Genomic DNA, 56,509 nt, shown 5'->3' on the forward strand with positions numbered 1-56,509 from the left:
AACGATCATTCCATACTTTTTCCAAAAATTCTTTCCACAGACACAAAAACAAAAAAAGCCGCTCAACGCGGCTCTTTATATAAGTGTCCATCCCGCCTTATGTGGATAGCCATCCCATGCGGTCCGCCACATCATTCGCTAGCGCACGCACCCGCGTGCCCATGTCCTCTATAATATCGGCGCGCGCCTCTGCAGCCATCATGGACAGGGCGATACCGGCAGCAGGATGGAACGGGCGATCACAGATCGCAGCGCCGATGCAGAACATGCCCTCACGCAACTGGCCGTTATCGAGTGAATAGCCTTTTGCTTTCGCCTCAGCCATCTCCGCCTCCAGCACCTTGAGCGAAGGCGCACTCGCTGGTGTAATCAGGTCTGGCCATTCCGCTGGCAGGTGACGCGCCAATTCCTGTGGCGACATCGCCGCCAGCATGGCCTTACCGGTCGCCGTAAAGACGGCGGGAACCCGCATACCAATACGGAATGTGATTCCCAGCGGCGCTGTCGAGTTGCGGCAAGACAGATAGATGACATCCGGTCCTTCGAGATGCGATAGCGTCAATGTATGGGCTCCAAGCCCATCCGCCTCCGCAACCGCCTCATGAAACGCATCGACAATGTCGCTGCCTGCCATGAATACATTGGCCCAGCGCACCGATTGCGACCCCATTGTGAAGCTTCCGTCGCTGTTGAGCTTTAAGAGCTTGAGATGCACCAGCGTCTGGCAAAGTCCGTGCACACTGCTTTTCGGCAAGCCGGTCCGGCGCGCAAGATCGGAAAGCTTGAGCCCGTCCACTGATCCCTTGCCGCTTTCCTGTGCGGATTTAGCAATCTGATCCAGAATTTGTGCCGCGCGCATAACCGCTGGCACCAGTTTCTGGGAACTCTCCTCGTCGCTCACCGTTTTCGTCATAGCTTTGCCATTCACCCGATAGACCGCCTGATTAACTGTTTGACTTTGGTTATCACGGCCTGTTTAATTCAAAATATCGTAAGCTGTTCATTATACTGAACAAGCTTTCTCTGCAAGACTGGGATGGAACACCAATATGCTCGCTTTGAAAGACCCTTCACTGCTTAAATCGCAATGCCTTGTTGACGGGCGCTGGATAGACGCTACGGACGGCACCAAGATCGACGTGACCAATCCGGCTGACGGTTCGGTCATCGGCACGGTTCCCTCCCTTTCTGTCGCGACCATCAAGGAAGCCATCGACGCCTCCGCAAAGGCTTTCCCGGCATGGGCCGCCAAGACTGCCAAGGAGCGCACGGCTACCTTACGCAAATGGTTCGATCTCATCGTTGCCAATGCTGATGATATTGCTCTTATCATGACGTCGGAACAGGGCAAACCGCTTGCCGAGGCACGCGGCGAAGTTCTCTATGCGGCATCGTTTATCGAATGGTTCGCTGAAGAAGCAAAGCGTGTTTATGGCGACACCATCCCTGCCCCGCAAGCCGGGCAGCGCCTGACTGTCATCCGCCAGCCTGTCGGCGTGACGGCAGCGATTACCCCATGGAACTTCCCGGCGGCGATGATTACTCGCAAAGCAGCACCTGCACTTGCCGCCGGCTGCACCATGATCGTGCGCCCTGCCGACCTCACGCCACTGACAGCCCTTGCGCTTGGTGTTCTCGCTGAAAAGGCTGGCATTCCGGCAGGCGTTCTGCAGATCGTCACCGGCAAGGCGCGTGAAATCGGCGCCGAGCTGACAAGCAATGAAACGGTGCGCAAACTCTCCTTCACCGGATCGACCGAAGTTGGCCGCCTGCTGATGGCGCAGTGCGCTCCAACCATCAAGCGCATTTCGCTGGAACTTGGCGGCAATGCGCCGTTCATCGTATTCGACGATGCCGATCTCGATGCTGCTGTCGACGGCGCCATGATTTCCAAATACCGCAATGCGGGGCAAACCTGTGTCTGCGCCAATCGCATCTATGTGCAGCGTGGGATTTACGACAAGTTCGCCGAAAAGCTCGCGGCCAAGGTCAAGGAACTGAAGGTCGGCAACGGTACGGAACCAGGTGTCGTCATCGGCCCGATGATCGAGCCGAAGGCCATCACCAAAGTCAAGGCACATATTGACGATGCCGTATCCAAGGGCGCGAAGCTCATCACCGGCGGCAAGGAACTGGGCGGCCTGTTCTTCGAACCCGGCGTGCTGACGGGCGTAACCCCCGACATGATCGTCGCCAGGGAAGAAACCTTCGGCCCATTGGCGCCGCTTTTTGCCTTTGATACGGAAGAAGAAGTCATCGCCATGGCCAATGACACGATCTTCGGTCTGGCTGCTTATTTCTATACGGAGAATTTCAGCCGTGCGATCCGTGTCAGCGAAGGACTGGAATACGGCATGGTCGGCCACAATACCGGGCTTATTTCCAACGAAGTCGCACCGTTTGGCGGCGTGAAGCAGTCGGGCCTCGGTCGTGAAGGCTCCAAATACGGCATCGAGGAATATCTCGAGACCAAATATATCTGCAGCGCCTACAAGCGTTAAAAACTGCTGTTTTTCATACCGTTCCCAAGCTGTCCGGTGCAAAGCAGTCTCAAAGAAGATGGCGCGCATTGTTCGCGCCATCTTTTTTATTTATAGACGGTGCAACCGGCTAGAGCGGTTCCGGTTAATACGGAATCATCGGAACCGCTCTAACTATTTGTTTTACCGCATTATCCTACGCAAAACCGCTTCGCACTTTTGCTGGAAATGCTCTAATATGGCTCCCGCCTAAGATAATCCGGAAAATATATGCTGCGCCGCCTTTACGACTGGACGATTTCGCTTGCCGCAAGAAAATCCGCCGAATGGTGGCTTGCCATCATCGCCTTTGTGGAAAGCTCGGTCTTTCTTGTCCCGGCGGATGTCCTGTTTCTGCCCATGGCGCTTGCCCGCCCTGAACGCGCCTGGCGTTATGCCTTCATCGCAACAGTGGCTTCCGTCCTTGGCGGCATTGCGGGCTGGTATCTCGGCTATCATGCCTACGAGCAGATCGCCAAACCGGTACTCGAGATGTACGGCAAGCTCGACACGTTCGAGCAATTGCGCGGTACAACCAGCGCCGACACCATTCTATTGATGCTGATCACCTCCGGCCTTGCACATCTGCCGCCGATCAAGGTGGTGACGATCCTGTCCGGTGCAGCTGGCATCAATATCTGGCTCTTTATCGCGTCGGCTATCGTGGCGCGCGGTGCGCGCTTCTATTTTCTGGCCTGGCTGCTGCGCCGATATGGCGAGCCGATCCGCGACTTCATCGAAAAGCGCCTGGGGCTGATCGCAAGTCTCGTGGCTGTGGCCTTGATCGGGCTCTTCTTTGCTGTGAAATATCTTCATGCCTGAGCGGTTCGCCCAAACTCGGTCAAAATAAATTGCTTGGAGACAAGCCAATTTTTTCGCTTAGGTTTATCCAAAGAGCCGTTTCAGGGAATCCCATATGTCGTTTGCACTCAATAATCCGGTCGGCAAAACACAGGCATGGACCGCAGGCATCATGACCATCGGCCTTGCCGCAACTGTCGGCACGGCACTGGGCTTCGAACATCTGGCTGGCTTCATGCCTTGCAAGCTCTGCCTCGAACAACGCACGCCTTATTATATAGGCGTTCCGGTTCTGGCTGCGGCATGGGTCTCCTACGGCCTGAAATGGCCTCCGATCCTGACACGCGGTCTTATTTTGATCGGTGCGCTCTTGATGACCTTCGGGCTGGCGCTTGCCATCTATCATACCGGCGTTGAACTGAAGTACTGGCCGGGGCCGATCGACTGCAGCGCCGCGACGATGAAGGTCACGCTGGATGCGGGCAATCTCCTGAGCGACCTCAATTCCACGCGTCCGCCCGCATGCGACAGCGCACCGGGCCACTTCCTCGGCTTGTCCTTTGCCGGATGGAACGTCGTCGCAAGCTTGCTCTTTGCAGCTATCGGCTACTACGGTGCTTTTGCGAAAAGTGGGAAGTAAGAAGAAACCCTGCTACGCACTTTTGCGCAACACGCTCAAGTGTCTGAATCAAAAAGCGGCAGGCCGTGGCGAAAATGGTGATTTTCGAGTACCGGAGCGGAGTGTACTTTTGGGTACATGAGCACCGGAACGCAGATAAATTGCCATTTGCAGACCGGCATGGCGACTTTTGGAGCAGACACTAAGGCTCCAGTTCGACATCCCAATACAGAAAATCGAGCCAGCTATCGTGCAGATGGTTGGGTGGGAAAAGGCGACCGTTATTGTGCAGGTCCTGCACGGTCGGCATGGCCGGTTTCTGGCGCGGCCACATATGCGCGACGGCGGGCATCATGCCGCCCTTGCGCAGATTGCATGGTGAACAGGCGGCGACCACATTTTCCCACGTCGTCTCGCCGCCATGGCAACGCGGGGTAACGTGATCGAAGGTCAGGTCATGCGGCGAGCCGCAATACTGGCACTCAAAACGATCACGCAAAAAGACGTTGAAGCGCGTGAATGCAGGATAGCGCGGCGGCTTCACATAATCCTTCAGGCAAATCACGCTCGGAACGCGCATGGAAAACGACGGCGATGAAACGATGTGATCGTATTCCGCCACGATGTTTACGCGTTCGAGAAACACCGCCTTGATCGCATCCTGCCAGGACCAGAGCGACAGGGGATAATAGCTGAGCGGACGGTAATCAGCGTTCAGAACCAGCGCGGGCAAGCCACTGGTCGAGACGGTTCTGGGCGAGACGGCAACAGTCAAGGGCGCACCTCCTTCAGAGCAACTCCGAAAAAGGGCGAAATGGCTCTCCATGCGGAATTGCGCTTTCATCGAAGCGCCGCGCGTCCATTTGGGCGCAACAACGACGCTCCAACCTTCCACGCATCGGTCCAAAATCGAAATCGATTTTTGAAAAGCCCGATGCGTATTCTCAAATAATTAGAGCATCTTTGTGCGCCCCATAGGGCGCACGGCGCTCTAAGGACGGGACTGCAATCAGCAGAAAATCAAGCGTCTGCGAATCGAAATTCCGTCATCAGCCGATGCAGATAATGTAAGCCCGACGTGACAGGATTGTGAAGCAGAAACGCATTTATGCGTCGGGAAACACGCAAGTTTTACAGCAGCATCTATAAAAGCGGGGCCGCTTCGCGTCCCTTGATCGCTGCATAATAAGCCCAGAACAATCGCGCCGCCACGCCGCGCCACGGCGCCCAGTCTTCCGCCAGCTTGCGAAGGGCAACTGCGTCGGGCCGGATCTCATGGGCGAAGGCGTGGCCAACAGCCGTCTGCAAGGCCACATCGCCAGCCGGAAACACATCTGGATGACCGGCGGCAAACAGAAGATAGACCTCCGCCGTCCACGGGCCGATGCCCTTGATCGCCGTCAGGGCTGCGATTGCTTCCTCGGCAGGCAGCTCGCAAAGCCCGTGCAGGTCGAGGCCACCTTCGGCAAGTGCTTGCGCAACTGCCAGAAGCGTTCTCTGCTTGGGACGCGAGAGACCGGCAAAACGCCAAGCCTCCTCTCCGCCCGCAATATAGGCTTCAGGCGTCAGTGGATCGATTGCCTGTTTCAGCCGCGCCCAGATTGCAGCGGCACTGGCGGTCGAAACCTGCTGCGCGACAATGATGGAAGCCAGACTTTCAAATCCGGGTTCGGACCTACGCAGCGGCACCGCATGGGAGCGGCTGCGAATATCGGCCAGCCGCATATCGGCGAGAACCAGAGCCTCCAGCCCCATCTCAATATCGCTCAATGTATCGATCCGCCGCATCGGACAGCCTTTCATTCTCTCGGTACACAACGTACCAATGGAATCAGATGACATTCAACTGACAACAAGCTGCCATGACCGCACCCGTGTTCCGCTTTGCTCCCAGCCCCAATGGCCAGCTCCATCTCGGCCATGCCTATTCCGCGCTTTTGAACGCGGATATGGCCAAACAAAGCGGCGGCCGCTTCCTGCTGCGCATGGAAGATATCGACATGGCGCGCTGCACACCTGCACTGGAACAAGGCATCTACGACGATCTCCACTGGCTTGGCCTGACATGGGAAACCCCTGTGCGCCGCCAGTCGGAACATTTTGGCGAATATCGCAACGCCCTTACCAAACTTGCCGATAAGGGCCTCGTTTATCCGGCCTTCCTCAGCCGGGGTGAAGTTCGCGAGCGGATCGGCGAAGCTTTCGCCAAGGGCAAGGACTGGCCTTCCGACCCGGATGGAACACCGCTTTATCCGCAGGGCGAGCGCGATCTGACCGAAAAGGAACAAATGGAGCGTATCGCCTCGGGCATGTCCTATGCCTGGCGGCTCAATATGGAGAAAGCGCTCGACGTGGCTGGCGAAGCGCTCTTCTGGAACGAAAGCGGCCAAGGCCCGGATGGCGAGGCCGGGCGCATTGCCGCCGACCCCGCCCGCTGGGGCGACGTGGTGATTGCACGCAAGGACACGCCGACCAGCTATCACCTTTCCGTGGTGGTGGACGATGCGTTGCAGGGCATTACCAATGTCGTGCGCGGGCATGATCTGTTTCACGCGACCTCCGTACACCGGCTGCTGCAGAGGCTTCTCGGCCTGCCCGAGCCGCTTTATCATCACCATGATCTGGTACTCGGCGATGACGGCCTGAAACTGTCGAAGAGCCGACAGGATACGGCACTTGCATCATTGCGTGAGCAGGGCTTTACGCTCCATGATATTCGAGCCAAACTGTCATTATAAAAGCTATTTTCGCCGCAGCGTCACAGATGATGTGCCCTCGCCCCGATTGACGAAAGCGCACCAAAGCGGTTCAAAGGCAGCATGACAGCTGGCACTGAAGAGTGCCGGCGGTGGATTTGTTTATTTTGAAGGAGGCATAGCCATGGTTTCTCAGAAAGCCGGTAATTACGTTGAGATTGAAGGCTTGCGCGTTGCCCCTGAACTGGTGGAGTTCCTGGCCACGGAGGCCGCGCCCGGCACCGGTGTGGAACCGGAAAAGTTCTGGAAGGGCTTTGCCGCCATCATCCGCGATCTCGCACCAAAGAATCGCGCCCTCCTCGCCAAGCGCGACGACCTTCAGGCCAAGATCGACGCCTGGTACAAGCAAAATCGCGATAAGGGCTATACGCAGGCCGATTACCAGCAGTTCCTGAAGGACATTGGCTATCTCCTGCCGGAAGGTGGAGAATTTTCGGTTTCGACCACCAATGTCGATCCGGAAATCACCCACATCGCAGGCCCACAGCTTGTCGTTCCGGTCATGAACGCGCGCTATGCGCTGAACGCTGCCAATGCGCGCTGGGGTTCGCTCTATGATGCGCTCTACGGCACCGATGCTATTTCTGATGCCGACGGCGCGGAAAAGGGCAAGGGCTACAATCCAAAGCGCGGCGAAAAGGTCATCGCCTGGGCGAAAAACTTCCTCGATGAAAGCGCACCGCTTGCCACCGGCAACTGGACCAATGTCGCCGGTCTTGCCGTCAAGGACGGCAAGCTTGAAATCAAGCTCACCGACGGTTCGGCAACGACGCTGAAGGATGAAAGCCAGTTCAAGGGCTACAATGGCGATGCCGCCGCCCCGACCAATGTGCTGCTGGCCAAGAACAACATGCATGTCGACATCGTCGTCAATGCGGACCATCCGATCGGCAAGACCGATCCGGCCCATATTGCCGATGTTGTTCTGGAATCCGCCGTCAGCACGATCCAGGATTGCGAAGATTCCATTGCTGCCGTCGATGCGGAAGACAAGGTTGCTGTCTATCGCAACTGGCTTGGCCTGATGAACGGCAAGCTGGAAGACACGTTCGAGAAGAACGGCAAGCAGATGACCCGCCGTCTCAACGGCGACCGCACCTACAAGGCTGCCGACGGTTCCGATCTGACGCTCAAGGGCCGTTCCCTGATGCTGGTTCGCAACGTCGGCCACCTGATGACCAACCCGGCGATCATCGATGCCGAAGGCCATGAAGTGCCGGAAGGCATCATGGATGCAGCCTTCACCAGCCTGATCGCGCTGCACGATATCGGCCCGAATGGCCGTCACATGAATTCGCGCGAAGGTTCGGTCTATATCGTCAAGCCGAAGATGCACGGGCCGGAAGAAGTGGCATTTGCCAATGAAATCTTCACCCGCACCGAAGAACTGCTTGGCATGAAGCCGAACACGCTCAAGATCGGCATCATGGACGAGGAGCGCCGCACCACGGTTAACCTCAAGGAAGCGATCCGCGCGGCCAAGGAACGCGTCGTCTTCATCAATACCGGCTTCCTCGACCGCACCGGCGACGAAATCCATACCTCGATGGAAGCTGGCCCGATGATCCGCAAGGGTGACATGAAGCAGGCCGCATGGATCGGCGCTTATGAACAGTGGAACGTCGATATCGGTCTTGAATGCGGCCTTTCCGGCCATGCGCAGATCGGCAAGGGCATGTGGGCAATGCCGGACCTGATGGCAGCGATGCTGGAACAGAAGATCGCCCATCCGAAGGCCGGTGCGAACACCGCATGGGTGCCGTCGCCGACTGCTGCCACCCTGCACGCGACCCACTATCATCAGGTGGACGTTGCAGCCGTTCAGGAAAAGCTGAAGAGCCGTCCGCGCGCCAAGCTCGACGACATCCTGTCAGTGCCGGTCGCAACCCGCCCGAACTGGACGCCGGAAGACATCCAGCACGAAATCGACAACAACGCGCAAGGCATTCTCGGCTATGTCGTGCGCTGGGTCGATCAGGGCGTTGGCTGCTCGAAGGTTCCGGACATCAACAATGTCGGCCTGATGGAAGACCGCGCAACGCTGCGCATCTCCGCACAGCACATCGCCAACTGGCTCTATCACGGCGTCGTTTCGCAAGCACAGGTCATGGAAACCATGAAGCGCATGGCAGCCGTCGTCGACAAGCAGAACGAAGGCGATGCCCTTTATCGCCCGATGGCTGCTGACTTCGACAAGTCGATTGCCTTCCAGGCCGCCTGCGATCTGGTCTTCAAGGGCCGCGAACAGCCGAACGGCTACACCGAGCCGGTCCTGCATCGCCGTCGCCTCGAGTTGAAGGCCCAGGGTTGATTCTTTTCACTTGCAAGTAATCGAAAACGGCGGGAGAAATCCCGCCGTTTTCTTGTTCAATAAGGCTCTGAAATGACCCTTCTAATCCGCCACGCGACGGAAGCCGACCTCCCTGCCCTGCTCACCATCTATAATGATGCGGTAGAGAACACGCTCGCCATCTGGAATGAAACGCTTGTCGATCTGGAAAACCGTCGCGACTGGCTTAAGACCCGCAATCGTGACGGCTTTCCGGTGCTGGTTGCCGAACGTGAAGGTCAGGTCGTTGGCTATGCGAGCTATGGCCCGTTCCGTCCGTTCGAGGGTTTCCGCCATTCATCCGAACTTTCGATCTATGTGGCAAGCGACGCACGCGGCGGCGGTATCGGACGTGCCCTCCTGACCGAGCTTGTGGACGAAGCGCGCGAGCGCAAGGTGCATGTGCTGATTGCCGGTATCGAAGCGGGCAATGCCGCATCCATCGCGCTGCATAAATCGCAGGGCTTTGAGGATTGCGGCACGCTGAAACAGGTTGGCCAGAAGTTCGGGCGCTGGCTCGATCTGACCTTCATGCAGAAGATACTCTGATTGAAAAAGGACCGCTTTCGCGGCCCTTTTTATCAGTTCGGCTGTGGAACCGCATTCCCGGTCGAAAGCTCAGTCAGACCGATCTCGCCTTCGACCTGATCGCTGCGAGCCATCAGGTAAAGACCAAGGCCACAGGTCAGAACGGCGATGAACACCAGATACCAGGCATGGGCCATCGGGTTGACGGCCAGAAACGACGTCACGATCACCGGCGTCAGACCACCAAAGACCGCATAGGAAACATTGTAGGAAAACGACAGGCCCGAGAAGCGTACCGGAGCCGGGAATGCGCGCACCATCACATAAGGCACCGCGCCAACCATACCGACCGAGAGCCCCATCACAGCATAAAGCGCGAACAGAACCGGCAGCGAAACCGCCGCATAGGTGTAGAAGACAAAGGTTGCGACGCCGAAGAAAATGCCCGCAACGGCGAAGAAGCGCCCACTGCCGATGCGGTCCACGATAGCACCCGCCGTCACCGTTCCGAACATCAGGAACAGCGTGCCGAAGCTTGTGGCAGCAAGCGACTGCAAAGGCGTATAGCCATAGAGCTTCTGCAGGAAGGTTGCCGTCATCAGCGTGGTGACAACAATGCCTGCCGACAAGATCCAGGTCAGCAGCACGGAAATGACAACCCCATGCATGTGGTTGCGCAGAACGGTGCCAAGCGGCAGTTTGTCCTTCAACAGATGGCTGTTCTTCATCTCGGTGAAGATCGGCGTTTCCGCCAGCCAGCGGCGCAGATAAACAGCAAGCAGGCCGAAGATACCGCCGATGAAGAACGGAATACGCCATGCATAGGCGGACAATTCTTCCGGCGTGAAAATCCAGTTGATGGCAGTGGCGATCAGCGAACCGATCATGATGCCAAGCGTCAGGCCCGAGCAGAGAAAACCACATGCCATGCCAACACGATTGGCAGGCACATGCTCGGCCACAAAGGTCCATGCGCCCGGCACTTCACCACCAATGGCGGCACCCTGCAACATGCGGAACACAATCAGCAGGATCGGCGCGCCGACGCCCAGCGTCGCATAGGTCGGCAGGCAGGCCATGGCCAGCGTTGAAATCGACATCAGAAACACCGAGAAGGCGAAGACGCGCTTGCGGCCGAATTTGTCGCCGAAATGCGCCAGCACGATGCCGCCCACAGGTCGCACCAGATAGCCGGCTGCGAAAATGCCGAAGGTCTGGATCAGCACCAGCCAGTCCGGCATGTCGGGTGGAAAGAACAAATGGCCGATCACACTGGCAAAAAACACGAAGATGATGAAATCATAGAACTCCAGCGCGCCGCCAAGGGCCGAAAGGCCGAGCGTGCGGAAATCCTGCCGGTTAAGCGGGCGCGGACTATTGCTTGCGTGGAGAATCGTCGATGCCATCGATTCGCTCTCTTCTGATCGGGTCGCTGATATGATGCCCTTATTTCAGGGCCGCGTTTTAATGCGCCAATTGTGCCTGCACTGCAAGACTTGACTTCCGGACACCAAATCTTATTTTAGAATTATTCTAAACTTTGGATTCCCCAGATGCTGAGCCGATTCTTTCGCAACGACCGACGCCCTTTCGATTCGCTTTCCGAACAGGAAATTCTGGCGCTTGCCATATCCTCCGAAGAGGACGATGCCCGTATCTATCTCGCTTATGCCGATGGGCTGCGTGACGAGTTTCCGCAATCGGCGAAAATCTTCGAACAGATGGCAGCGGAAGAACATGGTCACCGCGATGCGCTGATCGAACGCCACAAAGCCCGCTTTGGCGACCGGATTCCGCTGATCCGCCGCGAACATGTCAGCGGCTATTACGATCGCAAGCCGGACTGGCTGGTGCGTCCGCTTGGCATCGACAAGGTGCGCGAAGCTGCGTCGGAAATGGAAGAACAGGCCTATCGATTCTATGTCGAAGCCGCCAAGCGCGTCGGTGACGCAGACACCCGCAAGCTGTTGGGCGACCTTGCCCAGCAGGAAAAGCAGCATGAAGCCAAGGCTGAATCGCTGGAACTGGCGCTGACACCGGATGATGTACAGGATGAGGAGCGCGCAGCCGAGCGCAAGCAGTTCATCCTCACCTATGTCCAGCCGGGGCTTGCTGGCCTGATGGACGGCTCTGTCTCAACGCTCGCCCCGATCTTCGCCGCGGCCTTCGCGACACAGGACACGTGGCAGACTTTTCTGGTCGGCCTGTCCGCCTCGGTCGGCGCTGGCATTTCGATGGGCTTCACCGAAGCAATCCACGATGACGGCAAGCTGTCGGGTCGCGGCTCACCCATCAAGCGTGGCCTGTCCTGCGGTATCATGACGACGCTGGGCGGCCTCGGCCATACCCTGCCCTACCTGATCAAGGATTTCTGGACCGCCACAAGCATCGCAGCAATTCTGGTCTTCTTCGAACTCTGGGCCATCGCCTTCATCCAGAACCGCTATATGGAAACACCGTTCCTTCGCTCTGTGCTTCAGGTGGTCCTGGGCGGCGGCCTCGTGCTGGCGGCAGGCATATTGATCGGGAACGCCTAAACCGTCACGGCATCCTGCGGTCGGGAAATCGGTTCCTCAAAGCTCTCGATCGCAATGCGGCCTTGCCGGGAAACAGTGACAAAACTGTTTGCCGGCACCGCCATCCAGTTTGCGGCCTCGCCGTCCAGCGGCTCCGACACCACGCATATGCCGGACGATCCGCCCAGTGTCGCCGTATAAAGCGTCGGCGCGAAAGCGTCGGTCGCATAGCGGATGGCGTAAAGCTGGTTTCCATCGGAGAAGGCTGCAGTCAGCCGCAGAAATGGCGGCACGCCGCCGCGCACCGATTCCTCGACAACCGTTGCCACCATACGCTTCATGGCAAGCACAGGGTCACTGTCGAGACCGAATTCCAGCATCAGAAGAAAGATCAGTTCCGAATCGGTTGCGCCATGTTTCTGGCCATAGACATCATCGCTCAAATGGCTTTCCAGCCTGCGACGCAGCCGATCGAAATGACCGATCTGGCCATTATGCATGAAGCTCCAGCGTCCGGAAACGAAGGGATGGCAATTGGACCGGCTGGTCAGCCCTCCGGTCGAAGCCCGCACATGCGCGAGGAAAAGGCGCGATTGAATTTGTCGCGCCAGACTACGGAGGTTCTGGTCGGACCATGCGGGCAGAATGTCCCGATAAAGCCCTGGCTCATCACGATGGCCGTACCAGGCAACGCCGAATCCGTCGCCATTGGTACGCGTTTTGGCTTCATGCGCATCGTGGCTTTGCGCCACGAGCGAATGGCAGGGAGACGATATAATGTCTTCCAGATAGGTTTCAGGTCCGAGATAGGCGGCCCAACGACACATTTGCGATCCGGTGTTTACCGGCCCCGGTTATGCGTCCGCTCATAAAGCTGGCGAACGATTGTGCTCGCCGTCTTCTCGAACAAAAATGGCAAAATTGCATGGATCAGTGCTGCAAACGCCGCACAAAAAAGCTTGAACGAAAAACGTCCGGCAAAGGCCATATGTTCAAAATAGGTCTCGTCAACCGATTGAGGGTGCTCGGTGAAGAGGCGTGTGATGCGTGTGGTCATTGGAAATACTCCCGTCAATGAGTAAGTTGTTCCCGTTATACGGCGCATATCGCGCCTTTCTGGAAAATCATTCTAGCAAATGCATCTGAGATGAAATCTCAAAATATCCTTGATAATTACTATTTATTGGGACAATCATCCCATCATGAAACCGGTTCTCGACGAAATCGATCGAAAAATCTTGGATGAGCTGCAAATCGACGGAACCCTGTCCGTTGATTCTCTCTCCGAGCGGGTACACTTATCGCGCAATGCCTGCTGGCGGCGGGTCAAGCGCATGGAGGATGAGGGGATCATCAAGGCGCGCGTGGCCCTGGTCGATGCCGAGATGGCCGGTTGCGGCCTGTCCGTCTTCATTCTCGTTCGCACATCGAGCCACGACCCCGATTGGCTGGGCAAGTTTCGCGGTGCCATGGGGCGTTTTCCGGAAATCGTCGGGGTTTATCGCATGACCGGCGATCTGGACTATGTGCTGAAGGCGCGCGTTTCCGACGTCAAAGCCTATGACCGGCTTTATCAGCGGCTGATCGCCAGCGTTCCGCTGTCAGATGTTTCGGCTTCATTCGTCATGGAAGAGATCAAGGAAACGACTGCGGTTCCGCTGAAGGAATGACAGTGCAATCCCTCGCCAGACGTCTTAGTGCCGGGCCATTTCGCGACAGAGCGTGGCGCAACGCTCGCAAACCTCAACGCATTTTTCCATGCCACCAACCTCGCGACAGGATTGCGCACAAGCTTCACAAATCTTCGCGCAGGCACCGCAAGTTTCGCGATGAAGGGGCGTGTCCAGTAACATGATGTGAGCCGCCGTCCGGCAAGTTTCCACGCAAGCCAGCATGATGCGAAAATGTTTCGGCTCGACATGCGCGCCACCTTCTTTCAGGCAGTGGCTGGAGGCCGTGTCGAGACAAACCCGATAGCAATCCAGGCAGGCATCGATACATTTATTCATTTCAGGGCTTGGCATTTTCAAATCCTCATTCTTGAAACACCAAAGTCCAACAGGTGAATGATTGATTTGTTCCATAAGGGCACTGGACCGGTTTTCATGCCAGACAGACTAATTGCCGGTGCAAATTGCATGACCCTGTGCCGTACTATCATTGCAAAACACCAAATAGGCGGTACACCTTTCATTGGTTTTCACGTATGAGCGTCGCCAATTTAAAGCGCATCCTGAAAAGTGTGAAACGGCTTTCAGACAAGATGCGCGATGAACCAGTGTCTCGCAGGCCAACTGAATTCTTGCAGGAAAGGCTCCCTCATGACCGCAGTATCCTCTTCCGCGCCAACGCTCGGCATCATCCGCCTCGAACATGCGAAAGGCCTTGAACTCCCGGCCTATGAGACATCAGGTTCGGCTGGCATGGACCTGCGTGCGGCCGTTGCCGAAGACCGCCAGATCGTTCTCCTGCCGGGACGCCGCACACTGGTACCGACAGGACTGATCTTCGAAATTCCGGAAGGTTTCGAGGTACAGATTCGTCCGCGCTCTGGCCTTGCCTTCAAGAACGGCATCACCTGCCTCAACACGCCCGGCACCATCGATTCCGATTATCGCGGCGAGGTGAAGGTTCTTCTCATCAATCTCGGCGATGACGATTTCCGTATCGAGCGCGGCATGCGCATCGCGCAGGCTGTTTTCGCGCCGGTCGTCCAGCCGAAGATTGAAGAACGCGCCGAGGTGACCGATACGGCACGTGGCGCCGGTGGATTCGGTTCGACCGGCACGGCATAAACGGACAAATCGCACGCAAAAGCCCGGCTGAGCCGGGCTTTTTTATTGCCTGTTTTTACTGCGTCAGCGCCGCGCGCTGACAAAGAACGCCGGTGACCTGAACATCAGCCTCACCCAGTTTGACACCGAGGAGATCGAGAAGACCAAATAGTAAGCTGTCCAAAGGAGCCGAGAGCGGACCTAGCAAGCCGCCAAGTGCTTTAACGACGCCGGTAATGTTGAGGTTCAAACCCAGCAGGTCGACACTGGCGGTAATCTCAATGTTGTTGAGCAGTGCACTGGTCAACGATGTCAACAGTTTCGAGGAATGGACCGTCTGGATTTTCTTACTCGTTATATCGCTGGCACTGAAATTGACAATTCTCTGTTGATTGTCACCCAACGGAATTTCGGCTCTCGCATAGATGCTTGCCAGTTTAATCTTGATTAGCCCCAAAACGTCAAGGCCAAGTATACTAGCAATCTCCTTTCTGCTGACTGATGGTTTTTTACTGAAATCACCGAATCCCGTGTCCAGATTACCCAGATAAATTCCCACTATGCCGGTTCTCACTCCGATACCTACATTCGCGCTCTGCGGACCGGATGGGCAACTGATATTCACCAACTCACCTTCCGCGGAGGCTACATCAATGAAAATCGGAAGGTTCACGCTTGCCAGTGAATTCAGACCCAAGGCATTGTCACCCAATACACTGATGTTGAGCCGCAACCTTATTTGTGCCGTCCGCACGAGCGACCCCGCCGCACCGACCCTGAAGAAGGGCGTTTTTTGTGCTGGTTCACCAATAGCGACGTCAACTGCAACATTGGCTACCACTAAATTGATCGGAACTTTGAGCGAAATCTGATGATCGCCACCCAGCACTATTGCCGCAGATATGACCTGTAGTGCATTGGCTGTGATGTTGTATCCAGCCCCCGATTGCAGCGAAACATCGGCGAGCGAACCGAGCCCAAGCAGCTTACCCAAGGGGAGCTTGGTCGACAAAGCGGCTGCATTCTTCCCCAATAGTTCCAGAGCAGCTTTTGCAGTCGGATTGTTCGTTATTACCTGAGCCATCACGTTCGCGACGTCTCCGACAGACACAGCGGTATCCAGTAACTGCTGATAAGTTCCTGCCTTCAGGTTCACCTTGGGCGATAAGGCAAGTTTGTCAAGAAAACCAAGCAAGTTAATATCAGTTGCCGCGAGCGCATTGTAATCAACAAGCTTCAGATTGATATCTGTATTCAGAAGCCCGCCCAAGAGTCCGTTGAGCGCACTTTCCTTCGTGTTCAGGCTCAGCAATCGCGAACCGATCCAAAACGCGGCTTCCGCCTTCGTGGCCGCCATGCCGGTAGCCCCAAGCGCGGGCCGATTGATGAATGCCTGACCGAAATAGAGATTGCCTGGACGTGCCAGCCGGACGCGAACCGCATCGGGACTGGTGCCGCCGGCGACAAAACGGTTCTCGACAGCTCGGTTCTTGTCGGGAAAGTAGTTGCCCTTCTCCACCCAGACGCGGGTCTTGTTGTCCGTCTTTCCGTTGACGACGGATGGATCGTAAGCGCCGGTCATCAGCACCGGATCAAGACCGTTCGCCCGCAATTGCCGCAGTACCGCATCATTGGCCTGCGAAAGGGAAGCCGCACCGGCAACGGCGGCAAAATCCGCCATGCTCTGCAACTGGCGCCGCTCCAGAAACAGCGAACTCGTGTCCACACAGAAAGCCGCCACCGCCAGAAACAGCGGAGAGACCAGCGCCGCCATCGTCGCCAGATTGCCGCCCCTTGCATGCAGGAAACGCGATACCAAACCCCGCATATCGAATGCCCCCAACCCTTAGTCAGATTCCGCCAAGCCTTATTGTCGATGCCCTTGTAATGGTCGTGTCCGGTAGCGGCAGGCCCGTCATCAGGTTCCAGATCGGCAGGTTTTGCGCGTTGTAGCGGATCGTCACTGTGAACTGGTTCGGGTCCGACTGGGCATTGTCGACATTCACCTGCATCTTCGCCGGATCGATCAGCGAATATTTTGCCGCGTTCTTCTGGATGTAGGTTGTCGCCAGCGTCAGCCGCTCCGGGGGATCGATACCCGCCAGCGCCGTCCGCGTGGCGTCAGCCGCGAGCTGCTGCACGGCATTCGCCACGCCCAGATAGAGACCGAAGGCGATCATGCCCATCAGGATCAGAAGAAAAACCGGCGCCAATATTGCAAATTCGACCGCCGCCGTGCCGCTTTTATTTCGTTTGAAAAATAACAATAAAGGTATTCTTCGAGGCAGGCCGCAAGACTTGCTCTTTGAAGATAAAAACCTCTTCAGCCCTATAATAAGGTAAGCCATTTGCCCTCCCGTCCAAGAGCATTGAAACCTTATTTCCATGCCAGCTCGAAACAACATGCATCATGCATGCGCCGACCATCCGCCTCTACGGATAGATCACGTCTAAATTTTCTTCTCTACTTTCAGATTGTAGATTCCCGATCTTATTTAATCAGGAGATAATTTAAGAACACTTAATTACTTCGATCAGTTTGTTTCCATTGGAAAATTCCGAAAGAATAACTGCAAGTTGTATATTGATACCAACTTGGTTCGCTTCATCGCATGTTTTCGCGCAGTCACCGAGAGGAGCCCGGAAGCGTCCAGCCTTTGTGTCGCCGACAATTATTGCATGACAAATAATTAAGATGAAATCCTGAGCGGGGAAGCATAGATATCCGGTTAGCTATCCTTAGTGGGCAAGTATTGTCTCGCTTTGGTTGTATGCGACAGAGAGTTTGCGGGACATATTGATAAATCTCCGGAGATCGGAGGTTCTGAAAGCTAGAGGGTTTAACGGTGCTTACAACTTCCGATTCTTCCAAAACCGGGCAGCGGACGGCACCTTCGCAGAAGCGCACGCGCAGCAAGGCGCGCCGCTGGTGGCTCTGGCTTGTCATTGCAGCAATCGTGGCCGGCGCGGGCTGGTATTTTTACGGATCAGGCCAGGCAGACGGCCAGAAGACGAGTTATCTGGCCGAGACAGTCACACGCGGCGATATCGAAAACACCATTACCGCCGTCGGGACGCTTAGCGCGCTGCGCAGCATCAATGTCGGCGCGCAGGTTTCCGGCCAGCTTAAAAGCGTGAAGGTTGAAGTGGGCGATCAGGTGAAGCAGGGCCAGCTCATCGCCGAAATCGACCCGTCTCCCTTCGAGAAGAAGGTGGAAATCGCAAGCGCGCAGCTCGACAATCTCAAGGCACAGCTTTTGAGCAAGGAAGCCCAGCTGACGCTCAAAAAGGCCAATGCGGCACGCCAGCGCTCGCTTCTGGCCACGCGCGGCGTATCCCAATCCACCGTGGATCAGGCCGATGCCGATCTTGCCATGGCCGATGCGGATGTGAAGGCGCTCGGCGCGCAGATCCGCCAGCAGGAAGCTCAGCTTGCCAGCGACAAGGTCGATCTCGGCTACACCAAGATTTACAGCCCCATGGAAGGCACGGTCGTCGATCAGTCCGCCAAGGAAGGCGAAACGCTGAATGCCGTGCAAAGCGCACCGACCATCGTGACTGTGGCCGATCTCAAGGTCATGACTGTGGAAGCGCAGGTTTCGGAAGCCGACATCGGCAGGCTGAAACCTGGAATGCCGGTCTATTTCACCCTGCTCGGCCAGCCGGAGAAGCGTTTTACCGGCACGCTGCGCCAGATCAAGCCGACGCCTGCAACCGAGAACAATGTTGTGCTCTATTATGCGCTGTTCGACGTCCCGAACCCGACCGGCGAACTGATGATCAATATGAGCACGCAGGTTTATTTCATTCTCGATGAGGCGAAAGACGTATTGATCGTCCCCTCGTCGGCGCTGAATTACAAGCGCGAGGGTCCCCAGAACCAGAAAGGCAAGCCGCAGATTTCGGTCAAGGTCGTGAGCGACAATGGCTCGATCACCGAGCGCCAGGTTCAGATCGGCGTACGCAATCGCGTGCAAACCGAGATCAAGAGCGGTCTTGAGGAAGGCGACAAGGTTATCGTCACCAGCGCTTCCAGCGGAGCCGAAGCCGCTGCAGGCCAGCGTGGCCGCAGGCCCGGCATGCGCCTGTTCTGATGAGCTGCCTCATGACCGACACACCGCTCATCAGACTGGATGATATCCGCAAGACCTATCACAACGGCGACCTTGCCGTTGAGGTGCTGCACGGCATCACGCTTGATATTCAGGCCGGAGAGTTCGTCGCGATCATGGGCGCGTCCGGTTCCGGCAAATCGACGCTGATGAACATTCTGGGCTGCCTCGACAGCCCGAGCGGCGGACAATATCTGCTCGACGGCGAGGACGTCTCGACGCTGGATGCCGATGCGCTTGCAGCATTGCGCCGCCGAACCTTCGGCTTCGTTTTCCAGAGCTACAACCTCATCTCGACCTCGACCGCACAGGAAAACGTCGAGGTTCCCGCGATCTATGCAGGCCTGCCCGCATCGGAGCGCCACGCACGCGCCGCCGAGCTGCTCAATTCGCTGAAGCTCGGCGACCGCCTCGACCATCGCCCGAACCAGCTTTCCGGCGGCCAGCAGCAGCGCGTTTCCATCGCCCGGGCGCTCATGAATGGCGGGCGCATCATCCTTGCCGACGAGCCGACCGGCGCACTCGACAGCCAGAGCGGCGAGGATGTGATGGACCTTTTGCGCTCCATGCACGCGCAGGGTCATACCGTCATCGTCATCACGCACGCCCGTGAAGTGGCCGAACGCGCTGATCGGCTGATCGAAATTCGCGACGGCCAGATACTCTCCGATACTGTGAAGCGCGCCATTCCCGATACACAGGCGCCGTTCCGGCTGCAGGAGAGCCTTGAAGGCAATTCCGCCCGCATTGCCGATGTTTCGGAGGCGGTGAAGATGGCGATGCGTGCTTTGCGGGCCAATATCTTCCGGACAATTCTTACGCTGCTCGGCATCATCATCGGCGTCAGTTCCGTGGTTACAATGCTCGCCATCGGCACCGGCGCGCAGAACTCGATTCTCGACCGCATCAATGCGATGGGCACCGATCTCATTCTGGTGCGCCCGTCCATGGCTGGTTTCCGGGGAACAGGCCAGATCGCAACGCTGATTCCCGAAGACGCCACCGCAATTCTGGAATTGCCGAACATCAAAACCGCCGTCCCCGAAGTCACCGGCACCGTGACGCTGCGCCGTGGCAATGTCGACTACCAGTCGCAGGCAAACGGGACCGTACCCGCCTTTTCCGAAGCCAAATCGTGGAAGGTTGCCACCGGCGACTTCATCAGCCAGAGCGATCTGGACAATTATGCGCCCGTCGCAGTGCTGGGCAAAACGGTCGTCAACACGCTGTTCCCCGATGGCAGCAATCCTATCGGGCAGTATATCCTGATCCAGAAGATTCCGTTTCAGGTGATCGGAACTCTTGAACCGAAGGGCGCAGGTTTTGGCGGTTCGGATCAGGACGATGTGGTGGTCGTGCCGCTTTCGACCGGCAATCTGCGGCTGTTCGGCCAGAAATATGTGCGTACTATCACCGTGCAGGTGAAGGATTCCGACCTCATCAACACGACACAGGAACAGATTCAGGACCTGCTCGACCAGCGCCACAAGAAGCAGGACACGATGATAACCAACATGTCGTCCATCCGCGAGGATGCGACGGCGATGGGCAATACGATGACGCTGTTTCTGGGGTCCGTCGCTGCAATCTCGCTTCTGGTCGGCGGCATCGGCGTCATGAACATCATGCTGGTAAGCGTGACGGAGCGCACCCGCGAGATCGGCGTGCGGATGGCGACCGGCGCAAGGCGGCGCGATATTCTGCTGCAGTTCATCACCGAAGCGCTGACCGTCTCGGCAATTGGCGGTGCATTTGGCGTCGTGATCGGGCTCGGCGCTGCGGCCATCGCGGGCTGGGCCGGTCTTTCGGTCGGCTACAGCGTCGGGCCTGTCCTGCTGGCCTTCGCCTGCGCTTTCGCCACCGGCCTGATCTTCGGCTTCCTGCCAGCGCGCAAAGCTTCCCGCCTGCTGCCCGCCGTGGCACTGTCATCCGAATAGCAAACGCTGACGGGAGGCAGCACAGCGATGATTCCGTTCAAGAGAAGCCTGTTCGCTGCCGCGATTGTACTTGCTGCGATAGTGGTCCTGACGCAGCCGGGCCGCACCGAAACCTGCAACCGCGAAACCATTGAAGGTACAGACTATATCATCTGCGATGCAAAGGCGGATGGCACGGGCTTGCACCTGTTCTGGAAAAATGGCGACGACGAGCCCTATCGCAATTTTTCAAAAGTAGCTGACGCTGCCGCAAGTCGCGGCAAGACACTGGCTTTCGCGCTCAATGCTGGCATGTATCAGCCTGATTTTTCGCCGATGGGCCTCTACATCGAAGGTGGCCGTGAGCTTCGCCCGGCAAGCAAGACGACGCCTGCTCATGGCTCCGGCCCCGTGCCGAACTTCTACAAAAAGCCGAACGGTATCTTCTATCTCGGCGACAAGGGTGCCGAAATCCTGCCGACAGACCGTTTTCTGAAACAAAAGATCAAGCCGCAACTGGCCACCCAGTCCGGGCCGATGCTGGTTATCCGCAACCGGATCAACCCGATTTTCATCGTCGGCTCAACCGACAAGACCCGGCGCAGCGGCGTCGGCATTTGCGATGGCGGCGTGATCCGATTCGCGATCAGCGAAGACGCGGTCAATTTCCACGACTTCGCAAAATTGTTTCGAGACCATCTCCAATGCCCCAATGCCCTGTTTCTCGACGGCGGTGGCGGCGCTGGCATTTACGTTCCAGCGCTGGGACGGAATGATGTCTCGTGGCACGGCGGTTACGGCCCGATCTTCGGGTTGATTGAATGAGGGCGGTCAAATTTCCGAATCATCGAGAATGCGGGAGAGCGTGCTTCGTCCGAGCATGCTCATGGCCGGATTGCTGACACGATAATACCAGACCAGCCCCATCGCCTGTTGAAACGCCCAGGCCGCGCCGCGTTTCCATTCGAAATCACCAGATTGAAGATGCCTGCGCAGAATATTGCGTCGCTCCCTATCGAAAAGATGCCAGGCTGCGACAAGGTCCAGCGCCGGATCGGCGGGTCCGAAGCCACCGCTATCGAGCACACCGACCAAATGTCCGTCGCGCGCAAGGAGGTTTCCCGGAATGAGATCGCAATGGCTCATTACGTCAGCACCACTGGATGGCAATGCGCGCAGTTGCTCCCATTTCCAGCGAAGGCGCGCTACATCCAGCAGGCCTTCGCTGTTCCTGAAACAGGTCTCAATCCACTCATCATGATCCGTCAGATCGCCGCCTCTGCCAGTTCCTGAAAAAGAACGGCCTTTGGTATCAGCCAGACGAAGTGAAGCAATGAGATTTGCAATATCCAGCGCAAAATTGTTGGAAGTGGAAAGCCCATCAGGCGTGGCAACATCCCCTTCAATCCAGCTCTGCATCATCCAGGGCATGGGATAGTTGCGAGCGGGGTGGCCGATGCCCATTGGCTGAGGCGCTGGTACGGGCGAATGTCGTGCAAATTCCGCCATGGCAGCAGCTTCGTTCCGCAATATCTCTGCATATTCAGCCGGGTTCGTTACCTGTAGGGGAAATCTTGCAGCGATATTCGATTCGACGCGGAAAATTGCGTTGACCGTACCCGTCGTCTCCAGCTTCTCCACCTTCTCGCGACCATATTGTGGGAACTGGTCGGCGATCAGCACACGCACGAGGTCGGCATCAATATGAAGTTGGTCTGGATGCATCATGTCCCATCGATAGGACCGTGGGGCGGCAAAGGCAATGCGATCCATAGTTTGCCATGGACAAAACAAAGGCCGATCTGATTTTCAGACCGGCCTTTCAGATAACGCATTCTGCACTGCTTACTTGAACAGCAGCGGCAAGGTGATCGGCATACGCGCCTTGGCAATAGCTGCCGGCGGGGCAGGCACCGGCGAAGCCCGACGCGCTGCTTCCAGTGCAAGCTGGTCCACGTCCGGATTGCCCGACGAACCGGCCAGACGAGCCGAAAGCACATTGCCGGATGGATCAATCACGAAAGTAACCTGAACGAGCCCCTTGGCATTCCGTGATTTGCGTTGCAGAAAACGCACATTGCGCGCCATGTGAGACTGCAGCTTTGACGTCCATTTGGAGGAACTGACGCCAGCGGATGCCGAGTTTTCACCTCGACGGTTTGCTGCAGCTTTCGCACCCGCATCGGCATCCATGCGCGGTGCAGCTGCCTGACGGGTTTCGGGTGCTTTCTCAGCCTTCTTGGGCTTTGGTTTCTCGACCTTCGGCTTTTCCGGCTTCGGCTTTTCAACCTTTTTCGGTTCTGGCTTCGGCTCCGGCTTGGGTTCAGGCTTTACTTCCGGCTTTTCGACCGGCAGCGGAACGGCTACCTCCGGCTTTTCAGCCTCGACCACATCTGGAACGACTTCTTCAGGCTCCTGAACAGCCTGTGGTTCCGGCTCAGGCTCGGGCGGTTTCACCTCTTCCGGTTCCGGCGGTGTCGGCTCTTCCTGTACCGGTTCCGGTTGCGGGGCCGGTTCCGGCTCAGCCTGTTCCTGCGGTGCTTCAGCCGTTTCCGGCTGGGCTTCTTCCGCAACCTGTTCTTCCATCGGCGCTTCCGGCTCCGGCGCAAGCTCCACCACCATGGCGGCGACCTGTGTGCCATCGGGCTGGTCTTCTTCCTGTGCCATATGAATGGCATAGGCACCGGCGGCATGAACTGTCAGAACAAGAATGCCCGCGCCAAGCCAGCGCCCCGCATCATGCCAGAAGGAATGATGATGGGTGTCAGCCGAAGCCACCTTTACAGGAGGATGGTCGGGCGGAAGTGCATTCATTGCGCGGCTCCCTGCACTGCGGGAGTTTGCGAAGCGGGTGCCGGTCGCGCAGGCGCACCGGCAGGTGCTGCTCCGCTCTGGTCGGCACCGATGGTTTCAAGACCGACCAGCGCGATCTTCAGATAACCGGCTTCACGCAGAAGATTCATCACGCGCATCAATTCGCCATAGCCGACATTCTTGTCGGCACGCAGGAAGATGCGCGCTTCCTTGTTTTTCTCCGACAGGCCGTCCAGCGCCACGCCAAGGCGCTCGCGGGCAACGGTATCGTTGCCGACACTGATGCTGAGATCGTCCTTCAGCGTCACATAAAGCGGCTTGTCGGGACGCGGTGCAGGTGCCGCCGTCGAGGCAGGCAGATCCACCTTCACATCCACAGTCGCCAGAGGTGCTGCCACCATGAAAATGATGAGCAGAACCAGCATAACGTCGATGAAGGGCGTCACATTGATCTCGTGGTTCAGCTCGAGATCGTCACCGCCGCCTTCGCGAACTTTACCAGCCATGGTGCCTACTCCGCTGCGTGCAGCGTGCCTTCACGCACACCGGCTGTTCTGAAATCCAGATCGCGGCTGACGAGGCGCTCAACCCCCGCTGAAGCATCGGCCAGCAACGACCGGTAGCCGGTGATGGAACGGGCGAACACGTTGTAGATAACCACGGCAGGGATAGCGGCAACAAGACCGATGGCCGTCGCAAGCAGCGCTTCGGCAATACCCGGCGCCACGACAGCGAGGTTCGTCGTCTGCGCCTGGCTGATATTGATGAACGAATTCATGATGCCCCAGACCGTGCCGAACAGGCCGACAAACGGAGCAACCGAACCGATGGTCGCAAGAATGCCCGTGCCCTTGGAAAGACGGCGTCCGGCCTTGGCCTCGATACGCGACAGGCGCGAGGAAACACGCTCCTTGAGGCCCTCGCCACCGGCGCGGGCCAGTGCAGGACCCGAAAGGCGAACCTCATCTTCTGCGGCACGGACCAGAATTGCGCCCGGTCCCTTGGCACCGTCCAGCGAGCGGACAGCTTCGGCAAGCGTTGCAGAATGACCGATAACCTTCAATGCCTTGGCCGCCCGGCGGCGCGCACCGGCCAGTTCAAGCGTCTTGGCCACCCAGACCGTCCACGTAGCGAGCGAAGCCAGTGCCAGACCGATCATCACCGCCTTCACGACCCAATCCGCGGCCATGAACATGCCCCAGGGCGACAGGTCGTGCGGCAGGATCAAACCGCTCTCGCTTTCGACCGGCGCTGCAGCAGGAGCAACGGTCTGGGACTGGATCAATTCAGGCGAAGGTGCTTCAGCAGCAGGTGTGGTCGCGGCAGGCGCTGTATTGGCTGGTGCCGGGCTGGGAGGCGCCTCTGCAGCAGGAGCGGCCGGGGCATTCGTCGAGGGAGATACATCCTGGGGGCCGTTCTGGGCCAATGCAGACGCCGCACCCAGCAAGCCGATGCCCATCGCCGCAGCCATGAAGCCTTTTCGCCAGAAACCAGTCATTTTGATCGCCTTTTGATTGTTCAAATCCGCGCGCACATGACTAAACCTTCATGCAGGCCGTCGCGCCGCCTGTTGGGCCTCTTCTTAACTCCCAATAATATGATGACGCAAGTCATGTTTTCATTTCAAAGGCATTTTCGTCATGTAACCCAAGGATAGGCGAACATTTTTCAGCTCTCGCCTTTTTGCCAGTTGCACATTCGCGCCAAATCAGACCTGATAGGGTGAACCAGACGCCCGAGGGTTGGATTTGAAAGAAAATTCCGGGGGGCGCGGGAGGAAATGCAGTTCCGGCCGAGCCGGATTCTGCCGGAACTCTGGAGGACATGCCAATGATGCTCAAGGATATCCAGACGCTTGAACATGCGGCACGCACTGCAATGGCGGGAAATGACGATCCGCTGCCGGTACAGCAGCGTTCATTGAAGCCCACACATGTCGGACTGGCCTTCATTATGCTGGCCGGAGCGGCTTATCTGCTTCTGGCCTGAAGCAGAGATTTTCAACCCATAAGCGCGCTTGCCTCATTTTTGCCATGCGCAGAACATGGGTTTCACAATTTTGACGCTTGAATAACACAGATTTTGAGCGGAACTGAAACCGTTGCCCCTCGTTTTTTCTCCTGTTGACGGCGAGATTGCCCCTCGCCTTCGGTTTGCCTTAATTACCGACAGGAGTTTCCATGAAAAGACTTCTCGCCTCCACGGCTCTTGCCGCGCTGATCGCCCTCCCCGCTTTCGCGCAGGATGGTTCACCGGTTTTCTCCGACGAGAAACCGGAAAAGCCGGTCACCAGCGAGAACGGATATTTCGTGGCATCGCCCGGCCAGCTGCTGGTGTCGGGCTTTGTCGGACAGGCGGTCTATAACGGCCCTTCCAACGATGCCGCGAATATCGGCACGGTCAATGACATGATCCTCGGAGCCGATGGCAGCCCGCAGGCGGTTGTCATCGGGGTCGGCGGCTTTCTCGGTGTCGGAGAGAAGAATGTCGCAATCGGCTTCGACCATCTGTCATGGGTGGTTCGCGATGACGGTAAGCGCTGGCTGATCGTGGATGCGACCAAGGAACAGCTTGAAAAGGCACCGGCATTCGACCGCAGCGCAGCTTTCGAAGCGGATGGCGCGCCGCGCACAGATCCGCCCGCCGCCGAAAAGACGATAACCACGCAGAAGGCGGACAGGGTCATGCCCGATGGCATGAAGCCGGTTCCCTCCGAGGGACTAAGTGCGGACAAGCTGATCGGCGCAACGGTTTTCGGTGCGGATGAAACGAAGATCGGAACGGTGGGCGACGTCCTGATGACCGCCGACGGACAGACCGAGGCCTTCGTTGTCGATGTGGGCGGCTTCCTTGGCATCAATTCCAAGCCGGTGGCGGTTTCCATCGCCAATCTCGACGTTGCATCCGGCAAGGATGACAAGGTGAACGTCTTCACGCAATTCACCAAGGAACAGCTGCAGTCACAGCCCGCCTATTCGGATGCGGCCTATAAAAAGGACCCGGAAGGCACGATCCTTCACGGCGAAGCGGAGTGATACTCCACGATATTTGCGGAAGCACTATCGGCCATGCTTCCGCAGTTTCTTCTACTTACCCCAACATTTACCATGACTTGCAACAACCGGCTGATCTTGTTGCCGCTGATGGGTTTGCATGCAACCATTAGGCCAGCCGCACGTTATCTGGACAACCCATCCGAACGATAACCAGAGAGTAAACAGGAGAGCTGATATGGCGCGTGCATCCGCGAAAACGAGCAAGATCGAAGAAAAGATCGAGGAAGCGCTGACCGATGCCAGCACAGAAGACCTTCAGGCTCAGGTGGAGCAACTGAAGGAAGATATCGCTGCCATTGCGGCAACACTTGCCAATCTCGGTTCGCAGACAGTCCGCGACGCAAAACGCAGCGCGAAGGAAACCTACAAGAGCGCCTATGTCCAGGGTGAGGACGCCATCGACGATCTGCGCAACAAGGCGCAAGATGTTGAAGCCCAGCTGACGGCAACAGTGCGGGAACGCCCGATCGCCTCGCTCGCGACTGCACTTGGCATCGGCTATCTGCTGGCCCTGCTCTCCCGCCGCTGAGGCGCGCCATGCTAAAAGCTCTCATGCCCCTATTGTCTGCGATGGCAGGCGAGGAACTGAAATTCGTCGCGAACCAAACGAAACGCGCGGCGATTTTTGGCGCGGCAATTGCCATTTTCGCGATCATCGCGATCACCTTCTTCTGTGTCGCCGCCTTTCTGGCACTGGCGCAGAACTATGGTGGGCCGCTGGCGGCTCTCATTCTCGCTGCATTGTCGCTGATCGTGGCGCTGCTCATTCTCGCAGTCCTGAAAATTCAGGCTGCATCCGAGGCCAAAAAGCGCAAGCAGAAAATGGACGCGGATAAATCGGCCATGGTGGCAACGGCGGCAATCGCAACCGTGCCTGCGATCCTAAAACGGCCGATACTGGCTGCCGCCCTGCCGCTTGCCGGTATCGCGCTCGTCTCGCTGCTTTCGGAGAAGAAGAAGCGTCCTCCGCAGAGCTGAATCACCTACCAGAAGTCTGCGGACGCCGACCCCTATCGGTCGGCGTTTTCTTTCCGGCGACCGATAGGCTTATTTGCCAACCGGCATATCCCCTTCTTCAGCAAGCGACGACAGGCGAACAATCACCCTGGTTCCGATTCCATCGTCGGTTTTGCAGTAGACAGGCTTTTCACCGAACTGCATGCAAAGCTGCTCGATTACCAGCGTACCGAGGCCGTTCTTGTCCGCGGATTTCTGCTGCTCCTTGTCGAAGCCCACTCCATCGTCTTCCACAACCAGCACCGGAATAGCGTCTTCGCCCGGCTTCAGGCTGACCCGGATATGCCCTTCCGGACGTCCCCTGAAGGCATGCTTGATCGCATTGGTGACAAGCTCGCCGAGAATAATGCCGATTGTCGTTACATCGCGCGCTTTCAGATCCAGCGGCGCGAAATCGGTCGTGAACTCGATCTTGCGGTCCTGCCCGATGGCGCTTCTGATATCGTTGATGACAGTGCCAAGAAAATCGTCAACGCGGGCCGATTCCATATCCTCGCCCAGACGCAAGCGCCGGTGTGCCGTCGACACGGTCTGGACACGATCACGAGCGGCGGCAAGAGCTGCGCGGGCATCTTCGCTGCGCGTCTGCCGCATCTGGAGGCCAAGCAGGGATGAAACCGTCGCAAGCGAATTGCCAATACGATGATTGGTGTCCTGCAGCAGCAGCTCGACCCGCTCGCGCTCGCGCTCGGCAATGCGTCGCTCCTGCTCAAGCTCGGCGGTGCGCTCCCGCACACGCTGTTCCAGCAATTGCTTTTCGGAACGCAGCGCCGACTGCCCTTCGAACATGGAACGCGCATAACGCTGCACGCGGGTGAACAGCAAAAGCGCAAGCATGGCGGCTGAAGCCAACGCCACAATGGATGTCGCCGTCATCCAGTAGCGCATGCGGTTGATCCGCTTGTTGCGCTCAAGAAGCTGCTGTTCTTCCGCATCGATGAATTGCGTGACCGTGTTGGCAAGCTGGTCCATCAGCACCTTGCCCTCATCGCCGCGCACTTTCTCAACCGCCGCCGCAACATCGCCCGACTGGGCAAGATTGACCGTCTCGCGCACATCTTCCTGCTCGCGTTCGACCAGCGCACGTATCTGCTTGACCCGCGCGTCCTGAAGCGGGTTCTGATCCGTCAGGGCTTCGAGATCCGTCAGCGTCTTGTCCACACTCAGGATCGTATTTCGATAGAGATCGAGATAAGACTCATCCAGCGTCAGAAGATAACCGCGACGGCTCATCTCGATATTGCTGGCAAGACGGGCGACCTTGTCGACCTGCTGGCGCAAAGCGTAATTGCGGGAAATGTCGACGACCTGATGATTGACACCGGACGACAGGAACAGCGTCATGATCGCCGACAGCAGCACGAGGCCGAGCGAGACGATAACCGCAACCGGCTTCGATGACGATTGAAGCAGTTTTTGCAACAAGGCTGATGGCAAGGACGCAACCCACAAACAAACGATCACTTTGCCGACAAGAAATATCAGCAGGTACTAACCTACAAGTGGTTCGATAAAATGCAATCGCTGTGGGCGAAAACAGGCGATGGTTTGAGATTTTAGCAACACCGCCCCCTTTCCATCGGAAAGAGGGCGAGAGCGGTCTTGCATTACGCAAAGCTTCTCAAGGTTGCGCGCGATGAATCAGCATCCGGGCCGTAATCGCTTTCACCTTCGATCTTGAGGATTTCCTGCAGGCGTGTACGGGCCCGGCTGACGCGGCTCTTGATCGTACCGACAGCACAGCCGCAGATTTCCGCCGCTTCCTCATAGGCAAAGCCCGAAGCACCGATCAGAATGATCGCTTCGCGCTGATCGTCGGGTAATTGCTCCAATGCTGCACGGAAATCCTGCAGATCGAGCGTGCCATATTGCGAAGGATGCACCGCGAGCTGCTCGCTGAACACACCATCCGTGTCCTGCACCTCGCGACCGCGCTTGCGCATCTGCGTGTAGAACTCGTTGCGCAGGATGGTGAAGAGCCAGGCCTTCATATTGGTCCCCATTTCAAAGGACTCCTGTTTGGCCCATGCTTTCATGATCGTATCTTGAACGAGATCGTCTGCCTTGTCGTGCTGGCCGATCAGCGACACCGCAAAGGCGCGCAAGCTCGGCAGCGATGACAGAAGCTCTCGCTTGAACTGTGCATTACTCTCAACCGACGGACCGGGTGCTGTGTTCACGCATACTCTCCTGTTCAGCCTGATCGAGTTTTTGGAGAAGATCGAGGAAGCGATCCGGGATCGTCTCGTCCTGTATCGAGGTGTACAGTGCCTTTAGTTTCAATCCGACTTCACAATTTGGTCCTAGTATATCCTTCTGAACGCGACGGGACGACCGAACCCCGGCTCCGTTCATGTGAAGGTTTTCTTTTTCTGCCATATCTTGATCGTTCCGGGCTGATTGCCCTACCCTATTAATCTAAGCCCCTGCTTGTCCGGGAAATGCACGGGTTACCAAAAAGTTCCCTAGTTTAATCCTTAATTTCGGAACTTTTTCAAAAGCGTCTCGTTATGTGTAGCATAATGCTGCGCTCAAAGCATGGGTGGGAGGTGTTCAAAACCGTGTCCGCCAATGCGCATTTAATAAACGAAAGCGGCAGTTGAGGAGTTCCAATACCATGACGTTATCGACGCGTATCGCGCCGCATCTTCCCTATCTCCGTCGTTTTTCTCGTGCTCTTACCGGCTCCCAGGCCTCCGGCGACGCCTATGTTGCGGCCGCCCTTGAGGCCCTGATTGCCGATGTGAGCATTTTTCCGGATGCCTCGTCAGACCGGATCGGCCTCTATCGCCTTTTCTGCGATCTTTACAAGACGGCCTCCGTTCGCGTGCCGGAACCGGCGTCGGAATTTGCATGGGAACAGCAAGCGGCAAGGAATCTTTCGCATATCGCACCACTGCCGAGACAGGCGTTCCTGCTTGTGGCGGTTGAAGGCTTTTCCGACAAGGAAGCCGCCGAAATTCTCGAACTGGACGACGCCGAGCTGAGCCGTGTTCTGTCGGCTGCATCGACCGAGATTTCGCGTCAGGTCGCAACGCGCATCATGATCATCGAGGACGAACCACTGATCGCGATGGATATTGAGCAGATGGTGGAAAGCCTTGGCCACGAAGTGGTTGGCATCGCACGCACCAAGGACGAAGCGCTGGCGCTCTACAAGCAGGAAAAGCCGCGCATGGTGCTGGCCGATATCCAGCTGGCCGACGGCAGCTCGGGCATTGATGCGGTGAATGAAATCCTGCAGAGCGACACGATTCCTGTCATTTTCATCACGGCTTTCCCGGAACGACTGCTGACCGGCGAACGCCCGGAACCGACCTTCCTTGTCACCAAGCCGTTCAACCCGGATATGGTGAAAGCGCTGATCAGCCAGGCTCTCTTCTTCGAAGAAGCCTCGCAAGTCGCAGCCTGAACCAAAGATCACAAATTCCCGAAAGGCATCTGCCTTTCGGGAGTTTGGTCGTTGGCTCTGCCCTGTCCCGAAGTCAAACCGCCTTACGTCTTGTCATGAGTATTTAGAGTTGTGAGTGCCTTAATTTTCCCGGAACCACGGAACCAATACGGCTTCGATGTCGTTTCTCCTTCACACAATAAAGAGGAGACCAGACATGCTTTATTATGCGCTCGTATTTCTTGTGGTGGCACTGGTAGCAGGTGCGCTCGGCTTCGGCGGCATCGCTGGTGCGTCAGCCGGTATAGCGCAGATTCTGTTCTTCGTATTCCTTGCACTGCTCGTCGTTTCGCTCATCGCTTCCGCGATCCGCAAGGCATAACAAACGTAAAATCAAAGGCTGTTTTTGACCTCCAGACACATCAGCCTATATTGCTTTTTAAGGAAAATGACCGTCGCATCGCACCATGCGGCGGTTTAGAGCATAATCCGACCGGAGCAAAACACGCTCTAACGGTTCCAGAATTAGGGCCAGTTCAAGGATCGCAAGAAGATCGCTCGACCGAGACCCGCCGACCAGTCGATGAAATGGACGCCATGGCACGCAAATTTCCGCTCAGCATTTCCGGAGTTTTTGCCGTTTTGCCAATGGACGATCCAAATATGTGTTTCGTCGCATTCTCCTACGCAAAACCGCTTCGCACGTTTGCCGGAAATGCTCTGAGTTCGGTTGCGGGATAATCGGGGCAAACATGACCGCTGGCACAAAGTTCACCCTGCAGGAAACCGAACCCGACGCAGCCCGTTTGCGCGCACTACTGAGGGCGGTGCGCAACAGCAATGTCTGCGTGCTCTACCAGACGCCCGATCTTGTTTATTCCTGGGGAGAAAATATCCCGCTTTACTGGCAGGAAAAGTGGAAAGTCGGCGGAAGCGACTGCGATTTCATCTTCTCCGCAAGCCTGCACAAGCTCGACGGCGCCAAGCGCGCAGCGCTGGATACCGGCGAAGCGCAGAATGTGGAGATCGCCATCAATGATGGTGACAAGCTGCGCTGGATCGAATTCCATATCGATTGCGACCGCGACGATAGCGGCAATGTTCTGGGTCTCGTCACGACCGCCATCGAGATCAGCGAACTGAAGCGGCGCGAGCAGGTGTTGAAGACCTTGCTGCGCGAAGTCAGCCATCGCTCCAAGAACCTTCTGGCCATCGTGCAAAGCATTGCCAGCCAGACAGCGCGCTTCACCGACTCCATAGATGATTTCCTGCTGAAATTTCGCGGACGCATCCAGTCCCTATCCTATTCGCAGGATCTGGTTACCGATTCGAACTGGCGTGGCGCCCTGTTTCGCGATCTCGTGCATTCACAGGTGGAGAAATATATCGACGTCAGCGACGAACGCCTGAGTATCGAGGGCGATAATCCCTATCTTTTCCCCGGTGCCGCACTGCATGTCGGGCTTGCATTGCATGAACTGGTGGTCAATGCGACCTCCTTCGGCGGCCTTTCAATTCCCTATGGCCGGGTGAAAATTTCGGCGCAGGTTGTTCATGTCGCCAGCGGCGATGACAGGCTGGAATTTCGCTGGGAAGAAACCAATCCAGCAATGCCCGAGGTTTTCGAGCACGATCCGCGCTTCGGCAGCGCCGTGCTACAACGTATCGTTCCCGCCTCCGTCAACGGTCACGCCGACTATCGCATCGACGGGACCGGTGCAATTTATTCCCTCATCATCCCCACAGAACAGTTCGACGCCTGACCAGGCGATAACGCCCCCGAAAGCTCCAAAAAAAGCCGCCATGGTCAGACCTGGGCCTGAACCACGGCGGCTTGCTCTGAATTTGCGGAACGCCAGCTGCATAACGTTTGACGGTCAGCGCGGCATTCTCGCCGCTCGCCTCGTGCGGGGAGGTTGAGGCGAACTCTGAAGGCCGTGTTGTGGGGGCGGGGTCACGACCTTCATGCGCGCTTAACGTTGCAGATCAAACTTGGTTCCGTCAGTTTCGAATTTTTTTGCAATAAAGTTCGAGTCGATGATGCACAATTTCGTAACCGAGCGAACGGGCGATCTCTTCCTGCAGTTTTTCGATCTTGTCGGAGCGGAATTCCACCACATCGCCGGAATCCATATCGATGATATGATCATGATGCGCACCGCTTGCCTGTTCGAAGCGCGAAGGCCCTCCGGCAAAGGCGTGGCGGTGAATGGCGCCACGTTCTTCGAGAAGCTTCATCGTGCGATAGACAGTCGAAAGCGATATGCTGCTGTCGATCTCGACCGCACGGCGAAAAATCTCCAGCGCATCGGGATGGTCTTCCGTCTCGGTCAATATGTTCAGGATGATCCGGCGCGGCCGCGTGATGCGAACGCCTGCCTGGCGCAGCTCCTGTTCATAATCGGGCTTCTTGTACGATTCTCTCATGTCCCGATTATGCACCGTCCCACCGCCAGTTGCAAATTTTTGCAACTGGACCCCTCTCGATCTCCCCAACCCATTATTGTGAATGCGCTTTAGTGACTAAGATCCGCTAGCCGTTCGAAGTCGGCCCCGATAGCCCTGTCGTTGAGACTATACTGCCCCCTGCCCACCCGGACGAAAAGCGCATCGCCATCCGGTTGATTGTCGGTACAGTTTTCAGCAAGGAAAGAAAAGTATCTGGAGTAAGGCCAGCCGGGAGCGACACGACGCACATCTCTTGGCGAGAAAGGTTCGGCAAGAACACCTTTCACCCTGACAGCATTATGGATTTGAGGATAAATATTCGATCCAATTTTCCACATACATTAACCTTAGCACTTCTATGCGCAATCTTCATATCCCGCGAATACGGGATAGTTGCTACTTTTTGCCTGGTTAAAAGACGCTCAGATAGATGAGCGGAGACAGACAGAGAAAGAGGCCGATAAACGCAATTGAACTATTCCAGTAAAATAGCCCCCAAAGTCCGGAAACTATCGCCACAGGGGCAGTATAGATGCAGAATATGACAAAATATCCATCATTTCCGACCCCGAACAGGGTAATATAATAGAATATGGACGCCGTCACCGCGCCAAACAGCAGTGATATGGCTGCAGAAACACACCAATCATGCTTGCGTTGTGATCGGCGCGCGCCCGCTTTATCCAAAGCCATGGTGAGCTACCGTCACTCGGCTGGAGCAAGCACGGTGAAGAGCGCGGCTCCATCACGATCCAGCTCTTCGACCGCCACCGGATAGGTGTCGCCTTCATGCGATTTGAGGCCGACCGCCGTTGCACTCATCGCCTCGGCGATCACATCCTTATTACCCCAGAACTTGCCGCGCTTTGTCAGATCCGCGCCGTCTGCAGGAATAGCCACGCTAAATTCCACCATACCTTTATCGATGCCGTCACAAATGAGGCTCGCCGATCCGGTCTTGATTGAAACGCTCATCGTTCCTCCGCGTCTGGTTGATCCTTTATCGGAGCCCACCTTAAAGCCCATCGGGAAAAGTGTAAAACAATGAGCCAAAATTGGTACTTTGCCTTGAACAGCACGCCCAATGGAGTAATCGCCTCGCCCCGTTTCGCCTACGGATTATGAAGCTTTGTTGGTATCTTGGAGACGCAACAGAGGGCGCAACAATGGTTATGCCGATCGCGCGATATGTCAGACGTTCGCTCGCCTATGCAGCGACGAAGCTGAATTACAGACAGTCAACCAACAGGATTGCATCCGATGCCCAAGAATATTGGGCAGATCAAACTTCCAACAATCACAAATCGAATTCCCACTGGAAGGGAAATGACGGACTTTCCGATGCCACATGGATGCAAATCGGGCTGTTGCATCGGAAGCTCGTGCAAGATGCTGCAGCTTCTGTCGGCTTGAACGCGCAGGGTTCCAGGATGCTGGAATGGGGGTGCGGCGGCGGCGCGAATGCAGTTCAGCTGGCAGAACTGGCCAATGAATATCTTGGGATCGACGTATCTGCCGCATCCTTGAAGGAATGCGCGGCTCGCATGTCAGACGTCGGATACAAGCAGTTCATTCCGGTACTGATCGATGTAGACAAGCCGCAGAAGTCATTGGAGCAGATCAGACTGCCGGTCGACATCTATATTTGCACATATGTATTCGAACTTATACCGACACAGGAATACGGCGCTGACCTATTGAGGATAGCATTTCAGCATCTGCGCCCCGGCGGGCTGGCTGTTATCCAAATCAAGTATTCCACGAATGAGCCGGAGACTCGTGGCCATAAGTGGGGATATCGGCGAAATCTGGCGAATATGACAACTTACTCCATCGACCAGTTCTGGTTACTCGCTGAAAGCGTCGGCTTCAAACCGGTTTCCGTTTCACTGAGACCCTACGATGCTCTCGTGAAAGACGGGAGATATGCCTATTTTGTTTTACAAAAACCGGAAGCGAATGCTGACCGAGAATAACCAGCCATATGTCGTATGAAAAGAAAGCCAAGCCATGCTTGTTATTGGTACGCCCAAGGGGAATCGAACCCCTGTTTGCGCCGTGAGAGGGCGCCGTCCTAACCGCTAGACGATGGGCGCATAAGCCATGCCGCTGATATAATCGTCAAAAAGAAAAAGCGCAATCCTCGAAGGCAGAAACAATCAAGGCGGCCTGATTGCCGCCCTGATCAGATTCTATCCGTTCTACTCGACATTGCCGAGCTTGATGCGACCGATGATACGGGATTCGCGGTAATCATAGATGATGAGTTCCGTACCGCCATCCGGCAGCAGGGTTTCCAGCGAAAGTTCGTTGCCGGAAAGGCTTTGCGAGAGAAGACGGGTGCCCGGCGTCAGATTGATCTGCGATTCGATCAGCTTCGGCGGTTCCGGCTTTGCCGGAGCGGGCGCAGCCTGTCCGGGGATATCGGAACGGGCTTCTTCCGCTGGCGGGGTTTCCGGCGCACGATTGATCTTGTAGACAACGGCGACAAGCACAGCCATAAGACCGATCAGCATGACACCGATGGAGACGGCCAGAAGCCGGATCATTTTGCGGCGCACACGTTCCATGGCTGGATCAAGCTGGGGCTCGGCCTGTTCATCCGGGTAATAGCCCTGCTGATAGTCCTGATAGCCTGAATCCTGATGATTCTGGTATCTCGGATAGTGTGGATCCTGCATTCAACGACTCCGGTTCGAACTTCGCCATGTTATGGCGTGTGGCGCGTGATAGAGCATTTTGCAGCCAAATGGAAACATTTGACGCCGCATAAATGCGGTAAAACCAAGAGATAGAGCAGTTCTGGCGATTTCGTTACGACAGACCGGCTCTCATGAAGGAAAGACACGAGTGAAAGAGCTTACGACCGACTCCGATGCCACAGGCAAGCGTCTCGACCAGTGGCTGGCCGCAGCATTGGGGCCGGAACTCTCGCGCAGCCGCGTTCAGTCCCTGATTGCCGAAGGCCATGTGACCATCGACGGCGCGCCCGCCCGTGAAGCCAAGCAGAAACTGCGCGAAGGCATGACTATCGCCATCGTGCTGCCTGAGCCGGAGCCAGCCGAACCGATTGCTGAGAACATACCACTCGATATTCTTTACGAGGATGATGATCTCATCGTGATCAACAAGCCCGCCGGGCTCGTCGTTCACCCAGGCAACGGCAACTGGACGGGAACACTCGTCAATGCCCTTATATATCATTGTGGCGATAGCTTGTCGGGCATCGGCGGAATTCGCCGCCCCGGCATTGTTCATCGTCTCGACAAGGACACAAGCGGCGTCATGGTCGTGGCCAAGAATGACCGTTCGCACCGGCATTTGAGCGAACAATTTGCCGACCATGGCCGCACTGGCGATCTGGAACGCGCCTATCTTGCGCTCGTCTGGGGCATGACCGAACGCCCGCAGGGCTTCATCGATGCGCATCTTGGACGCTCGCATCGCGACCGCACCAAGCAGGCTGTGGTCAATGAAGAGCGCGAAGATGCCCGCCACGCCATCACCCATTATGTAACTGTCGAAAAATTCGGGCCCCGCGACGATGCCACCGCACTGGCCTCGCTCGTCGAATGCCGTCTCGAGACAGGCCGTACCCACCAGATCCGCGTGCACATGGCGCATATCGGTCATCCGCTTGTCGGCGACATGGACTATGGCAGCGCCTACAAGACCAAGGCCAACAAGCTGCCGGAACCATTGAAAGAGGCCGTGCGCGGTTTCCACCGGCAGGCACTGCATGCCTGGCTGCTCGCCTTCACCCATCCAGCGACAGAAGAGCTGATGCGTTTCGAAGCGCCGGTGCCGGAAGATATGGAGCACCTTCTGGAAAATTTCCGGAAGCACTCTATATAATACTGGCAACCATCACGGTTCGCCGGAACAATGGACGGTATATAAATAAGAAGCTTATCCGACATCAAAAACGAGGGCGCGGTCGTAGCCGCTCCCTTGCCACAAAAAACAATTCATTTCAGACGAGAGCATATCCCGAAAAGTGGGAACCGGTTTTCGGAACAAGATGCGCATAGAATAACAAGGCAGGGTATTTCCTGTGCTTCAGGAAATGCAGACTTGGTCCAGCCATGCAACCTTTGGCCTTGAGCGGCGTTCACATTGTAGTGACAGATTGTTTCATACGTTAAAGGATCGTGTTTTCGCCAAAATCATGCCTATATATGAGGGCTCGCGAGAGGGAAGTGCAGGAGGCAGCCCCCGCGACAGGTTCGCCAAACGGGAACCTGAAATTATAAAGGAGGGTGCTCTATGGCCCAGATGAATCTCCCAAGCATCACGTCCGGTGACGGCGGTCTTACCCGTTACCTGGAAGAAATTCGTCGCTTTCCCATGCTTGAGCCGCAGGAAGAATACATGCTGGCCAAGCGCTATCACGAACATACCGACCCCAAGGCCGCCCACAAGCTGGTGACGAGCCATCTGCGTCTTGTGGCCAAGATTGCCATGGGTTATCGCGGCTATGGCCTGCCGATCGGTGAAGTGATCTCGGAAGGCAATGTCGGCCTCATGCAGGCCGTAAAGCGTTTCGAACCTGAACGCGGTTTCCGTCTTGCCACCTATGCGATGTGGTGGATCAAGGCCTCGATCCAGGAATATATCCTGCGCTCGTGGAGCCTTGTGAAGATGGGTACGACCGCCAATCAGAAGCGCCTGTTCTTCAATCTGCGCAAGATGAAGAGCAAGATTCAGGCGCTCGATGATGGCGATCTCAACCCGGATCAGGTCAAGCAGATAGCCACCAAGCTCAAGGTCAGTGAAGACGAAGTGGTTTCCATGAACCGCCGTCTGTCCGGTGATGCTTCGTTGAATGCCCCTCTGCGGGCTTCAGAAGGCGAATCCGGCGAATGGCAGGACTGGCTGGTCGATGACAGCAGCAGCCAGGAGCAGGTCCTGATCGAGCAGGACGAACTGGAAAACCGCCGCTCGATGCTTGAACAGGCGATGGATACGCTGAACGACCGTGAACGTCGCATTTTCGAGGCTCGCCGTCTTTCGGACGATCCGATGACGCTGGAAGACCTCTCCGGCGAGTTCGGCATCAGCCGCGAGCGTGTACGCCAGATTGAAGTGCGTGCCTTCGAAAAGGTGCAAGCGGCGGTGAAGGCCGCTGCCTACAAGCAGCAGAAGGCGCTGAACCCTATCGAGGAAGCGCACGCCTGAAACAGATAATCTGCTGATTCTTTTACTGCCGCAAAGTGGGGGACCATTTTGCGGCAGAACTATTTGAGCGTTACTGGTCCCCCTCACCTTTCGCAAGTTCAAACCCCTCATCTATCCAGCCTGTCAGCCCGCCCGCCATGATCTTGACGGGCCGGTCGAGATTGGCGAGCCGCAAGGCACCACGCGCCGCACCATTGCAATGCGGTCCCGCGCAATAGGTTACGAAAATAGTTTCCTGCGGCCATTCCGCCATCTTGGACCCGATGATCTTGCCATGGGGCAGATTGATCGCACCCGGAATATGCGCCTCTGCAAAAAGCGCCGGGCTGCGCACGTCAAGAAGCACGAAATCGGCTCCCCCGGACAAAGCATCGTGTACGTCCCAGCAATCCGTCTCGAATGTGAATTCGGCTGCAAAATGATCCCGCGCCAGCGCGCTTGACGCTGGCGGGAGGGCAGTTACGGCTGATTTCTTGTCGGTCTTGGTCACGCTATCCATGGACGATCTCCTGTTGGTCTTCGAGAAGATTTTCCGCCATTTGCCAACAGGCTTGCAATTGGCGTGATTGACAATATACGTAAAGATAATGACAAATCAGGCATCAGATCCCAAAGGCCCTCTTGTCGTAGCGCTTCTCTATGACCGGCTTTGCACTTTTGAATTCGGCATTGTCGCTGAAATCTTTGGTCTGCCCCGCCCCGAAATGGGAACGGGATGGTATCGCTTTGCCAGCTGCCCGATAGAGGACGGCCCGCTGCGTGCGCATGGCGGCTTTGTCATCACGCCCGATGGGAGCTCCGACTTCATCGATGAGGCTGACCTTATCATTGTTCCAGGTTGGAAAGGTGCAGAGGTTCCGGTGCCGGAAGCGATCAGCGAAAGGCTGCGTCGCGCGCATCGGCGCGGTGCTCGGCTTGCCTCTATCTGTTCGGGAGCCTTTGTGCTGGCTGCGACAGGACTGCTGGACGGCGGGACCGCCACAACGCACTGGCGCTATGCCGACGCGCTGCGGAAAAAATACCCCGCAATCGATGTCGATGATGCGTCGCTCTATCGCGAACATGATCGCGTCTTCACTTCGGCGGGAAGTGCCGCTGGAATAGATCTTCTGATAGAAATCGTCCGACAGGATTTCGGAGCTGCCGCCGCAAATTCCGTTGCCCGGCGGCTGGTCATGCCCGCTCACCGCACGGGTGGACAGGCACAGTTCCTCGAATGTCCGGTCACAAAGCGCGAAGGCACCGCGATCAGCCCGGTTCTGGACCGGATGCGCACCGATCTTGCCACTGGATGGACAGTCGAGCGCATGGCGGCTGAATGCCGGATGAGCCCACGCACATTCCTGCGACGCTTTAATGAGGCAACCGGCGCTACACCCGGCGACTGGCTCACCATGGAGCGCATTGCGGCTGCCAAGGAGTTCCTTTCTCAGGGACAGGCAAGTGTTGACGACATTGCCAATTCAGTCGGCTTTGGAAGCGCCCACACGCTTCGCCATCATTTCCGCCAGAAAATTGGTATTAGCCCTGCGGAATATCGCAGGCGGTTCCTCTCGGAAACCGTCACCCAACCGATATAAAACTGTCAAATCACTGTAATGGATTGGCTTTAGGGACGAGGGCGTGTTTCACCCAAGCTTCAAGGTCTCCCAATGAAAAAGCTCCTGCTCGCCGCAGCTATCGCGCTTACCGCTGCCACCGCCGCATCTGCTTCCGAATATGTCTCCTTTCTCGATTATCCGCAGAAGGAACAGGACGGGACGGAGTTCTTCACCGCCATCGAAATCCCTCAAGGCAGCTTCACCAAATACGAAATCGATGACAAGACCGGTCACATCGTCGTTGACCGCTACCAGTCCATGCCTGTCATCTATCCGGCCAATTACGGCTCGATCACCAGCACGCTTGCTGGCGACGGCGATCCACTGGATGCACTCATCTATACGCGTGAGCCGATTGTTCCGGGAGCGATCATCAAGGTTCGTCCCATCGGCGTCCTGAAGATGATCGATGGCGGCGATCAGGACGACAAGATCGTCGCTGTTCCGACCACGGATATCGATCCGACCTATGACAACATCAAGGAAATCACCGATCTGCCGAAGATCGAACAGCAGCGTCTCGAAGCTTTCTTCCGCGTCTACAAGCAATTGCCGGAAGGCCGCAAGGTCGTTGAACTGGGCGGTTTCGACAGCGCCGAAGCTGCACGAAACGAAATAGCCAAGGCCATCAAGGCTTTCGCCGAAAAGAAATAACCAGCGCGACTTTGGTTCGCCTCAAAACAAAAAGGCCGCTCGAAGCGGCCTTTTTATGTTTCGATATGTAAGACTAGTTCGTACCGAGCACGTCGTTGAATGCCTTCTCTCCCGGCACGCCCTTTTCAAGACTGATGAGCGCGCGGCGGCCATTGCGGTAGGAGATCGGAATATCGATCCACTGCAGGCGGCGCATCAGCGAAAGATTGGTATCCTGTGCGGTACGCGCATCGTTCAGCCAGACGATGAAGAAATTGTCACCGATCTTCGAAGGCACAGCGATCAGCGGATTGCCCGCCGCCTGTTCCGTATCCTTGAAGGTGATGCGCTGCACATTATCCACCACGCCGCCGGGGAAACCTTCCGGCACGGTGAAGACCAGTTCGATCAGATGGCTCGCCGGAATGGACTGATCCGTATTCTTGCGGATCGTCATCTTCAGCTCGACCTTGCTGGTCGGCATCGTGACGGTTGCACGCACTGCCGGTTCGGCAGGCTGGCCGTCTTCCGGGCTTTCTTCGATCGTGGACCAGACCACATTGCCGCGCTCGACCGAATCCGAGCCGGCGCCGCCGCGTTCTTCATAAAGAAGCGCCTGCTGGCCAACGGCAACCGTCTGGTTCTGTCCGGGCTGCGCGCCGTTTTGCGTATTCGTTTCGGCAGGAGCAGGCGTGGAAGCGGCGGTCGACGTGCCCTCGCCGATACCATTGGCACCGGCTGCAGGTCCGCTATCGGTTTCGCTGCCGTCCGGCATCAGCCGTTGCGTCATTTTCGGCTCGCCTGCAGGCTGCTGCGGCTGCTCGGGCGTCTGCTCGCCGCCCGTCGTCGCCGTGTTGGTGTCGGCTGGCGGCGGCGTCGTATCTTCGGGATGCGTTTCGGTATCGGAACCGGTCGCAGGCGCGTCGCTGCGTCCAAGACTCGATGCCAGTTCCTGAATCTTATCCTTGTTGGCCCACACCGCATAACCCGCGCCGCCAAGCACCAGAACGGCGATCAGAGCTGCAATCAGCCCCTTATAGGAGTGCTTCTCCTTCTTGGAGGTGCGTTCAATATATTCGCTGCGGCGGGCCTGCGCCTTTTCCTTGGCACGGTCCAGTTTCCAGTCGTCACTGCGCTCGGCTGCAAAGGCCGGTGCATCATCATCTTCGCTGGAGAAATTGTCGCGACGCTCATCGCGCGGTGCACCGGAGAATGCGGACTCGTCATCATCTTCATGAGACGGCGTGCGCTCTGCTGCGTCCTGATTCGCCTCCTGCAGGAAATCTTCCAGTGCATCCTCGACCGGCTCTTCCGGCGCGGCGGCTGGCGGCGCATAAAAAGCTTCAACCTCGGCAATGGCATCTTCGAGAATATTACGCTGGCGGACAGCCACAGCCTGCGAGGCATTCGCCGTAACAAGCTTTTGCTCGATCGTGGCGCGCGCTTTCGCGTAAACACGCTGGCGCAGTTCGGGCGACTTGTCCGCCTGCGCATCGATCGTCTTTTTCAGTACCGCTACAAAATCCGCCATTCCGTCTTACCCGGTTTCCGCCCGTCCAGATGAACAATAAGCACAGGATGCAATAAATGTCCCAATAATCACAATAATCAAGGGAAAGCAAAGTCTGCGGCTACGATTTAGCGAAGACTTTCAAAATGATGCGGTAAAATAGTGGCAAAATTCACCCTGTCGCGAAGCTTTGTGTGGGCGATTGCGTTCTTTGTACAACGGTCGAAACAAAATCGGAGCAGCTTCCGGAAAAGCTGCTCCGAACATATCAGTCCGTGACTGCAAACAATTAGTCGTGGAACGGATCGGTGACGAGGATCGTGTCCTCGCGTTCCGGGCTGGTGGAGAGCATCGCCACCGGCGCGCCGATCAGTTCTTCGATGTGACGGACATATTTGACAGCCTGGGCTGGAAGATCGTTCCACGAACGCGCACCGGCGGTCGTTTCCGACCAGCCCGGCAAGGTTTCATAGATCGGCTTCACGCGTGCCTGCGCGCCCATGGAGGACGGCAGATAGTCGATGCGCTTGCCATCGAGTTCATAGGCAACGCAAATCTTGATTTCATCCAGACCGTCGAGAACGTCGAGCTTGGTCAGCGCAATACCGGTGATGCCGGAAGTACGAACCGTCTGACGCACGATCACGGCATCGAACCAGCCACAGCGACGCTTGCGACCCGTCACCACGCCGAATTCATGGCCCTTGGTGCCAAGGAATTCACCGATTTCATCGTCAAGCTCGGTCGGGAACGGGCCTTCGCCAACGCGGGTCGTATAGGCCTTGGTGATGCCGAGCACATAGCCGATGGCCGTCGGACCGAGGCCCGAACCGGCAGCAGCCTGACCGGCAACCGTGTTGGAAGACGTCACGAACGGATAGGTGCCGTGATCGTTGTCGAGCAGTGCGCCCTGCGCGCCTTCAAACAGGATGCGGTCGCCAGCCTTGCGGCGTTCATCGAGAACGCGCCAGACCTGATCGATATAGGGCAGGATCTGATCGGCAACCGAGTTCAGTTCCTTCAAAATGGTCTCGACCGCAATTTCTTCCAGACCCATGCCGCGGCGCAGCAGATTGTGGTGCGCGAGCAGACGTTCGACCTTCGGCTGCAGTGTTTCCGGCTCGGTCAGGTCGATGACGCGGATGGCGCGACGGCCGACCTTGTCTTCGTAGGCCGGGCCAATACCGCGCTTGGTCGTGCCGATCTTGAGGCCCGAATTGGAGCCTTCGCGCATGGCATCGAGTTCACGATGAATGGAGAGGATAAGCGGCGCATTTTCGGCAATGCGCAGCACATCAGGATTGATGTCGATGCCCTGTGCGCGCAACTTCTCGACTTCGGCAACAAAATGATGCGGATCGACAACGACACCATTGCCGATGACACTCAGCTTGCCGCGCACGAGGCCGGATGGCAGCAGCGAAAGCTTGTAGCTGACGCCGTCGATGACAAGCGTATGACCTGCGTTATGACCGCCCTGGTAGCGCACGATGACATCGGCGCGTTCGGACAGCCAGTCAACGATCTTACCCTTGCCCTCATCGCCCCATTGCGATCCGACGACAACCACATTTGCCATTGAAGAAACTCCTTGGCTTCTATTTGAAAATCCAAGGATCAAAGCGGCCCGTTCATCGCCAGTTGAGGCTACAGGGTGCTGATCCCTCGTCTCTATACAGATTGAAACGGAATTGCGCGACTCTTTCGTGCAAGAAATTCGCGATTTTTGAACACGTCTTGAATGAAGGGCGCTTAGGGTCGGTAGAGATTCAGTCTCTGGGGAGGCGAAAATGGTGATCTTTGAGAACCGGCGCGCAGCGTACTATGAGTACGTGAGCACCGGAAGCGCAAAAGAGCGCCATTTGCAGACCGCCAGAGACTGAATATCACCGAACCTAGCCGGCGCGGACCATATACAGTGCATCCTCCGAATAGCTCTTGAGCTTTTCCTCAAGTGCCGGAAGGTCGCGAACGACAAAACCCTTCTTCTCCCAGAAACCCTGCGAGCCACTGACGGCAACGAGAGACATGGTGACGAAACCGTCGCGTTCGGCCTGCAGGGCCATCAGTTCGACGACGCGCGTGGCAGCCCCACTGGAACGGGCTTCGGGCAGAAGCGCGATATCGTGAATGTAATAGGTGTTGGTATCGTCGGGCAGTTCGCCCAAAACGGCGTTGAGAGCCGGAACCGTATCAAGCTTCCATGGATGGCTGATGCCATAACCGAGGATTTCATTGTCACGGGCGAGCACGAAGCAGCCAGCCGGATAGAGTTTGAAGCGGTCCCGGAAGACCGCCTCGTCTTCGAAGAAATCGAGATGGACAACATTAGCAACCGCAGTCACGCTCGCAATATCCTGCTCGTGCATGCGCCGCCATTCCGGCTGTACCATCTCTTCAACCATTTTCTCAAACTTCTCCGACGTTGAACTCAAGCGGTGTTGCCGCCTTGATTGCCTCTTGAGCCGTCAGTTCGTCAAGTGCTGCCTGTGGAATCTGTTCATCCACATAGAGCATGGCGATCGCATCGCCACCCGGATGGTCACGTCCGAGCGAGAAGTTTGCGATGTTGATATTGTGCTTGCCGCAGATCGTGCCAAGCAGGCCGATCATGCCCGGAACGTCCTTGTTGGTGACGTAAAGCATGTGCGGGCCGACCTCGGCATCGAGATTGATTCCCTTGATCTGGATGAAACGCGCCTTGCCATCCGAGAAGCAGGTTCCGGCAATGGAGCGCTCACGCAAGGTGGTCTTCACCGTCAGCTTGATATAGCCATCGAAGATGCCGGACTTGTCGCGCTTGACTTCCGAAACGATGATGCCGCGCTCCTTCACCATGATCGGTGCGGAAACCATGTTGACGTCGGCGACCTGCGGACGGATGAGACCGGCCAGAGCCGCACTCAGCAATGCGCGCGTATTCATGGTTGCGGTGGAGCCGTCGAACAGCACTTCCACTTCCTGAATCGGCTCGTCCGTGACCTGACCGACGAAAGCGCCAAGCACATCGGCAAGCTTCACGAACGGCTTCAGACGCGGCGCTTCTTCCGCCGTGATCGAGGGCATGTTGATGGCGTTGGAAACGGCGCCCTTCACCAGATAGTCCGACATCTGTTCGGCTACCTGAAGTGCGACATTTTCCTGCGCTTCCGAGGTCGATGCGCCAAGATGCGGCGTGCAAACGACATTGGGCAGTGAGAAAAGTTCGTTTTCCGTCGCCGGTTCCGTTTCGTAGACGTCGATACCCGCACCGGCCACATGACCGGATTTCAACGCTGCCACCAGATCCTTTTCCACGATCAGGCCGCCACGGGCGCAATTGACGATACGGACACCAGGTTTGGTCTTGGCCAGGTTTTCCGCATTGATGATGTTGCGGGTCTTGTCGGTCAAGGGCGTGTGAAGCGTGATGAAATCGGCGCGCGCCAGCAGCTCGTCCAGTTCGACCTTTTCGACGCCCAGTTCCTGCGCACGGGCTTCGGACAGGAACGGATCGAAGGCCACCACATGCATCTTCAGGCCAATGGCGCGCGTGGCGACAATCGAACCGATATTGCCGCAGCCGACGACGCCCAGCGTCTTGCCGGTGATTTCCACGCCCATGAAGCGGTTCTTTTCCCACTTGCCAGCGCGGGTGGAGGTGTCTGCTTCCGGCAATTGCCGCGCTACAGCGAACATCAGCGCAATGGCATGTTCGGCAGTGGTGATCGAATTGCCGAAAGGCGTGTTCATGACGATGATACCACGGCGCGAAGCCGCCGGAATATCGACATTGTCCACGCCGATACCGGCGCGACCGACGACCTTGAGCTTCTTGGCGGCTGCGATCAGCTTTTCCGTGACCTTGGTGGCCGAGCGGATCGCCAGACCATCATAATCGCCGATGACTTCGAGAAGCTTTTCCTTGTCCTTGCCGAGATCAGGCAGGTAATCGACTTCCACGCCGCGATCCTTGAAAATCTGGACGGCAGTGGGCGAAAGCTTATCGGATACGAGAACGCGAGGTGCCATGGAGGCCTCCTTCAAACATTTTCAGACCAAACATTTCCTGTAAACGCAGACCGATCTGCTTCAGGAAATGCTATGAATAGAGCGCATCCCGAAAAGTGTGAAACGGTTTTCGGATAAGATGCGCGTGAAAACAATCACTTAGAGCGCCGATCTGACTTAATCAGATCGAAATGCGCTCTAAGGGGGATGCGGACCGTGGCCGCCCCAACGCGGACCACGGCGTCATGCACGAAATGCTCAGGCAGCCGCTTTCAGCGCAGCCTTCTGCGTTGCAAAAGCCCAATCCAGCCAATGCGTCAGCGCTTCCAGATCGGAAGCTTCCACCGTGGCACCAGCCCATATACGCAGACCCGAAGGTGCATCGCGATAGGCGCCGATATCATAGGCAACGCCTTCCTTGTCGAGCGCGGTGACGATGCCCTTGGCGAAAGCGGCCTGCTCGTCGGCAGACAAGGCAGTCACTTCCGGATCGACAATCGTAAGGCAGACGGAAGTATTCGAACGCGTTTCCGGCTTCACGGCCAGATTGGCAATCCACGGCGTCTTTGCGACAAAACCGTCGAGAACCGCAAAATTCGCATCGGCGCGCGCAACCAGCGCATCGAGACCGCCAAGCGATTTCGCCCATTTCAGCGCATCGAGATAGTCTTCCACACAGAGCATGGACGGCGTGTTGATGGTTTCGCCGACGAAGATGCCTTCGATCAGCTTACCGCCCTTGGTCATTCGGAAAATCTTCGGCAACGGCCAAGCAGGCTTGTAGCTTTCCAGACGTTCGACAGCACGCGGGCTGAGGATGAGGATGCCATGTGCACCCTCACCGCCCAGAACCTTCTGCCAGGAGAAGGTCACGACATCGAGTTTCGGAAAATCGAGGCGTTGCGCGAAGGCGGCAGAGGTCGCATCGCAGAAGGTCAGACCCTTGCGGTCAGCCGGAATGAAATCGCCATTCGGGACGCGCGCGCCGGACGTGGTGCCGTTCCAGGTGAAAACGACATCGCGGTCGAAATCGACCTGCGAAAAATCGACAATCTCACCGTAAGGCGCTTCGAATGTGCGGACATCTTCGAGCTTGAGCTGCTTCACCACATCCGTGACCCAGCCCGAACCGAAGCTTTCCCATGCAACCATATCGACGCCACGCGCGCCGAGCATGGACCACAGCGCCATCTCGACAGCGCCGGTGTCGGAAGCCGGCACGATACCGATACGGTAGTCGGCAGGCACCTGCAGTACTTCGCGGGTAAGGTCGATGGCTTCTTTCAGCTTGGTCTTGCCGATTTTCGCGCGGTGCGAACGGCCAAGCGCCGCATCGACCAGCGCATTCAGCGACCAGCCGGGACGTTTTGCACAGGGACCGGATGAAAAATTAGGATTAGCCGGGCGAACTGCCGGCTTCGCAATCGTCGTCATGTTGTTTCTATCCTCTCAGATAGCACGCGTCTCGTTGGGGAGACGTGGCCCACTTACTGGGATAGCCGAAAGTGCATTTTTCCTCAATACGGCTTTCGGGGAATATTTTCATCAAACCCGCCCGGATTACTCCAGGCGGGTAGAATTTCATTATCGCCTGACCGTTTGCGTCTCTGTCGGCTCGTCTTCCATGCGCGCATAATAGCTTGCAATCAGCGCGCCGGAGATATTGTGCCAGACACTGAAGACGGCGCTTGGCACAGCCGCCAGCGGCGAGAAATGCGCATTGGCGAGAGCAGCGCCAAGGCCGCTGTTCTGCATGCCGACCTCGATGCTGATCGCCTTGCGCTTTGCCAGCGAAAGCCCGGCAAACCGTGCCGCGAAATAGCCAAGCAACAAGCCGAAGCCATTGTGCAGGAACACGACCGCGAAGATCAGCAGGCCCGACTGCGCGATGGCAGCCTTGTTGACCGCGACCACGGCTGCAACGATGAGCACGATACCGATGACCGACACAAGCGGCAGCATGGGGACTGCTGCCTTGACGAGGCCCGGAACCAGTTTCTGCAAGACGAAGCCAAGCGCCAGAGGCACAAGGATCACCTTCACGATGCTGATGAACATGCTCATCGCATCAACGGGCAGATACTGGCTGGCGAAGAACCAGACCAGAAACGGCGTCACGAGCGGCGCCAGCAAGGTGGTGACACTTGTGCAGGCTACGCTCAGCGCCACGTCGCCCTTCGACAGATAGGTCATGACGTTGCTGGCGGTTCCACCGGGGCAGCAACCAACCAGAATGACGCCTGCGGCCACTTCCGGCGACATCGGAATGATGCGCGTCAGCAATACGGCGAGAAGCGGCATGATGATGAACTGAGCCAGCACACCGATGGCGACCTCGAAAGGTCTTTTGGCGACTTCGGCAAAATCCTTGCCGGAAATGGTCAGGCCCATCCCGAACATGATGATGCCAAGCAGAACCACGATCCATGGCGCAAAAACGCTGAATGTGGATGGAAGAACAAAACCCAGAATGGCAAAGACAATGACCCAGACAGCGAATGTCCGGCCTACGAAATCTGAAAATGCTGCAATTGCTTTCATTACCCTCCCCTTTTCAGGAAACGCGCTCGACGCATTCTTTCACCTGTAAGGATTCGGGCCGCATATGAAAACGAAAAATTCGATAGATCTAAAACAATAAACTGCAATGCGGACCTTCAGGCCCGCCGCAATTATAGCAGGGCGCTAAGATGCTAACGCATCACGCCCTGAAAATGCTCAATTGCCGCACGGGCTTAACCAAGTCTCGATGAGACTTGGTATTACCAGGTGGTGAAGCGCACACCGGCACGCAATTGATGGGACTGAATGTCCTTGTCGCTGAGCGTGATACCTGCCGCACTTGCAATATCCGCGCCTTCGACGACCCCATAACGATAGCCGATATCGAGCTTGATGTTGGATGCCACGTCGATGCCCACACCCGCCATCAGCGCCCAGGCGAGACGATAATCATCGTCCGTCTTGTATTCGCCAGAGGCCGTATCGATGGAATAACGCACATTGGCGAAGCCAAGACCCGCACCGAGATAAGGTGTAAAGCCGTAGTAATTACCGAGATCGACATAGGCGTTAGCCATCATGTCCCAGCTACGAACATCGACGTCCAGGTCGTCGAAGCTCTGCTTCGAATAGCCGAGCGTCACGTCGCCGCGCAGATTATCCGTGAACTGATAGCCGATGCCGATGGAAGGCACGACATTCTTGTCCAGATCAAAACTTTGAGACCCGCTCCAGAAGGGTGTCTCTGCCTGAAGCTTAACCTTGGAGGAGATATTGTAGCCGATATCGCCGCGCAGATACCAGCCGGACCCGACCTCGACCGGCTGTTGCACCGGGGCGCCCGGCTCATAACTGACCATATCGAGATCTGCCGCAAAAGATTGCGATGCGACGCATAATCCGGCCAGCAAAGCAGCCGACGAACAGAAAGCACGCCATTGCATAGACATGATGAAATCCCCGCTTATGAATGTATCATCATGTATGAATTAACATGGTTAAGATCACATAAATATAGGGATATGTTTACTATGATTCTAAACAAATAAGGCCCGGATGACCGGGCCTATTTTGTCTTGGAAATTACTATTTTACTTGTAAACCGGACCGTCTACGATGGTCGATACCTGCTGCGGGGCATAGGCTGGACCTGCGCCGCCAAACATATAACGCAGGCCGACGCGTACATCGTGCACATTCATGCCATTGTCGCGGCCATCACCAAGCCACTGATTGCCCTCGAACATCTTGCCGCCATTGATGTGGCGGTAGCGATAGCCTGCATCGAGCTTGAGGTTCTGTGTGAGATCAACCGATGCACCGGCCATAAGCGCATAGGTGAAGCGCCAGCTGGCAGCGCCTTCCTGTGTGCCGCCGTAGCGAACATCGTCCAGATCATCCCACTTCACGCGGGTGCCACCAATACCGGCACCGATATAGGGCGTAAAGCCGGCAAAATTACCAAGATCGACATAGGCATTGGCCAGAATGGAAAGAGCCGAGAAATGACTGCGCTCGTCAGAAGCGCAATTGATATCGCCGTTACAGGCCGAGCCATAAGTATGACCATTGAACTTGGCGCGGGTCATGTAGTCGACTGTCAGATCGGTACGAAAATAATCCGTCACCTGATAACCGACACCACCGCCCACAAGAAACGAACCCTTTAGATCGCCGTAAAGCGTGTTGCTACCGAAGGTCGGCGAACCACCACCGCAAGTCGCGCAATTATCGATGGTCGCGTAATCAGCGTCTTTGAACTTGGCCTTGGAATAACCAATATCGCCGCGCAGATACCAGCCGCCCACGGCAGGCGGAGCGACGACGACTTCCGGAACCTCCGGAACGGGCTCCAGAATGTCCGCTGCCAGAGCAACAGGTGCCGCAGCCATCAGGGCAACCGATGCCACCACACCGGCAAAAAGAGTTTTCGTAAGACTTTTCATATGTCTGCCCCATCGGAGAATCGCGCCGCCGAAAGCGACGATACGGATGTTTGAGGGGAGACTATTCGGCAAAAGTTAAATACAACTTAACCTTGTTTTTTTACCAAGTTCATTAACACTTGCTAATTTACAGCAAGCGATCTGACTGGCTCTCGATGCACATCGCGAAGGCCGCGCCCACCAGCAAGTGCGCTCCAAACGCAAAAGGCGCGGAACAAACCCGCGCCTTTGCTGAAATTGTTCGTGGAGTAATCAGGCGGCAGCGCTACCTTCGGACGAGATCACGTCGATGATGTCGTTGACGACCTTTTCCACCAGACCACGATCATCACCTTCTGCCATGACACGGATGAGCGGTTCCGTGCCGGATGGGCGAATGACCAGCCGGCCCTGAACGCCAAGACGCTCGGTTGCCTCGTCGATTGCGCTCTTGACCCGTTTGTTCTCCAGTGGCTTGCCACCAGCGGTGCGCACATTCTTTAAAAGCTGCGGTACCGGATCGAACTTGCGGCACACTTCACTGATCGGCCTACCCTGTTCCTGCGCAACCGCGAGGATTTGTAGCGCCGAGATCAGGCCGTCGCCCGTTGTCGCGAAGTCGGACAGAACAATATGACCGGACTGCTCACCGCCGACATTGAAACCATGTTCGCGCATATGCTCGACCACATAACGGTCACCCACCTTGGTGCGGGCCAATGTCAGGTGACGGTCGGCAAGAAAACGTTCCAGTCCAAGATTGGACATGACGGTCGCCACAATGCCACCGCCTTCGAGACGGTCGGTTGCAGCCCAGCTTTCAGCAATAACCGCCATCAACTGGTCGCCATCGATGACAGTGCCATTTTCATCGACCAGCAAGACGCGGTCCGCATCGCCGTCGAGCGCGATGCCGACATCGGCGCGCACTTCGTGAACCTTCTTCATCAGGCCGATCGGGTGCGTCGAACCGCAATCCTCGTTGATGTTGATGCCGTTCGGCTCGTTGTTGATGGTGATGACTTCGGCGCCCAGCTCCCACAGAGCAGCAGGGGCTACCTTGTAGCCAGCGCCATTAGCGCAATCGACGACGACGCGCAGGCCGTTCAGGTCGATATTGCGCGGCAGCGTGCGCTTGGCAAACTCGATATAGCGGTAGATGTCGCCGTCAACGCGCTTGGCGCGACCGACATCGCCATGGCTGGCCAGATAAGGGGTCAGATCACCATCGATCATCGCCTCGATCTTGAGCTCGATCTCGTCGGAAAGCTTGTATCCGTCAGGACCGAAAAGCTTGATGCCATTGTCATAGAATGGATTGTGCGATGCAGAGATCATGACGCCGATATCGGCGCGCAGCGAACGGCAGAGCATAGCGACGGCAGGCGTCGGGATCGGGCCGAGCAGGAACACATCCATGCCGGCGGCAGTAAAACCGGCCACCAGCGCGTTTTCCAGCATATAGCCCGAACGGCGTGTATCCTTTCCGATAACCACGCGTGAGGCCTGCCCCTTGCGACGGAAGATATGACCAACCGCCATGCCGACTTTCATGGCAACTTCCGGTGTCATCGGAAAGCTGTTTGCCTGTCCGCGAATGCCATCGGTTCCAAAATATTTCCGTGTCATCTGTTTCGCCTTACGCTGAGCCATGAACCGCTCTCTATGTCTTCCAATATATGCCGCCTGAAATGACCGGCGAGCAATGGCTGCCGGTTGGCCGGATAGCAGATTTTCGCTGTTCTTAACGCGAAAACCCTCACAAATGCAATTTCGCCTTTGGCGGCAGGTTCGACCTTCCCACGTCCAAAGTCGTAATCCGACGCAATATGATGCGCCGAAATCCTTAACGAGGCTTTGCGGTAAGCCCACACAAAGCCAGATAGCAAGAAAGCCGGGACAAGCCCGGCTTTCTCTATTCGACTTGGAGCAGCTTATTGCGGCTGCGGTTCCATACCGGGTTCGCTGCCAGGCTCACTGCCCTTGCGCTTGCGCGGACTTCCGGCCTTCGGCACGCCCGAGCCGCGCGACGGCGTATCGTTGCCCTGATCACGAGATGGCTTGTTGCCTGCAATCAGTTCCTTGATCTCGTCGCCCGAGAGCGTTTCGTATTCGAGCAGACCTTCGGCGAGCGCGATCCAATCCTTCTTTTTCTTGGTCAGGATACGGGTTGCCTCGGCATAAGCCTCGTCGATCAGGCGACGCACTTCGGCATCGATGATCTGCGCGGTTTCTTCCGAAATATTCTGCGTGCGGGACACCGAATGGCCAAGGAAGACTTCTTCCTGATTGTCGCCATAAGCCACACGGCCAAGCTTGTCCGAATAGCCCCACTGCGTCACCATCGAACGGGCAAGCTTGGTGGCCTGCTGAATATCGGAGGAAGCACCGGAAGTGATGTTTTCCTTGCCGAATTTCAGCTCTTCAGCCACGCGACCGCCCATCATGATGGCAAGGCGCGACACCATCCACGTATAGGTCGCCGAATAACGGTCGCCTTCGGGAAGCTGCATCACCATGCCGAGCGCACGACCGCGCGGAATGATCGTCGCCTTGTGGACTGGATCAGCCTTCGGCACGTTGAGCGCAACAATAGCGTGGCCTGCCTCATGATAGGCCGTATTGGCCTTTTCTTCCTGTGTCATGGCGGAGCGGCGTTCCGCACCCATCATGATCTTGTCCTTGGCGTCCTCGAATTCCTGCATGGTCACCAGACGCTTGTTGCGGCGTGCGGCCATGAGGGCAGCTTCGTTGACGAGGTTGGCGAGATCGGCGCCGGAGAAGCCCGGCGTGCCGCGTGCGACAATCTTGAGATCGACATTGGGTGCAAGCGGCACATTGCGCACATGCACTTTGAGGATCTGTTCGCGACCGACGATATCCGGGTTCGGCACCACAACCTGACGGTCGAAACGACCCGGACGCAACAGTGCAGGGTCGAGAACGTCGGGACGGTTGGTCGCCGCGATCAGGATGATCGATTCGTTGGCTTCAAAGCCGTCCATCTCGACCAGAAGCTGGTTGAGCGTCTGTTCGCGTTCATCATTGCCGCCGCCGAGCCCGGCGCCGCGATGACGACCGACAGCATCGATTTCATCGATGAAGATGATGCAAGGCGCATTCTTCTTGGCCTGCTCGAACATGTCGCGGACACGGCTTGCGCCAACGCCAACGAACATTTCAACAAAGTCCGAACCGGAAATGGTGAAGAAGGGCACATTGGCTTCACCCGCAACCGAGCGCGCCAGAAGCGTCTTACCGGTGCCGGGAGGGCCAACGAGCAGAACGCCGCGCGGAATCTTGCCGCCCAGACGCTGGAACTTCTGCGGATCGCGCAGGAATTCGACGATTTCCTCAAGATCCTGCTTGGCTTCGTCCACACCGGCAACGTCCTGGAAAGTAACGCGGCCATGCGCTTCCGTCAGCAGCTTGGCCTTCGACTTGCCGAAGCCCATCGCACCGCGCGAACCACCCTGCATCTGGCGCATGAAGAAAATCCACACACCAAGGATCAGGATCATCGGCAGCCACGACAGGAGAATGCCGATCAGCGAGCTGGAACCGTCGGTTTCAGGGCGCGCTGTGATCGCGACATCCTTGCTTTCAAGGCGCGAAACAAGACCTGTATCGCCCGGCGAATAGGTCTGGAAAGTCGATCCATTGTCAGCAAAAGTACCGCTGATCCGCTGGCCGGTAATCGTGACCGATTTCACGCGACCGTTGGATACGTCATCAATAAATTGCGAATAGGAAACTTCACGGGAATTGGAGCGCTGACCTGGGCTTTGGAACAGGTTGAACAGCGCGATCAAAAGAAGAGCAATGATCGCCCAAAGGGCGAAGTTGCGATAGTTCGGATTCATATCGGGTCCAATCGATACCACGGCCATTCCGCGGGCACGGAACGATGTTTCGGTCTAACATAGGATCGAAGGATGGCCTTGCCAAGGCGCGTTCGACCCCGCATCCTCGATTCTTCGCACTCTGGTTTACAAAAATTAGGACATTTCCGCGCAGATGCGCCCAAGCCGGGCCTCAACGGCCATTGCAAGGCCGAAATCATGCCCCGGCAATACATGATCGAAGATCGCAAAATGCCGTTCGATATGAATACCTTGTGGAAATTCTCCATTCTGCAGAAACGGCAAGGCGATTAGCCTTCCATCCCTATAAAGAGCGGGAGAAACCAGCAAGGTCTCACGTTTTCGAGATTCGATTTCGATATTCTGCGACTTCAGGAAGTCAACAAGTTCCTGCCGTCCCGGCGCAGCCAGATCGAAACTCATTTTTCCTTCATTCGAAAAACGGAATCGCCCATCCCAGACAATTCGTTTATCCGGCTCCAGACGAAGTTTCGGCAGATTGCGTTTTTCGCGGCGGAACTGATGTGGGGAGCCATTCTCGCCACGCTCGATCAGGGCGCCGAACACCGTCAGGCGATGATTGTCATCATCTTCAGACAGGACCCGTTCGATGCGTGAGCGTTCGCTATCGCCCGGCAGGAAACGGCGTCCGCCGGCGATTGCCGCCAGCAATCCGGCGAAAAGCCGTCTCACATTGTCAGGAAGCACGGCGTAAAGCCGCGGATCGACAAGCAAGGCACCGGTCGCATCAACGCGCAGGCTCGCCGGATCGTCCAGCGCAGCAATCAAGGCCGCATTGTCTCGCTCGCGCGCAGCTCCTGCTTCAGCAATCTGACCAAGAACCGCCTGCCTGTCAGCCTCCGCAGCGATGCCCAGACGAATCCGCGGCCGTTCATATTTCGTGTTGGCATTGCTGGGATCATCCACCCAGTTGATACCCCTGCCCTGCAACTCATCACGCAATGTCCGCCGGGAAACAGCGAGCAGCGGACGGTCGAGTTCAACAGAGCCCTCCAGCCCCATGCCCTCCAGCCATGAGCGCGACGACATCGCTGCAAGCCCACGTGCCTCGGCATGAGCGCTGCGCTCCTTGCGCATCAGAAAGGTTTCAATCTGGTCGTCTTGCGTATGGCCGGTGACGATGAAGGCTCCGCCAGTATCCCGCGCCGCCTGCACCAGCAGTCGATAGCGCGCCGTGCGCGCAGCAGCCGCGAGCCCACTTGCCGGCTTGACGTCATCCCAGACGAGAATGCGGTGTTCAATCCCGTATTGCCGACAGAGCAGGCCGACATTCTCAGCTTCAGCCTTCGATTCGGCGCGCAGCCGATGGTCCACCGTCACGGCGATCAGCCGGGGTGGGCTCTGGAGCATTGCCATATAATCCCGAAGGAGGAAAAGCAGGCCAAGAGAATCGCTGCCGCCCGAAACGGCGGCTATGACGGTCCTTGCCTTCTCAAATCCGAATGGCTCGAATAATCTGGAAATATTGCTTGGGCTAAGCCCCACGAAATAACTCCGCAATCAGCACTTTGCGCGGCTGCGCTCATCGGCAACGCGCTTCAGAATGGCAGGCGCTGCCTTGGGGTAACGTTCCGGAATCTGCGCGAAGGTCGCACAGGCGACATCGCGATTGTCCATTTTTTCAAGCGTCATGCCGAGCTTGAACATATTTTCCGGCGCGCGCTTCGAATCGGGATAATCGCGTTGCGTA

General features: G+C 56.8%; 58 protein-coding genes and 1 tRNA gene (1 of these 59 cut by a window edge). 24 read left to right on the plus strand and 35 right to left on the minus strand.

Annotated elements, in window-relative coordinates; translation table 11 throughout:
- Positions 1–97 precede the first annotated feature (97 nt).
- Positions 98–913, minus strand: coding sequence for an IclR family transcriptional regulator (locus HWX93_RS16060; protein ID WP_176037950.1), 816 nt, complete (start codon positions 911–913; stop codon positions 98–100).
- A gap of 136 nt (positions 914–1,049) precedes the next feature.
- Between HWX93_RS16060 and HWX93_RS16065 the strand changes: the two genes are divergently transcribed.
- The 3 genes from HWX93_RS16065 (at position 1,050) to HWX93_RS16075 (ending at position 3,960) form a co-directional block, all read left to right on the plus strand.
- The gene (locus tag HWX93_RS16065; RefSeq protein ID WP_109989182.1) at positions 1,050–2,501 is read left to right on the plus strand and encodes an NAD-dependent succinate-semialdehyde dehydrogenase; all 1,452 of its coding nucleotides are present in this window, start codon (positions 1,050–1,052) and stop codon (positions 2,499–2,501) included.
- A gap of 249 nt (positions 2,502–2,750) precedes the next feature.
- On the plus strand, positions 2,751–3,341 hold the full coding sequence (locus tag HWX93_RS16070; protein WP_176037951.1) for a YqaA family protein: 591 nt from the start codon (positions 2,751–2,753) through the stop codon (positions 3,339–3,341).
- A 94-nt stretch (positions 3,342–3,435) separates the two neighbouring features.
- The gene (locus HWX93_RS16075) at positions 3,436–3,960 is read left to right on the plus strand and encodes a disulfide bond formation protein B (RefSeq protein ID WP_109989180.1); all 525 of its coding nucleotides are present in this window, start codon (positions 3,436–3,438) and stop codon (positions 3,958–3,960) included.
- 181 nt (positions 3,961–4,141) lie between these two features.
- On the opposite strand, the gene HWX93_RS16080 is transcribed toward HWX93_RS16075, so the two are convergent.
- Positions 4,142–4,714, minus strand: a complete 573-nt coding sequence (locus HWX93_RS16080) for an HNH endonuclease (RefSeq protein ID WP_010661320.1) — start codon at positions 4,712–4,714, stop codon at positions 4,142–4,144.
- Positions 4,715–5,082: 368 nt separating this feature from the next.
- A complete protein-coding gene (locus HWX93_RS16085; protein ID WP_109989179.1) occupies positions 5,083–5,727 on the minus strand; it encodes a DNA-3-methyladenine glycosylase family protein in 645 nt (214 codons plus the stop codon).
- 74 nt (positions 5,728–5,801) lie between these two features.
- On the opposite strand from HWX93_RS16085, the gene gluQRS reads away from it, so the two are divergent.
- From gluQRS to HWX93_RS16100, 3 genes are all read left to right on the plus strand, one after another.
- Positions 5,802–6,677: a tRNA glutamyl-Q(34) synthetase GluQRS gene (gluQRS, locus tag HWX93_RS16090; protein ID WP_176037952.1), complete on the plus strand. Its 876-nt coding sequence runs from the start codon at positions 5,802–5,804 to the stop codon at positions 6,675–6,677.
- Positions 6,678–6,819: 142 nt separating this feature from the next.
- The gene (locus tag HWX93_RS16095) at positions 6,820–9,006 is read left to right on the plus strand and encodes a malate synthase G (protein WP_176037953.1); all 2,187 of its coding nucleotides are present in this window, start codon (positions 6,820–6,822) and stop codon (positions 9,004–9,006) included.
- Positions 9,007–9,078: 72 nt separating this feature from the next.
- Positions 9,079–9,573 (plus strand): GNAT family N-acetyltransferase, encoded by a 495-nt coding sequence (locus HWX93_RS16100; RefSeq protein WP_176037954.1) that lies wholly within the window; start codon positions 9,079–9,081, stop codon positions 9,571–9,573.
- 32 nt (positions 9,574–9,605) lie between these two features.
- Here the strand turns inward: HWX93_RS16100 and HWX93_RS16105 are convergent, their stop codons facing one another.
- Complete coding sequence (locus HWX93_RS16105; RefSeq protein WP_176037955.1) at positions 9,606–10,958, minus strand: MFS transporter; 1,353 nt, start codon at positions 10,956–10,958, stop codon at positions 9,606–9,608.
- A 147-nt stretch (positions 10,959–11,105) separates the two neighbouring features.
- Between HWX93_RS16105 and mbfA the strand changes: the two genes are divergently transcribed.
- Positions 11,106–12,089, plus strand: coding sequence for an iron exporter MbfA (gene mbfA / locus HWX93_RS16110; protein ID WP_176037956.1), 984 nt, complete (start codon positions 11,106–11,108; stop codon positions 12,087–12,089).
- On the opposite strand, the gene HWX93_RS16115 is transcribed toward mbfA, so the two are convergent.
- Positions 12,086–12,895: a class II glutamine amidotransferase gene (locus HWX93_RS16115; protein ID WP_151556158.1), complete on the minus strand. Its 810-nt coding sequence runs from the start codon at positions 12,893–12,895 to the stop codon at positions 12,086–12,088. The two genes, mbfA and HWX93_RS16115, sit on opposite strands and share 4 nt — an antisense overlap.
- Before the next feature lie 14 nt (positions 12,896–12,909).
- Positions 12,910–13,125, minus strand: coding sequence for a DUF6356 family protein (locus tag HWX93_RS16120; protein ID WP_006473246.1), 216 nt, complete (start codon positions 13,123–13,125; stop codon positions 12,910–12,912).
- Between the two features lie 145 nt (positions 13,126–13,270).
- On the opposite strand from HWX93_RS16120, the gene HWX93_RS16125 reads away from it, so the two are divergent.
- On the plus strand, positions 13,271–13,738 hold the full coding sequence (locus HWX93_RS16125) for an Lrp/AsnC family transcriptional regulator (protein WP_109989173.1): 468 nt from the start codon (positions 13,271–13,273) through the stop codon (positions 13,736–13,738).
- Positions 13,739–13,762: 24 nt separating this feature from the next.
- Here the strand turns inward: HWX93_RS16125 and HWX93_RS16130 are convergent, their stop codons facing one another.
- Positions 13,763–14,092 (minus strand): four-helix bundle copper-binding protein, encoded by a 330-nt coding sequence (locus HWX93_RS16130; protein ID WP_419191026.1) that lies wholly within the window; start codon positions 14,090–14,092, stop codon positions 13,763–13,765.
- 297 nt (positions 14,093–14,389) lie between these two features.
- Here HWX93_RS16130 and dut point away from each other — a divergent pair, with 297 nt between their 5' ends.
- Positions 14,390–14,863 (plus strand): dUTP diphosphatase, encoded by a 474-nt coding sequence (gene dut, locus HWX93_RS16135; protein WP_109989172.1) that lies wholly within the window; start codon positions 14,390–14,392, stop codon positions 14,861–14,863.
- Between the two features lie 55 nt (positions 14,864–14,918).
- Here dut and HWX93_RS16140 read toward each other — a convergent pair whose 3' ends face one another.
- Entirely contained in the window at positions 14,919–16,670 is a 1,752-nt protein-coding gene (locus tag HWX93_RS16140) for a TadG family pilus assembly protein (protein ID WP_176037957.1), read from the minus strand.
- Positions 16,671–16,692: 22 nt separating this feature from the next.
- The gene (locus HWX93_RS16145; protein ID WP_109989170.1) at positions 16,693–17,109 is read right to left on the minus strand and encodes a TadE/TadG family type IV pilus assembly protein; all 417 of its coding nucleotides are present in this window, start codon (positions 17,107–17,109) and stop codon (positions 16,693–16,695) included.
- Positions 17,110–17,688: 579 nt separating this feature from the next.
- On the opposite strand from HWX93_RS16145, the gene HWX93_RS16150 reads away from it, so the two are divergent.
- From HWX93_RS16150 to HWX93_RS16160, 3 genes are read left to right on the plus strand one after another with little or no spacing between them, the layout of a single operon-like run.
- Positions 17,689–18,936, plus strand: a complete 1,248-nt coding sequence (locus HWX93_RS16150; protein ID WP_176037958.1) for an efflux RND transporter periplasmic adaptor subunit — start codon at positions 17,689–17,691, stop codon at positions 18,934–18,936.
- 11 nt (positions 18,937–18,947) lie between these two features.
- A complete protein-coding gene (locus HWX93_RS16155; RefSeq protein WP_109989168.1) occupies positions 18,948–20,891 on the plus strand; it encodes a MacB family efflux pump subunit in 1,944 nt (647 codons plus the stop codon).
- A 27-nt stretch (positions 20,892–20,918) separates the two neighbouring features.
- Positions 20,919–21,695: a phosphodiester glycosidase family protein gene (locus tag HWX93_RS16160; RefSeq protein WP_176037959.1), complete on the plus strand. Its 777-nt coding sequence runs from the start codon at positions 20,919–20,921 to the stop codon at positions 21,693–21,695.
- Between the two features lie 6 nt (positions 21,696–21,701).
- Here the strand turns inward: HWX93_RS16160 and HWX93_RS16165 are convergent, their stop codons facing one another.
- The 4 genes from HWX93_RS16165 to exbB all read right to left on the minus strand — a co-directional run bounded on the left by HWX93_RS16165 (position 21,702) and on the right by exbB (position 25,218).
- Positions 21,702–22,598 (minus strand): aminoglycoside phosphotransferase family protein, encoded by an 897-nt coding sequence (locus tag HWX93_RS16165; RefSeq protein WP_176037960.1) that lies wholly within the window; start codon positions 22,596–22,598, stop codon positions 21,702–21,704.
- A 117-nt stretch (positions 22,599–22,715) separates the two neighbouring features.
- On the minus strand, positions 22,716–23,684 hold the full coding sequence (locus HWX93_RS16170) for an energy transducer TonB family protein (protein WP_176037961.1): 969 nt from the start codon (positions 23,682–23,684) through the stop codon (positions 22,716–22,718).
- A complete protein-coding gene (gene exbD, locus HWX93_RS16175; protein ID WP_176037962.1) occupies positions 23,681–24,190 on the minus strand; it encodes a TonB system transport protein ExbD in 510 nt (169 codons plus the stop codon). The genes HWX93_RS16170 and exbD overlap by 4 nt, the downstream gene beginning before the upstream one ends.
- Positions 24,191–24,195: 5 nt before the next feature.
- Positions 24,196–25,218 (minus strand): tonB-system energizer ExbB, encoded by a 1,023-nt coding sequence (gene exbB / locus HWX93_RS16180; protein WP_176037963.1) that lies wholly within the window; start codon positions 25,216–25,218, stop codon positions 24,196–24,198.
- A gap of 296 nt (positions 25,219–25,514) precedes the next feature.
- On the opposite strand from exbB, the gene HWX93_RS16185 reads away from it, so the two are divergent.
- The 4 genes from HWX93_RS16185 to HWX93_RS16200 all read left to right on the plus strand — a co-directional run bounded on the left by HWX93_RS16185 (position 25,515) and on the right by HWX93_RS16200 (position 27,718).
- Positions 25,515–25,673 carry a hypothetical protein gene (locus HWX93_RS16185; RefSeq protein ID WP_167522198.1) on the plus strand — a complete coding sequence of 53 codons (159 nt, stop codon included), beginning with the start codon at positions 25,515–25,517 and terminating at the stop codon, positions 25,671–25,673.
- 191 nt (positions 25,674–25,864) lie between these two features.
- On the plus strand, positions 25,865–26,719 hold the full coding sequence (locus HWX93_RS16190; RefSeq protein ID WP_176037964.1) for a PRC-barrel domain-containing protein: 855 nt from the start codon (positions 25,865–25,867) through the stop codon (positions 26,717–26,719).
- A 196-nt stretch (positions 26,720–26,915) separates the two neighbouring features.
- Positions 26,916–27,269: a DUF883 family protein gene (locus tag HWX93_RS16195; protein WP_109989161.1), complete on the plus strand. Its 354-nt coding sequence runs from the start codon at positions 26,916–26,918 to the stop codon at positions 27,267–27,269.
- A gap of 8 nt (positions 27,270–27,277) precedes the next feature.
- Entirely contained in the window at positions 27,278–27,718 is a 441-nt protein-coding gene (locus HWX93_RS16200; RefSeq protein WP_176037965.1) for a phage holin family protein, read from the plus strand.
- 69 nt (positions 27,719–27,787) lie between these two features.
- On the opposite strand, the gene HWX93_RS16205 is transcribed toward HWX93_RS16200, so the two are convergent.
- From HWX93_RS16205 to HWX93_RS16215, 3 genes are all read right to left on the minus strand, one after another.
- Positions 27,788–29,194, minus strand: a complete 1,407-nt coding sequence (locus tag HWX93_RS16205; RefSeq protein ID WP_109989189.1) for a sensor histidine kinase — start codon at positions 29,192–29,194, stop codon at positions 27,788–27,790.
- 170 nt (positions 29,195–29,364) lie between these two features.
- Positions 29,365–29,937 carry an RNA polymerase sigma factor gene (locus HWX93_RS16210; protein WP_006467673.1) on the minus strand — a complete coding sequence of 191 codons (573 nt, stop codon included), beginning with the start codon at positions 29,935–29,937 and terminating at the stop codon, positions 29,365–29,367.
- Positions 29,909–30,136 (minus strand): NepR family anti-sigma factor, encoded by a 228-nt coding sequence (locus HWX93_RS16215; RefSeq protein WP_012091358.1) that lies wholly within the window; start codon positions 30,134–30,136, stop codon positions 29,909–29,911. The genes HWX93_RS16210 and HWX93_RS16215 overlap by 29 nt, the downstream gene beginning before the upstream one ends.
- Positions 30,137–30,374: 238 nt before the next feature.
- Here HWX93_RS16215 and HWX93_RS16220 point away from each other — a divergent pair, with 238 nt between their 5' ends.
- The 3 genes from HWX93_RS16220 (at position 30,375) to HWX93_RS16230 (ending at position 32,911) form a co-directional block, all read left to right on the plus strand.
- Entirely contained in the window at positions 30,375–31,169 is a 795-nt protein-coding gene (locus tag HWX93_RS16220; protein ID WP_176037966.1) for a response regulator, read from the plus strand.
- Positions 31,170–31,365: 196 nt separating this feature from the next.
- On the plus strand, positions 31,366–31,530 hold the full coding sequence (locus HWX93_RS16225) for a DUF1328 domain-containing protein (protein WP_007876538.1): 165 nt from the start codon (positions 31,366–31,368) through the stop codon (positions 31,528–31,530).
- Positions 31,531–31,900: 370 nt separating this feature from the next.
- The gene (locus HWX93_RS16230; protein ID WP_109989158.1) at positions 31,901–32,911 is read left to right on the plus strand and encodes a sensor histidine kinase; all 1,011 of its coding nucleotides are present in this window, start codon (positions 31,901–31,903) and stop codon (positions 32,909–32,911) included.
- A 238-nt stretch (positions 32,912–33,149) separates the two neighbouring features.
- Here the strand turns inward: HWX93_RS16230 and HWX93_RS16235 are convergent, their stop codons facing one another.
- The 4 genes from HWX93_RS16235 to HWX93_RS16245 all read right to left on the minus strand — a co-directional run bounded on the left by HWX93_RS16235 (position 33,150) and on the right by HWX93_RS16245 (position 34,571).
- A complete protein-coding gene (locus tag HWX93_RS16235; RefSeq protein ID WP_061348088.1) occupies positions 33,150–33,575 on the minus strand; it encodes a transcriptional repressor in 426 nt (141 codons plus the stop codon).
- Positions 33,576–33,664: 89 nt separating this feature from the next.
- Positions 33,665–33,934, minus strand: a complete 270-nt coding sequence (locus tag HWX93_RS23020; protein ID WP_235969123.1) for a hypothetical protein — start codon at positions 33,932–33,934, stop codon at positions 33,665–33,667.
- A gap of 73 nt (positions 33,935–34,007) precedes the next feature.
- Positions 34,008–34,289 carry a hypothetical protein gene (locus tag HWX93_RS16240; protein ID WP_109989156.1) on the minus strand — a complete coding sequence of 94 codons (282 nt, stop codon included), beginning with the start codon at positions 34,287–34,289 and terminating at the stop codon, positions 34,008–34,010.
- A 12-nt stretch (positions 34,290–34,301) separates the two neighbouring features.
- On the minus strand, positions 34,302–34,571 hold the full coding sequence (locus HWX93_RS16245) for a hypothetical protein (RefSeq protein WP_109989155.1): 270 nt from the start codon (positions 34,569–34,571) through the stop codon (positions 34,302–34,304).
- 191 nt (positions 34,572–34,762) lie between these two features.
- On the opposite strand from HWX93_RS16245, the gene HWX93_RS16250 reads away from it, so the two are divergent.
- Positions 34,763–35,572 (plus strand): class I SAM-dependent methyltransferase, encoded by an 810-nt coding sequence (locus HWX93_RS16250; RefSeq protein ID WP_176037967.1) that lies wholly within the window; start codon positions 34,763–34,765, stop codon positions 35,570–35,572.
- A gap of 45 nt (positions 35,573–35,617) precedes the next feature.
- Here the strand turns inward: HWX93_RS16250 and HWX93_RS16255 are convergent.
- Both HWX93_RS16255 and HWX93_RS16260 read right to left on the minus strand, forming a co-directional pair.
- A tRNA-Glu gene (locus HWX93_RS16255) sits at positions 35,618–35,692 on the minus strand.
- 105 nt (positions 35,693–35,797) lie between these two features.
- A complete protein-coding gene (locus tag HWX93_RS16260; RefSeq protein ID WP_176037968.1) occupies positions 35,798–36,277 on the minus strand; it encodes a hypothetical protein in 480 nt (159 codons plus the stop codon).
- 169 nt (positions 36,278–36,446) lie between these two features.
- On the opposite strand from HWX93_RS16260, the gene HWX93_RS16265 reads away from it, so the two are divergent.
- Both HWX93_RS16265 and rpoH read left to right on the plus strand, forming a co-directional pair.
- A complete protein-coding gene (locus HWX93_RS16265) occupies positions 36,447–37,451 on the plus strand; it encodes an RluA family pseudouridine synthase (RefSeq protein WP_176037969.1) in 1,005 nt (334 codons plus the stop codon).
- A 411-nt stretch (positions 37,452–37,862) separates the two neighbouring features.
- Positions 37,863–38,774: an RNA polymerase sigma factor RpoH gene (gene rpoH, locus HWX93_RS16270; protein ID WP_109989151.1), complete on the plus strand. Its 912-nt coding sequence runs from the start codon at positions 37,863–37,865 to the stop codon at positions 38,772–38,774.
- 70 nt (positions 38,775–38,844) lie between these two features.
- Here rpoH and HWX93_RS16275 read toward each other — a convergent pair whose 3' ends face one another.
- Positions 38,845–39,273 carry a rhodanese-like domain-containing protein gene (locus HWX93_RS16275; RefSeq protein WP_176037970.1) on the minus strand — a complete coding sequence of 143 codons (429 nt, stop codon included), beginning with the start codon at positions 39,271–39,273 and terminating at the stop codon, positions 38,845–38,847.
- An 88-nt stretch (positions 39,274–39,361) separates the two neighbouring features.
- On the opposite strand from HWX93_RS16275, the gene ftrA reads away from it, so the two are divergent.
- Both ftrA and HWX93_RS16285 read left to right on the plus strand, forming a co-directional pair.
- A complete protein-coding gene (ftrA, locus tag HWX93_RS16280; protein WP_176037971.1) occupies positions 39,362–40,354 on the plus strand; it encodes a transcriptional regulator FtrA in 993 nt (330 codons plus the stop codon).
- Positions 40,355–40,426: 72 nt separating this feature from the next.
- Positions 40,427–41,029 (plus strand): inorganic diphosphatase, encoded by a 603-nt coding sequence (locus HWX93_RS16285; protein WP_109989148.1) that lies wholly within the window; start codon positions 40,427–40,429, stop codon positions 41,027–41,029.
- A 73-nt stretch (positions 41,030–41,102) separates the two neighbouring features.
- Here the strand turns inward: HWX93_RS16285 and HWX93_RS16290 are convergent, their stop codons facing one another.
- The 12 genes from HWX93_RS16290 to ybgF all read right to left on the minus strand — a co-directional run.
- A complete protein-coding gene (locus HWX93_RS16290) occupies positions 41,103–42,539 on the minus strand; it encodes a transcriptional regulator (RefSeq protein ID WP_176037972.1) in 1,437 nt (478 codons plus the stop codon).
- Positions 42,540–42,807: 268 nt separating this feature from the next.
- Entirely contained in the window at positions 42,808–44,097 is a 1,290-nt protein-coding gene (locus HWX93_RS16295; protein WP_109989146.1) for an adenylosuccinate synthase, read from the minus strand.
- A 316-nt stretch (positions 44,098–44,413) separates the two neighbouring features.
- Positions 44,414–44,923, minus strand: a complete 510-nt coding sequence (locus tag HWX93_RS16300) for a GNAT family N-acetyltransferase (RefSeq protein WP_109989145.1) — start codon at positions 44,921–44,923, stop codon at positions 44,414–44,416.
- Positions 44,924–44,927: 4 nt separating this feature from the next.
- Complete coding sequence (serA, locus tag HWX93_RS16305; protein ID WP_109989144.1) at positions 44,928–46,529, minus strand: phosphoglycerate dehydrogenase; 1,602 nt, start codon at positions 46,527–46,529, stop codon at positions 44,928–44,930.
- Positions 46,530–46,766: 237 nt separating this feature from the next.
- Positions 46,767–47,942, minus strand: coding sequence for a phosphoserine transaminase (locus HWX93_RS16310; protein WP_176037973.1), 1,176 nt, complete (start codon positions 47,940–47,942; stop codon positions 46,767–46,769).
- Between the two features lie 150 nt (positions 47,943–48,092).
- A complete protein-coding gene (locus HWX93_RS16315) occupies positions 48,093–49,049 on the minus strand; it encodes a bile acid:sodium symporter family protein (protein ID WP_109989142.1) in 957 nt (318 codons plus the stop codon).
- 221 nt (positions 49,050–49,270) lie between these two features.
- The gene (locus HWX93_RS16320; RefSeq protein WP_176037974.1) at positions 49,271–49,960 is read right to left on the minus strand and encodes an outer membrane protein; all 690 of its coding nucleotides are present in this window, start codon (positions 49,958–49,960) and stop codon (positions 49,271–49,273) included.
- A gap of 141 nt (positions 49,961–50,101) precedes the next feature.
- Positions 50,102–50,956, minus strand: a complete 855-nt coding sequence (locus HWX93_RS16325) for an outer membrane protein (protein ID WP_176037975.1) — start codon at positions 50,954–50,956, stop codon at positions 50,102–50,104.
- Positions 50,957–51,208: 252 nt separating this feature from the next.
- Complete coding sequence (glmM, locus tag HWX93_RS16330; RefSeq protein ID WP_109989188.1) at positions 51,209–52,564, minus strand: phosphoglucosamine mutase; 1,356 nt, start codon at positions 52,562–52,564, stop codon at positions 51,209–51,211.
- A gap of 305 nt (positions 52,565–52,869) precedes the next feature.
- Entirely contained in the window at positions 52,870–54,798 is a 1,929-nt protein-coding gene (ftsH, locus tag HWX93_RS16335; protein WP_109989139.1) for an ATP-dependent zinc metalloprotease FtsH, read from the minus strand.
- Between the two features lie 135 nt (positions 54,799–54,933).
- Entirely contained in the window at positions 54,934–56,304 is a 1,371-nt protein-coding gene (gene tilS / locus HWX93_RS16340; RefSeq protein WP_176037976.1) for a tRNA lysidine(34) synthetase TilS, read from the minus strand.
- Between the two features lie 15 nt (positions 56,305–56,319).
- On the minus strand, positions 56,320–56,509 hold the final stretch of the coding sequence (ybgF, locus tag HWX93_RS16345; RefSeq protein WP_176037977.1) for a tol-pal system protein YbgF. 1,313 nt of this gene lie beyond the right edge of the window; only the last 190 of its 1,503 coding nucleotides appear in the window; its start codon lies beyond the right edge, outside the window; the stop codon is at positions 56,320–56,322.

Source organism: Brucella tritici, assembly GCF_902825325.1.
In the GTDB taxonomy this organism is placed as follows: Bacteria; Pseudomonadota; Alphaproteobacteria; order Rhizobiales; family Rhizobiaceae; genus Brucella.

Excerpts from the sequence above, each read along its gene's own strand:
- HWX93_RS16060 (WP_176037950.1), bottom strand. The coding sequence starts at position 913 with ATGACGAAAACGGTGAGCGACGAGGAGAGTTCCCAGAAACTGGTGCCA.
- HWX93_RS16065 (WP_109989182.1), top strand. The coding sequence starts at position 1,050 with ATGCTCGCTTTGAAAGACCCTTCACTGCTTAAATCGCAATGCCTTGTT.
- HWX93_RS16070 (WP_176037951.1), top strand. The coding sequence starts at position 2,751 with ATGCTGCGCCGCCTTTACGACTGGACGATTTCGCTTGCCGCAAGAAAA.
- HWX93_RS16075 (WP_109989180.1), top strand. The coding sequence starts at position 3,436 with ATGTCGTTTGCACTCAATAATCCGGTCGGCAAAACACAGGCATGGACC.
- HWX93_RS16085 (WP_109989179.1), bottom strand. The coding sequence starts at position 5,727 with ATGCGGCGGATCGATACATTGAGCGATATTGAGATGGGGCTGGAGGCT.
- gluQRS (WP_176037952.1), top strand. The coding sequence starts at position 5,802 with ATGACCGCACCCGTGTTCCGCTTTGCTCCCAGCCCCAATGGCCAGCTC.
- HWX93_RS16095 (WP_176037953.1), top strand. The coding sequence starts at position 6,820 with ATGGTTTCTCAGAAAGCCGGTAATTACGTTGAGATTGAAGGCTTGCGC.
- HWX93_RS16100 (WP_176037954.1), top strand. The coding sequence starts at position 9,079 with ATGACCCTTCTAATCCGCCACGCGACGGAAGCCGACCTCCCTGCCCTG.
- HWX93_RS16105 (WP_176037955.1), bottom strand. The coding sequence starts at position 10,958 with ATGGCATCGACGATTCTCCACGCAAGCAATAGTCCGCGCCCGCTTAAC.
- mbfA (WP_176037956.1), top strand. The coding sequence starts at position 11,106 with ATGCTGAGCCGATTCTTTCGCAACGACCGACGCCCTTTCGATTCGCTT.
- HWX93_RS16115 (WP_151556158.1), bottom strand. The coding sequence starts at position 12,895 with ATGTGTCGTTGGGCCGCCTATCTCGGACCTGAAACCTATCTGGAAGAC.
- HWX93_RS16120 (WP_006473246.1), bottom strand. The coding sequence starts at position 13,125 with ATGACCACACGCATCACACGCCTCTTCACCGAGCACCCTCAATCGGTT.
- HWX93_RS16125 (WP_109989173.1), top strand. The coding sequence starts at position 13,271 with ATGAAACCGGTTCTCGACGAAATCGATCGAAAAATCTTGGATGAGCTG.
- HWX93_RS16130 (WP_419191026.1), bottom strand. The coding sequence starts at position 14,092 with ATGCCAAGCCCTGAAATGAATAAATGTATCGATGCCTGCCTGGATTGC.
- dut (WP_109989172.1), top strand. The coding sequence starts at position 14,390 with ATGACCGCAGTATCCTCTTCCGCGCCAACGCTCGGCATCATCCGCCTC.
- HWX93_RS16140 (WP_176037957.1), bottom strand. The coding sequence starts at position 16,670 with ATGCGGGGTTTGGTATCGCGTTTCCTGCATGCAAGGGGCGGCAATCTG.
- HWX93_RS16155 (WP_109989168.1), top strand. The coding sequence starts at position 18,948 with ATGACCGACACACCGCTCATCAGACTGGATGATATCCGCAAGACCTAT.
- HWX93_RS16160 (WP_176037959.1), top strand. The coding sequence starts at position 20,919 with ATGATTCCGTTCAAGAGAAGCCTGTTCGCTGCCGCGATTGTACTTGCT.
- HWX93_RS16165 (WP_176037960.1), bottom strand. The coding sequence starts at position 22,598 with ATGATGCATCCAGACCAACTTCATATTGATGCCGACCTCGTGCGTGTG.
- HWX93_RS16170 (WP_176037961.1), bottom strand. The coding sequence starts at position 23,684 with ATGAATGCACTTCCGCCCGACCATCCTCCTGTAAAGGTGGCTTCGGCT.
- exbD (WP_176037962.1), bottom strand. The coding sequence starts at position 24,190 with ATGGCTGGTAAAGTTCGCGAAGGCGGCGGTGACGATCTCGAGCTGAAC.
- HWX93_RS16185 (WP_167522198.1), top strand. The coding sequence starts at position 25,515 with ATGATGCTCAAGGATATCCAGACGCTTGAACATGCGGCACGCACTGCA.
- HWX93_RS16190 (WP_176037964.1), top strand. The coding sequence starts at position 25,865 with ATGAAAAGACTTCTCGCCTCCACGGCTCTTGCCGCGCTGATCGCCCTC.
- HWX93_RS16195 (WP_109989161.1), top strand. The coding sequence starts at position 26,916 with ATGGCGCGTGCATCCGCGAAAACGAGCAAGATCGAAGAAAAGATCGAG.
- HWX93_RS16200 (WP_176037965.1), top strand. The coding sequence starts at position 27,278 with ATGCTAAAAGCTCTCATGCCCCTATTGTCTGCGATGGCAGGCGAGGAA.
- HWX93_RS16215 (WP_012091358.1), bottom strand. The coding sequence starts at position 30,136 with ATGGCAGAAAAAGAAAACCTTCACATGAACGGAGCCGGGGTTCGGTCG.
- HWX93_RS16220 (WP_176037966.1), top strand. The coding sequence starts at position 30,375 with ATGACGTTATCGACGCGTATCGCGCCGCATCTTCCCTATCTCCGTCGT.
- HWX93_RS16225 (WP_007876538.1), top strand. The coding sequence starts at position 31,366 with ATGCTTTATTATGCGCTCGTATTTCTTGTGGTGGCACTGGTAGCAGGT.
- HWX93_RS16230 (WP_109989158.1), top strand. The coding sequence starts at position 31,901 with ATGACCGCTGGCACAAAGTTCACCCTGCAGGAAACCGAACCCGACGCA.
- HWX93_RS16235 (WP_061348088.1), bottom strand. The coding sequence starts at position 33,575 with ATGAGAGAATCGTACAAGAAGCCCGATTATGAACAGGAGCTGCGCCAG.
- HWX93_RS23020 (WP_235969123.1), bottom strand. The coding sequence starts at position 33,934 with ATGTGGAAAATTGGATCGAATATTTATCCTCAAATCCATAATGCTGTC.
- HWX93_RS16240 (WP_109989156.1), bottom strand. The coding sequence starts at position 34,289 with ATGGCTTTGGATAAAGCGGGCGCGCGCCGATCACAACGCAAGCATGAT.
- HWX93_RS16245 (WP_109989155.1), bottom strand. The coding sequence starts at position 34,571 with ATGAGCGTTTCAATCAAGACCGGATCGGCGAGCCTCATTTGTGACGGC.
- HWX93_RS16250 (WP_176037967.1), top strand. The coding sequence starts at position 34,763 with ATGGTTATGCCGATCGCGCGATATGTCAGACGTTCGCTCGCCTATGCA.
- HWX93_RS16260 (WP_176037968.1), bottom strand. The coding sequence starts at position 36,277 with ATGCAGGATCCACACTATCCGAGATACCAGAATCATCAGGATTCAGGC.
- rpoH (WP_109989151.1), top strand. The coding sequence starts at position 37,863 with ATGGCCCAGATGAATCTCCCAAGCATCACGTCCGGTGACGGCGGTCTT.
- HWX93_RS16275 (WP_176037970.1), bottom strand. The coding sequence starts at position 39,273 with ATGGATAGCGTGACCAAGACCGACAAGAAATCAGCCGTAACTGCCCTC.
- ftrA (WP_176037971.1), top strand. The coding sequence starts at position 39,362 with ATGACAAATCAGGCATCAGATCCCAAAGGCCCTCTTGTCGTAGCGCTT.
- HWX93_RS16285 (WP_109989148.1), top strand. The coding sequence starts at position 40,427 with ATGAAAAAGCTCCTGCTCGCCGCAGCTATCGCGCTTACCGCTGCCACC.
- HWX93_RS16290 (WP_176037972.1), bottom strand. The coding sequence starts at position 42,539 with ATGGCGGATTTTGTAGCGGTACTGAAAAAGACGATCGATGCGCAGGCG.
- HWX93_RS16295 (WP_109989146.1), bottom strand. The coding sequence starts at position 44,097 with ATGGCAAATGTGGTTGTCGTCGGATCGCAATGGGGCGATGAGGGCAAG.
- HWX93_RS16300 (WP_109989145.1), bottom strand. The coding sequence starts at position 44,923 with ATGGTTGAAGAGATGGTACAGCCGGAATGGCGGCGCATGCACGAGCAG.
- serA (WP_109989144.1), bottom strand. The coding sequence starts at position 46,529 with ATGGCACCTCGCGTTCTCGTATCCGATAAGCTTTCGCCCACTGCCGTC.
- HWX93_RS16310 (WP_176037973.1), bottom strand. The coding sequence starts at position 47,942 with ATGACGACGATTGCGAAGCCGGCAGTTCGCCCGGCTAATCCTAATTTT.
- HWX93_RS16315 (WP_109989142.1), bottom strand. The coding sequence starts at position 49,049 with ATGAAAGCAATTGCAGCATTTTCAGATTTCGTAGGCCGGACATTCGCT.
- HWX93_RS16320 (WP_176037974.1), bottom strand. The coding sequence starts at position 49,960 with ATGTCTATGCAATGGCGTGCTTTCTGTTCGTCGGCTGCTTTGCTGGCC.
- HWX93_RS16325 (WP_176037975.1), bottom strand. The coding sequence starts at position 50,956 with ATGAAAAGTCTTACGAAAACTCTTTTTGCCGGTGTGGTGGCATCGGTT.
- glmM (WP_109989188.1), bottom strand. The coding sequence starts at position 52,564 with ATGACACGGAAATATTTTGGAACCGATGGCATTCGCGGACAGGCAAAC.
- ftsH (WP_109989139.1), bottom strand. The coding sequence starts at position 54,798 with ATGAATCCGAACTATCGCAACTTCGCCCTTTGGGCGATCATTGCTCTT.